Origin of the sequence: Prosthecobacter sp. (genome assembly GCF_046154365.1) — a bacterium.
Lineage (GTDB): Bacteria > Verrucomicrobiota > Verrucomicrobiia > Verrucomicrobiales > Verrucomicrobiaceae > Prosthecobacter.
Window position 1 is genome coordinate 1 of record NZ_JBJXFV010000124.1, and the last position, 42,817, is coordinate 42,817.

The 42,817-nt window shown below is 60.5% G+C and carries 29 protein-coding genes; 25 read left to right on the top strand and 4 right to left on the bottom strand.

Annotation, left to right across the window (positions count from 1 at the left end; all coding sequences use genetic code 11):
- The 13 genes from ACKVY0_RS16255 to ACKVY0_RS16315 all read left to right on the top strand — a co-directional run.
- Nucleotides 1-804: DUF1552 domain-containing protein (locus ACKVY0_RS16255; protein WP_409215876.1), on the top strand; the 804-nt coding region annotated here is incomplete at its 5' end.
- Nucleotides 805-848: 44 nt separating this feature from the next.
- Nucleotides 849-1,454, top strand: coding sequence for a hypothetical protein (locus tag ACKVY0_RS16260; protein WP_409215877.1), 606 nt, complete (start codon nucleotides 849-851; stop codon nucleotides 1,452-1,454).
- 113 nt (nucleotides 1,455-1,567) lie between these two features.
- The gene (locus ACKVY0_RS16265) at nucleotides 1,568-2,758 is read left to right on the top strand and encodes an AAA-like domain-containing protein (RefSeq protein WP_409215878.1); all 1,191 of its coding nucleotides are present in this window, start codon (nucleotides 1,568-1,570) and stop codon (nucleotides 2,756-2,758) included.
- Nucleotides 2,755-5,466: an AAA family ATPase gene (locus ACKVY0_RS16270; RefSeq protein WP_409215879.1), complete on the top strand. Its 2,712-nt coding sequence runs from the start codon at nucleotides 2,755-2,757 to the stop codon at nucleotides 5,464-5,466. Before ACKVY0_RS16265 ends, ACKVY0_RS16270 begins: the two co-directional genes overlap by 4 nt.
- A 236-nt stretch (nucleotides 5,467-5,702) precedes the next feature.
- Nucleotides 5,703-6,752 carry a right-handed parallel beta-helix repeat-containing protein gene (locus tag ACKVY0_RS16275; RefSeq protein WP_409215880.1) on the top strand — a complete coding sequence of 350 codons (1,050 nt, stop codon included), beginning with the start codon at nucleotides 5,703-5,705 and terminating at the stop codon, nucleotides 6,750-6,752.
- 33 nt (nucleotides 6,753-6,785) lie between these two features.
- A complete protein-coding gene (locus ACKVY0_RS16280) occupies nucleotides 6,786-8,018 on the top strand; it encodes a sialidase family protein (protein ID WP_409215881.1) in 1,233 nt (410 codons plus the stop codon).
- Nucleotides 7,999-9,018, top strand: coding sequence for an alkaline phosphatase D family protein (locus ACKVY0_RS16285; RefSeq protein ID WP_409215882.1), 1,020 nt, complete (start codon nucleotides 7,999-8,001; stop codon nucleotides 9,016-9,018). The genes ACKVY0_RS16280 and ACKVY0_RS16285 overlap by 20 nt, the downstream gene beginning before the upstream one ends.
- 3 nt (nucleotides 9,019-9,021) lie before the next feature.
- On the top strand, nucleotides 9,022-11,169 hold the full coding sequence (locus tag ACKVY0_RS16290) for a PSD1 and planctomycete cytochrome C domain-containing protein (RefSeq protein WP_409215883.1): 2,148 nt from the start codon (nucleotides 9,022-9,024) through the stop codon (nucleotides 11,167-11,169).
- Nucleotides 11,170-11,228: 59 nt separating this feature from the next.
- Nucleotides 11,229-12,566, top strand: coding sequence for a DUF1501 domain-containing protein (locus tag ACKVY0_RS16295; RefSeq protein WP_409215884.1), 1,338 nt, complete (start codon nucleotides 11,229-11,231; stop codon nucleotides 12,564-12,566).
- Between the two features lie 158 nt (nucleotides 12,567-12,724).
- Nucleotides 12,725-13,906 carry a hypothetical protein gene (locus ACKVY0_RS16300; protein ID WP_409215885.1) on the top strand — a complete coding sequence of 394 codons (1,182 nt, stop codon included), beginning with the start codon at nucleotides 12,725-12,727 and terminating at the stop codon, nucleotides 13,904-13,906.
- 6 nt (nucleotides 13,907-13,912) lie between these two features.
- Nucleotides 13,913-16,261: a hypothetical protein gene (locus ACKVY0_RS16305; RefSeq protein ID WP_409215886.1), complete on the top strand. Its 2,349-nt coding sequence runs from the start codon at nucleotides 13,913-13,915 to the stop codon at nucleotides 16,259-16,261.
- Between the two features lie 77 nt (nucleotides 16,262-16,338).
- Entirely contained in the window at nucleotides 16,339-17,823 is a 1,485-nt protein-coding gene (locus ACKVY0_RS16310) for a DUF1501 domain-containing protein (protein WP_409215887.1), read from the top strand.
- Between the two features lie 13 nt (nucleotides 17,824-17,836).
- Nucleotides 17,837-19,675, top strand: coding sequence for a DUF1549 and DUF1553 domain-containing protein (locus ACKVY0_RS16315; RefSeq protein WP_409215888.1), 1,839 nt, complete (start codon nucleotides 17,837-17,839; stop codon nucleotides 19,673-19,675).
- 7 nt (nucleotides 19,676-19,682) lie between these two features.
- Here the strand turns inward: ACKVY0_RS16315 and ACKVY0_RS16320 are convergent, their stop codons facing one another.
- Nucleotides 19,683-20,381: a hypothetical protein gene (locus ACKVY0_RS16320; protein WP_409215889.1), complete on the bottom strand. Its 699-nt coding sequence runs from the start codon at nucleotides 20,379-20,381 to the stop codon at nucleotides 19,683-19,685.
- Between the two features lie 251 nt (nucleotides 20,382-20,632).
- On the opposite strand from ACKVY0_RS16320, the gene ACKVY0_RS16325 reads away from it, so the two are divergent.
- From ACKVY0_RS16325 to ACKVY0_RS16335, 3 genes are read left to right on the top strand one after another with little or no spacing between them, the layout of a single operon-like run.
- Nucleotides 20,633-22,027 (top strand): DUF1501 domain-containing protein, encoded by a 1,395-nt coding sequence (locus ACKVY0_RS16325; RefSeq protein WP_409215890.1) that lies wholly within the window; start codon nucleotides 20,633-20,635, stop codon nucleotides 22,025-22,027.
- Between the two features lie 53 nt (nucleotides 22,028-22,080).
- On the top strand, nucleotides 22,081-22,287 hold the full coding sequence (locus ACKVY0_RS16330; protein ID WP_409215891.1) for a beta-propeller fold lactonase family protein: 207 nt from the start codon (nucleotides 22,081-22,083) through the stop codon (nucleotides 22,285-22,287).
- 25 nt (nucleotides 22,288-22,312) lie between these two features.
- Nucleotides 22,313-22,483, top strand: coding sequence for a beta-propeller fold lactonase family protein (locus tag ACKVY0_RS16335; RefSeq protein WP_409215904.1), 171 nt, complete (start codon nucleotides 22,313-22,315; stop codon nucleotides 22,481-22,483).
- Between the two features lie 95 nt (nucleotides 22,484-22,578).
- On the opposite strand, the gene ACKVY0_RS16340 is transcribed toward ACKVY0_RS16335, so the two are convergent.
- Nucleotides 22,579-25,296, bottom strand: coding sequence for a PQQ-binding-like beta-propeller repeat protein (locus ACKVY0_RS16340; RefSeq protein WP_409215892.1), 2,718 nt, complete (start codon nucleotides 25,294-25,296; stop codon nucleotides 22,579-22,581).
- A 208-nt stretch (nucleotides 25,297-25,504) separates the two neighbouring features.
- Between ACKVY0_RS16340 and ACKVY0_RS16345 the strand changes: the two genes are divergently transcribed.
- The 3 genes from ACKVY0_RS16345 to ACKVY0_RS16355 are packed head-to-tail and all read left to right on the top strand — an operon-like array spanning nucleotide 25,505 to nucleotide 31,598.
- Nucleotides 25,505-26,488, top strand: coding sequence for a galactose oxidase (locus ACKVY0_RS16345; protein ID WP_409215893.1), 984 nt, complete (start codon nucleotides 25,505-25,507; stop codon nucleotides 26,486-26,488).
- Complete coding sequence (locus ACKVY0_RS16350) at nucleotides 26,485-28,842, top strand: DUF1592 domain-containing protein (RefSeq protein WP_409215894.1); 2,358 nt, start codon at nucleotides 26,485-26,487, stop codon at nucleotides 28,840-28,842. The genes ACKVY0_RS16345 and ACKVY0_RS16350 overlap by 4 nt, the downstream gene beginning before the upstream one ends.
- 26 nt (nucleotides 28,843-28,868) lie before the next feature.
- A complete protein-coding gene (locus tag ACKVY0_RS16355; RefSeq protein WP_409215895.1) occupies nucleotides 28,869-31,598 on the top strand; it encodes a protein kinase domain-containing protein in 2,730 nt (909 codons plus the stop codon).
- 122 nt (nucleotides 31,599-31,720) lie between these two features.
- Here ACKVY0_RS16355 and ACKVY0_RS16360 read toward each other — a convergent pair whose 3' ends face one another.
- The gene (locus ACKVY0_RS16360; protein WP_409215896.1) at nucleotides 31,721-31,951 is read right to left on the bottom strand and encodes a hypothetical protein; all 231 of its coding nucleotides are present in this window, start codon (nucleotides 31,949-31,951) and stop codon (nucleotides 31,721-31,723) included.
- A gap of 59 nt (nucleotides 31,952-32,010) precedes the next feature.
- On the opposite strand from ACKVY0_RS16360, the gene ACKVY0_RS16365 reads away from it, so the two are divergent.
- The 6 genes from ACKVY0_RS16365 (at nucleotide 32,011) to ACKVY0_RS16390 (ending at nucleotide 41,699) form a co-directional block, all read left to right on the top strand.
- Nucleotides 32,011-33,285: a DUF1552 domain-containing protein gene (locus ACKVY0_RS16365; RefSeq protein WP_409215897.1), complete on the top strand. Its 1,275-nt coding sequence runs from the start codon at nucleotides 32,011-32,013 to the stop codon at nucleotides 33,283-33,285.
- An 89-nt stretch (nucleotides 33,286-33,374) separates the two neighbouring features.
- Nucleotides 33,375-35,858 carry a PSD1 and planctomycete cytochrome C domain-containing protein gene (locus ACKVY0_RS16370; RefSeq protein WP_409215898.1) on the top strand — a complete coding sequence of 828 codons (2,484 nt, stop codon included), beginning with the start codon at nucleotides 33,375-33,377 and terminating at the stop codon, nucleotides 35,856-35,858.
- A gap of 12 nt (nucleotides 35,859-35,870) precedes the next feature.
- Complete coding sequence (locus ACKVY0_RS16375) at nucleotides 35,871-37,346, top strand: DUF1501 domain-containing protein (RefSeq protein ID WP_409215899.1); 1,476 nt, start codon at nucleotides 35,871-35,873, stop codon at nucleotides 37,344-37,346.
- A gap of 69 nt (nucleotides 37,347-37,415) precedes the next feature.
- A complete protein-coding gene (locus ACKVY0_RS16380) occupies nucleotides 37,416-38,729 on the top strand; it encodes an SBBP repeat-containing protein (RefSeq protein WP_409215900.1) in 1,314 nt (437 codons plus the stop codon).
- Nucleotides 38,730-38,765: 36 nt separating this feature from the next.
- Nucleotides 38,766-40,199 (top strand): DUF1501 domain-containing protein, encoded by a 1,434-nt coding sequence (locus ACKVY0_RS16385; protein WP_409215901.1) that lies wholly within the window; start codon nucleotides 38,766-38,768, stop codon nucleotides 40,197-40,199.
- 57 nt (nucleotides 40,200-40,256) lie between these two features.
- Complete coding sequence (locus ACKVY0_RS16390; protein ID WP_409215902.1) at nucleotides 40,257-41,699, top strand: hypothetical protein; 1,443 nt, start codon at nucleotides 40,257-40,259, stop codon at nucleotides 41,697-41,699.
- Here ACKVY0_RS16390 and ACKVY0_RS16395 read toward each other — a convergent pair.
- A partial coding sequence (locus tag ACKVY0_RS16395; protein WP_409215903.1) for a DUF1553 domain-containing protein occupies nucleotides 41,683-42,817 on the bottom strand: 1,135 nt, incomplete at its 5' end. The genes ACKVY0_RS16390 and ACKVY0_RS16395 overlap by 17 nt on opposite strands.

Here is a 42,817-nt window from a genome sequence, read left to right on the forward strand (position 1 = left end):
ACACCGCTGGAGCTTTACCCCGCGCTGGCCTTTGACCGGCTCTTCAAAGACGATGCCTCGCCCGCCGATAAGAGCGTGCTGGATGCTGTTTTGGTCGATGCACAGGATTTGCGCCGCGACATCAGCACCAGCGACCAGCGGAAGCTCGACGAGTATCTCGACAGCGTGCGCGAGGTCGAGAAACGCATCGAAAACGCCGGTAAACGCGGCGAACTGCAAGGCTGGCGGCCCACGCTCGACAAACCGAACATGCGGCGTCCTGCCGATGGCATCCCGCAGGACATCGCCGAGCACATGAAGCTCATGTGCGACATCCTCGTGCTAGGCTTCCAGACCGACACCACGCGCATCACCACGCTGAAGCTCAACAACGATCACAGCGCGCTGCGTTTTCCGAATCTGCCGAGCGTGCAGCAAGTCGGGCATGGCATCGACTACATGATCCATCACCTGCTTTCGCACAGCGACGGGGAAGATTATTTGAAGGTGAACCAGTTCTTCATCGAACAGCTCGCTTACATCGCGAAGAAACTCGATGCCATTCAAGAAGGCCCGCGCACGCTGCTCGACAACACGATGCTCATGCACTGTTCCAGCATGATGGCTGGCGCGAAGCACGACAACGACCAGCTCCCCATCATCGTCCTCGGCGGTGCAGGTGGGCGGCTCAAGACTGGCCGAACCCTTGACTACAAAGACAAGCCCGAGCGCCAGCTCTGCCGCCTGTTCATGTCGATGATGGACAAGATGGACGTGCGCCCGAAGACGTTTGGCGATGCGACGAAGATGCTGGAGGAGGTGTGACGACAAGATTTACCTGTGTGGGGCGTTTGATCAGCCCTCACACCATGCTCCGCTTCATCCTGCCCCTCGTTCTCGTCACATCAGCTCTCGCGCAGACGGCTGATCCGCAACCGCTCGTCCAAAAAGCTGTCAACGCTGTCGGCGGGAAGGACAAGCTGCTGAAAATCTTCCGCATCAAAGAGGTCTTCCACTTCGGCAGTACGCCCGAGCCCGCCGAAGGCAAAAAGCGCTCCACGCGCGAGTCCATCCTCTCCCAACCGGACAAATGGTGGATCAACAAGAAGGAACGCGGCGTCGAACCCGCCAAGGATGACGTCCGCGCCTGGTCGCTCGACCTGCTTGTCGATGAAAAGTCCAAGATCGAGGTCATCCCCGACCTCACCGACGAGGGCAAAACCTGCTTTGGCCTCCAAGTCAGCGGCAGCGTCGATCCGGCGATGAAATTCTACTTCGACAAGGAAACCGCCCTTCTTCACCGCCTCGACTGGCGCGGCGATTTCTACCGCTTCAGCGACTGGAAGGAGCACGACGGCCTCAAATACGCCGGCAAGACGATCATCTTCAAAGTGAAGGACAACAAGCCGTGGTTCTTCCACGAAGTCACCGAACTCGAACGCCTCGCCCAACTGCCTGAAGGCCTCGCGAAATAGCTTTCGCGCCGACAAGCATTGTGTAGGCGAGTAGCTGCCAGCATTTATACAAACATGGATAAATACAAACTTGTATATTGACTTTGCATCGCATGGGCGCCACCTCTCGCCCCATGAGAAACATCACCGGCTCCCCCGTCGAGCATGACGACTTCTTTGATCGTCCTCATGAGATCGCCCGCTTGCAGCGCGAACTGTCAAATGCGGCCAACCTCCGCATCAATGCCCCTCGGCGCGTAGGCAAAACCTCGCTCGTGCTCAGATTGTGCGAAGTCTGCCAGCAGCAGCAATGGACGGCGGTTTACCTCAATGTAGAGGACTCGGCAGATGAGTTGTCTTTCGCCGAGAAGCTGCTCGACAGCCTCCATCACGGCGGGTTGCACCCCGATGCGATTTCCCGTTGCACCATCCTGTTTCGCAAGGCGCGGCAGGCCCTGGGCGGAGTCAAAGTCGGTGCTGGCATCGACTTGGAGATGGGCGAGGTGGACGATCCCGATCACAGCACGCTTGGGCGTGCGCTGGAGAGCGTGTTTCGGAAAATCGAGGCGGATGGCAGGAAGGTTCTCATCGCCATCGACGAAATGCCCGAGTTGCTGCTCGCCATGACGCACCAGGATCACGGCCAGCAGCGCGTGGGTCGTTTTCTTCATTGGCTGCGTGCCCTGCGCCAGTCCTACCGGCAGCACATCCGCTGGATATTCCTCGGCTCCATCGGCCTGGAGGGCTTCGTGGAGGAGCGGAATCTCGGCAAGACCATCAACGACCTCACTCCCTTCATTCTCGATGCCTTGAGCGCACAGGAAGCTGACGCATTCCTCGAAAAACTCGGCTCCGACAACCATCTCCCACTCCCGCCAGACATTCGCCGGGAAATCATCCGCCGTGTCGGCTGGCCGCTGCCGCATCACCTTCAGATCGTGTTTCATGCGCTCGTTGATTCCGGTGTCTCCACCGCAGACAGCGCCAGCCTGGAGCAGGCCTTCGTCTTCCTTCTGCGACCTGAGAATCTCAGCCAGTTCGACACCTGGCGGCAGCGCCTGGAAGAGCAGTTCAGCGTGCCAGACGCCACCGTCGCGAAAGCCATCCTCAACCACCTCTCCCAGCATGCCAAAGGCCGCACACGGGAGCAGTTGCTCAATGCCATCATGGCCACGCACCCGCAAAGCGACGCATCCAAGGTTGAGGAACAGCTCGGTCGCCTTTGCATTATCCTCCAGCGTGATGGCTATCTCATGGAAAGCAGCGGCCGACAGGCCTTCCGCTCCTTCCTGCTGCGAGAATACTGGCAACGCCGCCGCCCATGAGCACTCCCGCCACCAAGCTCAGTCTAAGCCAGCTCACGCTGCACAATCCTTCCCGCATGAAGGACGCTGAGATCATCGCCACCTTCGCGGTGAGGCAGCGGCTGCTCGACAATGTTCTCGCAGACATCGCCGCAGAAAAGCCGCGCAGCCGTGCGCTTCATCAACTCATCATTGGCCGTCGCGGCATGGGCAAAAGCACGCTCCTCGCCCGCATCGCCGCCGAGTTGCGCACTGACGCCTACTCCAGCCGCTTCATCCCCCTCGTCTTTGCTGAGGAACAGTACTCCGTGGACCGCCTCTCGAAATTCTGGCTGAACTGCCTCGACTCCCTCGCCGACGCCCATGAGCGCACTGGCGACAAAGCCGCCGCTGATGCCATCGACACCACCATCCGCAGCCTCCCGCCGACACCGGCCAGCCAGGAAGAAGAAGCGGCCAAAGCAGCGCTCGAAGCCTTCCTCAAAGCTGCCGAAAACACCGGCCGCCGCCCCGTGCTGCTGGTGGACAATCTCCAGCTCGTCTTCGAGCGCCTGCCCAAAGCGCAGCAGCATGTCCTGCGCGAGTTGCTCATGCGTCCCGGCTGCCCAATCCTCATCGGTGCCAGTCCCAGCGCCCTGCCGGAGAGCCAGGATTACGGCGCACCCTTTTACGACCAGTTCAAAGTCCGTTACCTTGAACGCCTCAGCGAGGACGAGATGCGCCAACTCATGCTTCACCTCGCCGAGGTGTTTCACCGCCCCGATGTGCGCGACCGCGTCCTCGCCCATCCGCGCCGCATCACTGTGCTGCGCCAGCTCACCGGTGGAAATCCACGCACCACCGTCACCCTCTTCTTCCTCTACGCCGAGGACTTCGCCCCCGGCGTCTTTGGTGATCTTCAAAACCTCCTCGACCGCGTCACCCCGCTCTACAAAGCCCTCTTTGAGGAGCTGTCGGTTCAGCAGCAGGTCATCGCCAGTGCAATTGCCAACCACTGGGATCCCGTCACCGCCCGCCAGTTGAGCGAAGACACCGGCCTCCCCATCACCGGCATCAGCCCCCAGCTCGATCGTCTCGAGCGCATCGGCTTCATCGAAAAAGTCAGCCTCCGCGGACAGTCCGCCACCGGCTTCCTCATCACCGAACGCTTCTTCAACGTCTGGTTCCTCATGCGCCTCGGCTCCCGCCGCAACAGGCAGGCGGTGGAGTATCTGACGCGGTTGATCGAAACGGTATGGGACGAACACGAACGGGCCAGGATGGCCCAGAGCCTCCTTGTCAAAGAGGAACTTCAAAGCGGTGACTGGTTGCTTGTTCAGGCACTCCATCCCTTGCTGGACTCCGCGACGGCAGATGATCTACGGCGGCGTCTTGAGCTGTTGAGTACCAGCGATGCCGAGGCACGCAGAAAGCTTGAGGAGGCATTTGATTTTGTAGGGCTTCATCCTGCCACACTTGCCTTCGCAGACATGCGCAAAACACTCCACGATCTCGTGCCTGATCATGCTCCAGTCACGCCTGAAGAGTTTTCCAGCCTCTTGCTGGGAGATCGCCGCAGCTTGAGAAAAGGCCAGGTTCAGCAGATTGCCTCATCCACGACAAACCTCACGATGGAGCAAGTGGACGCCGCAGTGAAGGCCGCCGAGTACGGACGGAAAATAGACGAGTTCTTGTTCAGCGAGGAGGCATCCATCTGGTTCGCCGAACGCCTCGCATCAGGTCAGATTCGTTTACTCCAAAACGCGGAAGACTGGAGCCGTGCATTCCTCCAAGCACCGAAGGATTACGCTACGTTTGCTCTCATGGCGGACACACTGCCTCCTGAGGCTGGCCGTCGGCTTATGCACCCTGCCCTCGAAAGAGTTTTTGAAGTCTTGGAACCAGCCCGCAACGCCTCATCTGGGGCATGGCGGCAATGGGGGAAAACACTGAGCGAGAACCTGGGCCTCATCAATGAGTCCCAAAGTGCTTATCAGGTCGCTATCGAGATCGACCCAACGAACGTCGAGGCATGGATTGGACTTGGAGACTTGAGTCGCTGGCACCGCCGTGATCCTGCCGCCGCAGAGTGCGCCTATAACGAGGCTTGCAAACATTCACGACACGACAACAAGCCCTTCATCAAACTTGGTTTGATGCTTCTCGATCTGCCAGGACGCCAGCCGGACGCGCTGAAAGCCCTGAACAGGACTTTCATCGAAGGTGAAGTTAACGCAGACGCTCTCTTCGGGCTGGTGATCCTGTCACGAGACTACTTGGGTGATCTCACTGAAGCCAAAAAACGCTTCGAGCATCTGCAGCGCACCCGCTTCGGCGAGACCGATTCCTATCAGATCAACAAAGGACTGATTGATGCCTATGATGCAAACTGGGGCAATGCATGCGATGCATGGTCCACAGTCATTCAGAGGCACGGTAGGCAGGGAATTCCGCCCGAAACGATGCACGAATGGCTGCGGGCAACCGCTGTCCTCGTTCATCTGGGAGTTGGCGGCGAGTTTCTGACCTTCCTGAAGCACTGGGAGGCTCATCAGAAGTTCCGCCCCTGGTATGAAGCCATCGCCGCCATCCAGGCGGGCGACCGGCTTCTTCTCCAAAACATCGCCCCTGAGGTCCGTGAGACCGCTGAGAAGCTGTATGACGAGATCGATCGTCGTCTCCAGATGCTCCCCGAAAAGACCCGCCGCCGTCCGCTGGCGGCTGCGGCGACGAAGAAACGCAAAAAATGACCCATCCGATGAGCCTTGTCCCGCAAATCATTCTTTCCAGCGCCGGCGGACTGGCGCTGCTGATGATCGTGCGGGCAGGCGTCATCTATTTCTTCCACCGGCACACGCCCCAGTAGGCCAGGAGCTACATTTCGATGGCTCTTGGCCTCACCAAGGCACGCGAGTGGCTGAAACTCGCGGAAGTCGTCTTCCATAAGCGTCGATAAATTACGGTGCGAAGTTCGTTGGCGTTCACCATGCGTGCTCTGCTGTTTGTCCTTTGTTCCGCCACCGTCTATGCCGATGAAATTATCGTGCGTGATGCCGATTCACTGCGGACGGCGCTGCGCGATCTCAAACCCGGCACCACGCTCAAACTCGCTCCCGGCGACTATCCCGGCGGTCACTCAGTTGGGGGCGTCGAAAAGCTCACCATCGAAGCCCTCGATCCCAAAAACCGACCGCATTTCAAAGGCGGTGGCAATGCGTGGCATTTCTCCTGCTGCAACAACCTGACTCTGCGCAACCTGCGCGTCAGCGGGCAAACCGGCAACGGCCTCAATCTCGACGACGGCGGCGAACTGACGAAGCCGGTCACTGGCATCACGATTGAGCACGTTGAAGTCAGCGACATCGGCCCCAAGGGCAATCACGACGGCATCAAGTGCTCCGGCCTCGACGGACTGACGATCCGCGACTGCACCCTCACCGGCTGGGGCGGGCAGGGGATTGATTTCGTCGGTTGTCACCAGTCGCTGATCACCGGCTGTCGTTTCATCGGCAAGGAAGGCTTCACCGCCAGCGCCGCCATCCAGCTCAAAGGGGGCACGAGCGATGTCATCGTCGAAAAATGCCATTTCACCCATGCTGGCGAGCGTCCGCTCAACCTCGGTGGCTCCACCGGCCTGCCTTACTTTCGTCCGCAAGGCGTCAAATACGAGGCCACGCGTCTCATCGTGCGAGACAACGTCATTGAGGGCAGTTTGTGCGCCGCTGCCTTCGTCGGTGTCGATGGCGCGGAGTTCACCGGCAACACGATCCTCTTTCCCACCAAGTGGATCTTCCGCATCCTCCAGGAAACTCGCGAGCCTGGCTTCATTCCCTGCCGCAACGTCCGCATCAAAGACAACCGCATCGTCTTCCGTCGCGTCCAGGTTCAAATCGACATCAACATCGGCAGTGACACCGCGCCTGAGACCTTCCGCTTCGAGAAGAATCACTGGTTTGCCGAGGACAAGCCGCAGGCATCCAAGCCCAGGCTGCCGACCGAGGAACAGGATGGTGTTTACGGTGCTGATCCGCGTTAGGGACAGCCGAGGCAGAGCGTTGAGTTCTGCACCATGCACCTCCGACCCATCGCCGCGCTCTCACTCCTGCTCATCACGCCCGTTTTCGCGCAGACCAAGCTCCAAAAGGCCGACGTCACGCTCGCACCGCCGAAAAATCTCAAAACCAAACTGTCGCCCGGCTACACGATTCCCATCGTGGACATCAGCGGCGAGACGCAACGCCAGGTGATCGTGGATCGCGAGAAAGGACAGTATCTTGGCCATCCGACGACCGTCTTGCTCGAAGACAACAAGACGATGCTCACGGTGTATCCGAAAGGTCACGGGCGTGGCGCCATCGTTTACAAGCGTAGCAACGACACCGGCCTGTCGTGGAGCGAGCGGCTGCCAACGCCGAAGTCGTGGGAGACCTCGCTGGAGGTGCCGACGCTGCATCGCGTGGTCGATGCGAGTGGAAAAAAGCGTATCATCATGTTCAGCGGGCTGTATCCGATCCGCATGGCCGTCACGGAAGACGATGGAGAGACCTGGAGCGAGCTGAAATCCATTGGCGACTTCGGCGGTGTGGTCACGATGAGCACGGTGGTCGGTCTGCAGACGCCGGGCCATTACCTCGCGTTTTTTCACGATGACGGGCGCTTCATTCGTGGTGGCGACGTGGAAAAATACCGTGTCAAAGGCCCGCACAGCGATCACACCTCGCCAACGGCCAAACCGTGGCGCTTCTGGGTGTACACTACGCTTTCCAAAGATGGCGGCCTCACCTGGAGCGTGCCCGCGCCGATTGCGATGCTGCCGGATGCGAATCTCTGCGAGCCCGGCGCTCTCCGCTCGCCAGATGGCAAGCAAATCGCCGTGCTGCTGCGTGAAAACAGCCGCAAGTACAACTCCTTCGTCATCTTCTCCAACGACGAGGGCCTGAGCTGGAGCGAACCCAAAGAACTCCCCGCCGCGCTCACTGGCGACCGCCACGTCGCGAAATACGCGCCCGATGGCCGTCTGTTCATCAGCTTTCGCGACACCACGCACGTTAGCGCCACCAAAGGCGATTGGGTCGGCTGGGTGGGCAAATACGAGGACATCGTGAACGGCACCGAGGGCCAGTATCGCGTCCGCATCATGGACAACACCAAAGGGCAAGACACCACCTATCCCGGTGTCGAACTCCTCCCCGACGGCACCTTCGTCACCACCACCTACGGCCACTGGACTGAAGGCGAAGAGGCGTATGTCGTCAGCGTGCGTTTCAAACTGGAGGAACTCGATGCCAAACTTCGCAAGTAATCGCCGCCACTTTCTCGCCGGACTTCCGGCGCTCGGTTGGTTCTCAGCGTATGCGATCAACGAGCAGCCGCTCGAAAACATCGTCTTCGGCTCCTGCCTCGACACGCATGAGCATCCCATGCTCGACCGCACGCTCACGCTGCCGCGTGATCTTTTCATCTTCATGGGCGACAATATTTACGCCGACCAAGGCGGCATCCCGATGATGCAGGAGAAGTATGCGCTGCTGAAAAACAGCCGCTTCTTCCGTGGGTTGAAGAACAAGCCCATCCTCGCGACTTGGGACGATCACGACTTCGGTCTCAATGATGGCGGTGCTGAGTATCCGCAGAAAAAGGAGGCGCAGGCTGAGTTTTGGAACTGGCTTGATGAACCGGCGAACTCGCCGCGTCGTCAGCAGGAGGGTGTGTATCAGGCGCAGACCTTCGGCCCGGCTGGAAAGTGTGCGCAGGTCATCCTGCTCGACACGCGCTACTTCCGCAGCCCGATGAAGAAGGTGCCGAAGGACCAAGCCATGCTCGGCGGCACCAGCGTGCCTACGGATGATGAAAGCACGACCATCCTCGGCGCAGCGCAGTGGCGTTGGCTCGAAAAAGTGCTCCAGGAGCCTGCGGAACTGCGCATCATCGTCTCCAGCGTCCAATTCGCCCCCGAAGCCCACGGCGGCGAATGCTGGGCCAATTTCCCGCATGAGCAGCGGCGCATGCTGAAGCTACTCAATGGTCAAAAAGCACTCATTTTGAGCGGTGATCGGCATTGGTGCGAGTTTTCAAAGAACGGCGTCCTCGACTTCACTTCCAGTTCGATGACGCAAAAGCACCCGCGTGGCACCCCAACTCCGAACCAGCATCGAATCGTGCCCAAAACCTACCATTTGCCCAATGTGGGCCTATTGAGCATCGATTGGGCAGCCTCCGCCATCACCACAAAAGTCGTTGGTGAGGACGGTGAGGCGAAAATCACGCATCAAGCGGCGTTCACTGAACTGCTCGTCCGCTAACGCATGCGTTTTGTCATTCCATTCACGCTTCTCTCGACCCTCGGTGCCCTCGCCGCGGAGAAACGCGTCGAGTTCAATCGCGACATCCGCCCCATCCTCGCGGCGAAGTGTTACGCATGCCACGGTCCTGATGAAGACAAGCGCGAGGCCGATCTGCGGCTCGATGTGCGCGCTGAGGCGGTCAAAGCAGCCATCAAGCCCGGCAAACCCGATGACAGCGAGTTCTGGCATCGCATCACCACCGCTGATCCTGATGATGTGATGCCGCCGCCGTCCTCGCCGAAGCAGCTCACGAAAGCGGAGCGTGATTTGTTTCGTCGCTGGATTGCTGAAGGGGCCGAATATCAGAATCACTGGGCCTTTGCGCCGATCAAACGGCTCACCGTCCCGATCTCGAAGAACACAAACCCCATCGACGCCTTCATCGAGCACGAACTCGCCAAACATGATCTCAAGCCCGCCGCTGAAGCTGATCCGGCCACCCTGATCCGCCGTGTATATCTCGATCTCACTGGCCTGCCACCTAGCCCGGAGGAAGTCTCCTCCTTCCTTCATGAGTCCCATACGACACATTCGTCTCATCAGTCCTATTCACTCATTGTGGACCGACTCCTCGCGTCGCCCAACTTCGGCGAACGCTGGGCACGTCACTGGCTGGACATGGCGCGCTATGCCGACAGCAGCGGCTTCCTCGGCGACGGCTTGCGCCCGAATGCTTACCGTTATCGTGACTGGGTCATCGATGCGATCAACCGCGACCTACCTTTCGATCAATTCACCATTGAGCAAATGGCCGGTGACCTGCTGCCCAATCCCACACGCGATCAAATTGCCGCCACCGGCTTTCATCGCAATGCCGCGCTCAACACGGAAGCGGGCCTCGACAAAGAAGAAGCGCGTTTTCAAAACCTCGCAGATCGCGTCAACACGACTGGCCGCGTCTGGATGGGCCTCACCGTCGGCTGTGCGCAGTGCCACACGCACAAATACGATCCCATCACCATCCGCGATTACTACAGCTTCTACGCCTTCTTCGACAACACCGAGGACCGCGACGAGCCGACATCGAAAGCTCCAGCTCTTGCTGAAGTGATCAAAGATCGCCGGCAAACTTACGTCCACATGGCCGGGGATTATACCCGGCGCGGCCCTGATGTCGTGCCTGCGAGCCTCTCGTCTCTGCCAGCGATGAACAAGCCAGCGCAGCCAGAGCCGAACCGCCTCGATCTCGCGAAATGGCTCGTGTCGCCCGATCATCCGCTCACCAGCCGCGTGGCCGTGAATCAAATCTGGAGCAAGCTCTTTGGCACCGGCCTCGTGCGCACGCCTGATGACTTTGGCACCAGCGGCGAGTCGCCTTCGCATCCTGAACTGCTCGACTGGCTCGCCATCGAGTTCATGCGTGACGGCTGGAGCCGCAAACGACTCATCAAGCTCATCGTCATGAGCGAGACGTATCGGCAAGCCTCCGCGCATCCGCCCGATCCGTCTGATCAGACCGATCCCCTGAATAAGCTCCTCTCCCACCAGAACCGCGTCCGCCTTGATGCGGAGATCTTGCGAGATTCTGCACTTGCTGTCAGCGGTTTGCTCAAGCGCAGCATTGGCGGCCCGAGCTTCCGCCCGCCGTTGCCGGAGGATGTTTTCGATGTCGGTCGGTCGTCAAACTGGCAGGCCAGCCCCGGCGATGAAATCTACCGCCGCAGCCTCTACATCATCACCCTGCGCAGTGTTCTGTATCCCACGCTCACCACCTTCGACGCACCGGATGCCGCCGACGCCTGCGTGCGACGGGAACGCTCGAATACTCCGCTGCAAGCTCTCACGATGATGAACGACGGTGTTTTCGTCGAAGCGGCGCAATCGCTGGCTCTGCGCGTCATGCGCGAATGTTCATCAGAAACATCAAAACGCCTCCAGACGCTCTTCCAGCTCGTTTTGAACCGCGCACCGCGTGCGGAAGAGCTTTCACGTTTAAAATCATTCCACGCGGAGCAAAAGGCCCGCGTGCAAAACGGCGGCACGGAAGCACTCAAAGCTCTCGGCCTCATCGAAAAGGCTGTTTCGCCTTCCGAAGCCATCGAGGCAGCCGCACTCGTCGCCACCGCACGCGTGCTCATGAACCTGGATGAGTTCATCAATCGAGAATAGCGCCGTTGCTTACGTCCCGCTGCTGCAACACCTTCTTCGCTTCGTCCGTTAAACTTTCAATGCTCACCCTTTTCTCCAAACAGTCCGCCAACTGCTATTGCGACGGCCTTTCGCGCCGTTCATTCCTGCGCATTGGCGGCCTGGGGCTGGGAGGCTTGAGCTTCCCCGAGCTCCTGCGTGCCGAGGCGGAGCTAGGAGTCGGCAAATCGCAGAAGGCACTCATCCTTGTTTACCTGCCGGGCGGACCGCCGCACCAGGACATGTATGACATCAAGGTGAACGCGCCTTCGGAGGTGCGCGGGCCGTTCAAGGCCATCGGCACGAATGTGGCGGGCATCCAGATCAGCGAGCACCTGCCGCGCATGGCGAAGATGGCGGACAAGTTCAGCTTTATTCGCAGCGTCGTGGGCGCAAAGGACCGGCATGAGAGCTTTCAGTGCGTGACAGGCCGTCTCAGCAACAATGCGCCTCCCGGCGGCTGGCCAGAGATCGGCAGCGTGGTGTCGAAGCTCAAAGGTGGAGCGCCCACTGTGCCCAGCTATGTGAATCTCTCGCAGCACATGAAGCACACGCCTTATAACCAAGGACGTCCGAGCTTCCTCGGCGTGGCGCATGCTCCCTTCATGCCTTTGGAGCGTGGGAAGGAAGACATGTCGCTCAACGGCGTGACGCTGGAGCGTCTGGGAGATCGTCGAGGTCTGCTCTCTGCTTTTGATTCGTTCCGTCGTGAGACAGATGCTTCCGGCACGATGGCAGGCATCGATGTCTTCCGGCAGCAGGCTTATGGCATTCTGACCTCCTCGCAGTTGGTTGACGCACTCGATCTTTCGAAGGAGTCGCCAAAGATCCGCGAGCGCTACGGCAAAGGCACCGAAAAGATTCAGGGCGATGCCGCACCGCGACTCAATGAACAGTTCCTACTCGCCCGCCGACTCGTCGAGGCCGGTGTGCGTGTGGTGACGCTCAGCTATAGCTTTTGGGACTGGCATGGGCAGAACTTCAAGAACGCGCAGGAGAACCTGCCCGACTTCGATCAAGCCATCACGGCGCTCGTGCAGGATTTGCATGAGCGTGGCATGGACAAGGATGTCACCGTGCTCGCCTGGGGCGAGTTTGGTCGCACGCCACGCGTGAATGACAAAGGCGGACGCGATCACTGGCCGAACGTGTCCTGCGCACTGCTCGCCGGTGGCGGCATGCAGAATGGGCAAGTCATTGGCGCCACCGACCGACTCGGCGGCGAGGCATCGGATCGTCCAGTGCACTTCCAGGAGATCTTCGCCACGCTTTACAACAACCTCGGCATCAATCCGCACACCAGCACGGTCTCGGACTTCTCCGGTCGCCCGCATTACCTGGTCGATAACGAATTCCAGTCGATCAAGGAGCTGGCGTAGCTCGCATGTCCCCCTTCGAGCAACACCTCACCCAAACCCGCCGCGACTTCCTCGCGACGATGCAAACTAGATCAATTGGGATAAATATACGTTGAATTTGATGTTGTATTAAAACTAAAGTGTTTTAGCCTCTCGTGCCAGTGAGGCGGCTAACACTTATGCAACCACCCATCAAAACCAATCCTGGAGGCGAGGTCTCGCCCCGTGAAACCCTCGGTCGTGACGAGTTCATTGAGAGGCTCTGGGACATTCTCCCCGGCCAGAGCATTTACATGAATGACCTCCGGCGCATCGGGAAGACGCAGATCATGAAGAAAATGACCGCCGAACCACGGGCGGGATGGGCCACGGTGTATCGGGATGTAAGCTTTTGCGGCACGGCGGCGGAGTTTGCCACGATGGCGTATCGCCTGTCTCACGAGGTCCTCGGACAGCAAAAACGCACCCTCCGGCGCATGGGCGAACTCCTGGGCAAAGCTGCAGGCACCGAAATCGCAGGCCTGATCAAGCTGCCAGACGGTTCAGCCGCTCCCTGGAAGGAGGTTCTGAGCCGGACCTTCGCCGACATCGACGAGGAAATGAAGGCGCTCGGCCCTAATCGGCGGATGATCTTTTTCTGGGATGAAGTGCCTTACTTGATAGGCAAGATCGCCAAGAATGACAGCCCCGCCATCGCCATGGAGGTGCTGGATGTGCTGAGGGCGCTGGGGCAGGATCACGACCGCGTCCGCCTCGTCCTCACCGGCTCCATTGGCCTCCATCACGTCCTGGAGGCGCTGAAGCGGGATGGTTATCATGGTAGCCCGTTGAACCGCATGGCGAGCGAGCGGCCGGGTCCGCTAGAGCCCGCCGAGGCACTGGTGCTGGCCCAGCGCTTGATTGCTGGCAGTGGGCTCACCTGCGAGGACGCGGCCCAGTGCGCCACGATAATCTCGACCGCAGTGGGCCATGTGCCCTTTTACATTCAGAAGCTCATCTCCCGCCTGCCAAAGGCCACACCGCTTACGAAAGCGCTCATTCATGAGCTGCTCGACCGGGAGATCTCCTCGGACCACAACGACTGGGACCTCCGCCACTACCGCGACCGCCTGCGCACCTACTATGGCGACGAGGAAACGCTGGCGCTGCATATTCTCGACACCACCGCAATCGATGGCGATCACACATTCAACACGATTCGCAAGGCGGTGAATGCCCAGATGGCGGTCGATGACGAGCGCCTGCGTCAGCTCCTGAAGCTGCTGTGCATGGACCACTACCTCGTCCGCAGTGGGGAGAACGGATTCTGCTTCTACCTCGAAATCATCCGCCGTTGGTGGCGGCTCGACCGCTGCCTTTGAACCGCTATGAACGACCGCCCTTTCATCTCTCAATTCTCCCCCCAGTGGACCGATCCGAAGTTCCTGGAGGCCATTCTCGTCCAGCGGGAGGATCTGCTGGCAGAGAGTGTCTCCCTGATCCGCGAAAGCGTGCTCACCGCGAACAAGCACCACTTGCTCTTCATCGGCTCACGCGGTGCGGGAAAGTCCCACCTCGTCACCCTCATGCACCATCGGCTGACACAAGACGCGGTGCTGACGGACAAGATGCGCTTTGCCTGGCTGAACGAAGACGAAACAGCCACCAGCTTCCTGCGGCTGCTCGTGCTCATCTACCGCAGCCTCTCGGAGCGCTATCCGGCGGAGTTTCCCGCCAGTACCATCACCGACCTCGCCGGGCAGCAGCCTCGCACCGCGCAGGATCAGCTCGGGCAGGCGCTCTTGCGGGATCTCGGCAAACGCACCGTCGTTCTTATCGTGGAGAATCTGGATTCCCTTTTCCGCCACCTCTCCACGGACGAGCAACTGAACTGGCGGGCCTTCGTGCAGAATCACCCCGTCTTCGCCACCATCGGCACCGCGCAGGCCTTGTTTGATGGCGTTTCGGATGGAAACGAGCCCTTCTTTGGCTTCTTCGACACCCGACACCTCCAGCCGCTGTCGGTGGAGGAGGCACGCAGCCTGCTGGAAAAAATCGCCACCCTCAATGGCCGTGACGACCTGCTGGCCTTCCTGAAAACCCCCGTTGGCCACGCCCGCGTCGCCGCCATTCGGGCGCTCGCCGGTGGGAATCCCCGACTTTACCTCATTTTTTCCGAGCTACTCACTCAGGCCCGGGATTTGGACGACCTCGTCCGGCCCTTCGAGGAGATGGTGGACCGCCAGCTCACCAGCTACTATCAGGAGCGCCTGCGCTGGCTCAGCCCGCAGCAGCGGGAGATCATCCAGTTCCTCTGCCGAGATCGTCATCCCGTCCCTGTGAAGCGCATCGCGGAGGGCCTCTTCACCACACACAACTCCATCACCGGCCAGTTGAAGCAGCTTCGCGAGATGCGCTACCTCGACTCCCATCCCATCGGCCGCGAGGTCCTCTACGAGCTTGCCGAGCCGCTCATGCGCCTCGCCCTCCAGGTGAAGGAAACGCATGACCGCCGACCGCTGGCCCTCATCGTGGACTTCCTCCGCGTCTGGCATGAGCGGGAGGAGATTGAGGCCCGCCTCAGCCTCTGCGGCCCGCTCACCCGGGGCCACGCCTACTACACGGCGGCCAAGGCCTTCTTCGACTCCGGCGCACCGAATCTCCGCCACGAATACCTCCGCCACGATCTAGACCTCCTGCCCGAAGGCCCGTGTGACGATGCAACGATCGCCAGAGTCCGCGCCACCGCCGAGGATTTGGATGAACCTGCCATCTGGATCAAACTCGGGACGCTACTGAACGCACGCGAGGAGTGGGACGAAGCCATCCGGGTCTTCACCCACATCATCAGCGCGGACAACACGACACCCGCCGAAGTCGCGAAGTCGCTGTTCCGCCGCGGCTATTCACATAGTCAAGCCGGACGCGGCGAGGAAGCCATCGCAGATTACACTCGCGTCATCGAGCTGCCCGGAGCACCCGCTGAACAGGTTGCTTGGGCCCTCTTCAATCGGGGGCTCTGTCACGGCCGAGCCGGACGTCGTGAGGAGGCAATCGCGGACCTCACCCGCGCCATCGATCTGCCCGGAACACCCGCTAAGTATGTCGCTTGGGCTCTCATCGCCCGAGGCGGCTTTCACGCCCAAGCCGGACGTGGTAACGAGGCCATCGCCGACTGCACACACGCCATCGAACTGCCTGAGGCATTCGCTAGTGGTGTTGCAATCGCTCTCAGCATCCGGGGGCATTGCCATCGTCTCATAGGGCCACACGCCTCGGTGATTCGAGATTTCAGCCTGCTCTTTGGACTTTCCGAGCAGGCGAGGATTGAGCAGGTCGTCCAGTCCAGCCTGCACCACATCGCGTCAGCCGTCGTGGAGGCCTTGTTTGCGCACACCCACGACCCACAGAGCTGGAAAGAACGAATCGCGGAGTTCCTGAGGCATTTTGCCCGTTTTTCCGGCCTTGCCGAATTGGGCGATGCGCTGGTGAAGCATCTGCCGAAAGTGGCGGAGAGTCCGCTCAACCATGCTGCTTGGGATGCCTGGGTCGAAAGCTGGGAGACGTGTCGGGCGGCGTTGAAGTCGGAGGACCAGGATCATCTCGAAATTCCCCTGCGCCTCCTCCGCACCGGCATCGACTACCTCAAAACCAAGGAGGAAGGTCGCCTGCTCGTCCTGCCCGCCGAAGAACGCAAGGTTCTCCGTGATGCTCTTGGACTGCCGGAGGAGAAATAGAAGCGACCGTGCAGCGCGGACTCAATCACCCCGTCTTGCGATAGAACCCGTGCATTACCCGATTAAACATAGAAGCCATGTCCCCCTTTGAACAACACCTCACCCAAACCCGCCGCGATTTCCTCGCGACGAGTTCCTGCGGGCTGGGGACGCTGGCTTTGGCATCACTCCTGAAGCAGGACGGCTTGCTGGCCGAAGACGCGAGCATCCCCGCGAACCCGCTTTCAACTCGCGTGTCGCATTTCGCGCCGAAGGCGGAGCGCTGCATCTTTATCTTTCTCGAAGGCGGGCCGTCGCAGATGGATCTCTTTGATCCGAAGCCGTTGCTGAACAAATACGACGGTCAGCCGCTGCCCGACTCGATCGTGGGCAATGCGAAGTTCGCCTTCCTGCAAAAAGAGTCGGCCACGGTGATGGGCACGAAGCGTGTCTTCAAAAAGCACGGGCAGTGCGGCATTGAGATCAGCGATCTACTGCCGCACATCGCCACTTGTGCGGATGACATCGCGTTGATCCGTTCGATGCACACGACGCAGTTCAATCACCTGCCCGGCCAGCTCATGCTGAACTGTGGCGAGTCCCGGCTCGGGCGTCCGAGTGTCGGCTCGTGGGTGACTTACGGCCTCGGCAATGCTTCGCAGGAGTTGCCGTCGTATGTCGTGATGGTCAGCAAAGGGCGCGGCCTGCCCGGTGGCAGTTCCACATGGTCGAGCGGCTTTTTGCCGTCTTCGTATGGCGGCGTGATGTTTCGCAATGGCGCTTCGCCCGTTCTGAATCTCGCCAATCCCGATGGCATCACGCCAGAGATGCAATCCGCGAGCATTCGTGCGCTGAATGACCTCAACAGGCTTCAGCACAAGCACATTGGCGATCCAGAGATCGCAGCGCGGATCAACAGCTACGAACTCGCCTTCCGCATGCAAAGCTCGGCCCCGGAGCTGGTCGATCTCAGCAGCGAATCGCAGGCCACGCTCGATGCCTACGGCGTGAACCGCGTCGAGCCGCCGATCAAGAGCAATCTCGGCGGCATCGGCAACTACCAAACTTTCTCACGTCACTGTTTGAACGCGCGTCGCATGATCGAGCGCGGCGTGCGCTTTGTGAACATCATCCACGCCTCGTGGGATCATCACAGCGCGCTCGATCCGCAGCTCGCGCACAATTGCCAGATGGTCGATCAGCCCATCGCCGCGCTGCTGAAGGATTTGAAGCAACGTGGCCTGCTCGACACCACGCTCGTCGTGTGGGGCAGCGAGTTCGGGCGCACCGCTCTTGGTGAGAACCGCAAGGGCTTCAAGAAAGTCACCGGGCGCGATCATCATCCCGCCGCGTTCAGTTTGTGGATGGCAGGGGGCGGCATCAAAGGCGGCCAGGTGCATGGCGAGACCGACGACTTCGCCTGGCATGTCGCCCGTGATCCCGTGTCCATGCACGACTTCCACGCCACGATCCTGCATCTCTTCGGCCTCGATCACAACAAACTCAGCTACCGCTTCCAAGGCCTCGACTTCCGCCTCACCGGCGTGAACCCGGCAAAGGTGGTGAAGGAGTTGATTGCGTGATTTGAAGAGGAAAATGGCGCTCACGCCGCGTTTTGGACAAGTGCCAAACGTCCCGCCACAAATCATCGCCACATCGCTCCTGCTCTGCGTCATCACGCAGGCGGCGGAGCCTGTGGCGATTGATTGGGCCAAGGCACGCCAGCACTGGTCGTTCGTGCCGCCGAAGGCACAGATCTTGCCGAAGGTGAAAGACACTGAATGGCCACGTGGGCGGGTGGATCACTTCATCCTCGCGAGCATGGAGGCCAAGGAACTCACGCCATCACGCGAGGCAGATGCGCGGACTTTGATCCGCCGTGCAACATTTGACCTCACTGGCCTGCCGCCGACGCCGGAGGAGGTGCGGGCCTTTGTGAAGGACACTCGCCCTGATGCTTATGCACGGCTGGTGGATGATTTGCTCAGTCGCCGGACCTTTGGCGAACGCATGGCCAGCGTGTGGCTGAATCTCGCGCGTTATGCCGAGGATCAGGCGCATCAGGTGGGTGGTAACTCATCGCTCAATTACCCAAATGCCTGGCGTTATCGTGACTGGGTCATCGCCGCCTTCAATGCCGACCTGCCTTACGATGCGTTCATCGAGAAGCAGCTCGCGGTCGATTTGATCGAGCCGCAAAACAAAGCGGACCTCGCCGCGCTCGGCTTTCTCGGCCTCGGGCACAAGCTGTATGCTCGCGGTCGGCTCGATGTGCAGGCGGAGGAGTGGTCGGAGCAGGTGGACACTGTTTCGCAGACCTTTCTCGGCCTCACCGTGGCCTGCGCACGCTGCCACGATCATAAGTTCGATCCGATCACGGCCCGTGACTACTACGCGATGGCCGGTGTCTTCGCCTCGGTGCAGATGGTGAACCTGCGGCCCGATGGCAAGGAGGAGGACAGCAAGACTTTGGCCGATAAAATGGACCCCGGCACACTGCACGTCGTGCGCGACCTCAAGCCGCATGATCTGCCCGTCTATGATCGCGGTGATGTCGAGACGCCTGGTGCCATGGCTCCGCGTGGCTGGCTGCAAGTGCTGAGTAAAAGTGAGCCGGTGAAGTTTCAGCAAGGCAGCGGCCGCGCGGAGCTGGCTCGCCAGATCACTGATCCCGCCAATCCGCTCACGGCCCGCGTGATGGTGAATCGCGTATGGGACCTACTCTTCGGCAAGCCCCTGGCACGCACCACGAGCAACTTTGGCGCGACGGGCGACAAGCCGACTTATCCCGAACTGCTCGACGACCTTGCCATCCACTTCATACAAAACGGTTGGTCATTGAAGCGCCTCGTGCGTGAGCTGGTCACGTCCGCCACCTATCGCCAAAGCAGCAGCGGCAGCGCCGCGAATGCGCAACTCGACGAAGCAAACGATCACTTCTGGCGCATGAACCGCCGTCAGCTCGGCATCGAGTCGTGGCGCGATGCCATCATGGCCGCCGCAGGCACGCTCACGCTGGAAGGCGGCCCGTCACAGAGCCTCGATGCAGCCACGCATCACAAACGCACGATCTACTCCCAGGTGAGTCGTCGCGAGCTGAACAAGACACTCATGCTCTTCGATTACCCGGATGCGAACGTCCACGCCGCGCGCCGAAGCAGTAGCACCACGCCCACGCAGAAGCTTTTCGTGATGAACAGCCCCTTCATCATCGAGCAGTCCAAAAAACTTGCCCAGCGCCTCCAGCAAAGCGGCAGCGATGACACCTCGCGCGTCCGCCACGCCTACGAACTCCTCTTTGCCCGCGAACCCGAAGCGGAAGAACTCGCCATCGCCCACGAGTTTCTGAAACAACCTGCCGAGTCCGCCCTCACCGCGTGGGATCAGTTCGCGCAGGCTCTTCTGGCGACAAATGAGATGATGTTTGTGGATTGACGGGCTCCTACTTCGCTCGCTCGCGCCTCATCGCTTCCAATTCGGCTTTGAGGGGTTGCCAATATGCTTTGTCAGCCCGGCGCTCATGGAGTTCTTCTTCAAGCAAAGAGGATTCAAGCGCGGTTTCGTCACCCAGGATGGCAGCGGTGAGCAGTGGACGATCTGCTGATAATTGCTGCGCCAGATCGTGGTGATGACGGGCGAGTTCGATCAGCAGATCGGGCGTGCGAGACTCGCGCAGCCAAAGACTGAGCTGGGCGGCTTCAGGCTCGTCTTTGCACGCAGCGTGATCAGCTTCGATGAGGCGGCGGATCATCGGCCAGTCCTTGTCGCGCTGGGTCTTCTTGGCCTGGATGAGATCGGGGAGCGACATCAGTTCATAGATCGTGCCATCGGCTCCTTGGAGAGTCGTGCGTCGCTGCCAGAGCGAATCAAAGTCGGCGACACCACGCATCTTGGACATTACATCGACCCTCATGCCGAGGGCCTCGGGATGCTGGCAGCGAAAGTGGACGGCATGGCCTTTGCGCAGATGCTCCAGGGAAAGCGACGGCACGGCGATGACCTCGGCGTGCAATTCAAGCATCGCCGCACCCAGCCGCTCCAAATTTTCCGAGTCAGCTAGAATGGCGAAATCCGTGTCGCGACTGAACTCAGCCCCGCCGTAAAACACGCAGGCCTGACCGCCCATCAACAGGGCGCGCACCTGAAAACTCTGGAACGTGGAAAGGACTTTGTGAATCGGGTTCGGGATCAAGGCTGCCTCCTTGGGCGAGATACTGCGCCCACAGTTTCATGCTTTCAGACCAGCGCTCAAGCGGTGCCATGCGGAACCACTCCTGCCACTCATCTGTTGGATCACTTTCCATGTGCCAAGGCTGCCACACCCAGGATGAATCGCCAAGCTGGAAGTTCTTTGTTTGCGAAACACCACTGCTACACCGTCGTATTCCATTCATGCAAGTCCCCAGCTCATTTCTTTCCCGCCGCGACGCCCTGCAGCGTCTCTCGGCAGGTTTTGGCGCGATCGGGCTTGCGGGGATGCTCGGGGCGGCTCCGAGGCAACAGATCACGCCAAAGGCGAAGCGTGTGATCTTCCTGTTCATGAACGGAGCGCCGTCGCACATCGACACGTTTGATCCGAAGCCGATGCTGAAGAAATACGAGGGCCAGCAGCCATCGGGAAAACTCTACCGAGCACCGAAGACCAGCGGCTTCATGTCGTCGCCACTGAAGTTCAGCAAGTGTGGTCAAAGCGGCATCGAGGTGAGCGAGAGCCTGCCAGCGCTCGGCAGCATCATCGACGATTGTTGTGTCATTCGCTCCATGCACACGAACGTGCCGAATCATGAGCCCGCGCTGCTCATGATGAACACGGGCAACATCCAGCCCATCCGCCCCTCGCTCGGCTCGTGGGTGCTGTATGGACTTGGCAGTGAGAACGAGAACCTGCCCGGCTTCGTCGTGCTGCGGCCCACGCCGAACATCGTGGTGGGACCGGCACTTTGGAGTAACTCGTTCCTGCCCGCCGAATACCAGGCCACCGGCGTCATCACCTCCGACATGAGCGTGGATAAACTCGTCGCCAATGTGCGCAACTCCGCGCTCGCTCCCGCGCAGCAGCGACGGCAGATCGATTTGATTCAGAAGCTCAATCACCTCCACGCCGCGAAACGTGAGCACGACACCGCGCTCGAAGGCCAGATCAAGGCCATGGAGACCGCCTATCGCATGCAAAGTGCCGCCAGCGATGCCTTCGACATCAGCCGCGAGCCCGCGAAGATGCGGGAGCTGTATGGCGACACGCCCTTTGGCCGCTCCTGCCTGCTCGCACGTCGTCTCGCCGAGTCCGGCGTGCGCTACATCAGCGTTTATTACACCAGCAGTAACAACCAGCCCTGGGACACCCACAGCGACCACTACAAGCGCCACCCCGAACTTTGCGCCGACAGCGACCGCGCCTCCGCCGCGCTGATCAGTGATCTCAAGCAACGGGGCCTGCTCGACGACACGCTCGTCGTCTGGACCGGCGAGTTTGGCCGTACGCCTTACGCGCAGGAAAACCAGGACAAGAATAAGAAGACCGACCCCATGAAGCGAGGTCGCGATCATCATCACACCGCTTTCAGCACACTGCTGGCTGGTGGTGGCATCAAAGGCGGTCTCGCGTATGGCACCTCCGACGAACTCGGCATGAACGCCGAGGAAAACAAAGTCCACGTCCACGACCTGCACGCCACCATCCTGCATCAACTCGGCCTCGATCACGAAAAGCTCACCTACCGCTATGCCGGCCGCGATTTCCGTCTCACGGATGTTTATGGCGATGTGGTGAAGGACATCATCGCGTAGCGGAACATCGAACTCTGAACATTGAATAACCAGCAAGCGAACACGACGCCGTCTTGCGTGCCGCCGATCCGCTCGTGTTCATCTCCGCCTTCGCGTCCGGTGACAAGGCGGGCATTCACGCCTTCACCTTTGACGCACAAAAAGGTGCGCTGAAGCCGCTGCATCGCATCACGGACATTCAGAATCCATTCTTCCTCGCCATCTCACCGGACAAACGCTTTCTCTCTGGCATCCACTGCGAAGCAGTTCGGTGCGCCTGATGATGAGTTCGTCGCTGCATATGCCATTGAGGGCCGTAGCGGACAGCTCAAGCGACTCAATCAGCAGTCCTCACGCGGAACGGCCTCGTGTTGCCTGGATGTCGATGACTCGGGCAAATCGGTGCCGGTGGCAAACTACTCGTCGGGCAGCGTGGTCTCGCTGCCGGTGCCGTCATGCATCCGGAGGGTACCGTAGCCATCTCGCTCCGTCGAGATGAGCTGAACGTTACCGACACCGGGAACTGCTGACGAATTCGATCGCGCTGCGCTCATCACGCGGAGCGATGATGGCTACTTTGCTTCGCGCACTTCCCACGCAGGCGGCAGCTCCTTCGACTCCGGCCCGTAGGTCTGCGAGACGACGAAGCCACTGGCCTGTGAGGTGTAGAAGATGCGGCCATTGCTCACCACGGCTCCCAAGCATTCGCGTGAGTCAATCGCGGGGCCGGTGGAGACGAGTTTGCCTTCCTGGCTGAGGTCGATCATGTCCATGTTCGCGCCGAGCACATACGGCTCGCTCAGGGTGAAGCGGCAGCAGGCGTAGTTGGTGAGGATGCTGTAAGTCACCTTGCCGGTCTCGCGGTCGAAGATGTTGCCTTTGCCGCGCAGGGCGTTGGAGAACATGAACTTCTCGCCCACGCTGACGACGTTGAGCGCGGAGGTCACGGCGTCGGATTTCCAGACGAGCTTGCCGGTGTTCGCATCCAGACACCAGACGAAGCGGTCGTCCGTGCCCTGTTGCGCACGGTTGAAGCCGCCGATGTAGAGCTTGCCATCACGAGCGCTGAGCGTGCATTTGGCGGTGACGTAGTAGTCGTTCGTCTGCCAGAGGATTTTGCCAGTCTGCGGGTCGATGCAGCAGGTGAGGCCGTTGTTTTTCACCGGCAGGCCGCGCCGGGCGCGCTGATCGGCATCGTAGCCGAAGAACACGCTGTAGTAGAGCTTGCCGTCGAGGATGCAGATGCCGCAGTCGTTGCCACCGCGACCTTGGTCATAAAAATCCTTTTCCCACACGACCTTTCCCGTTTCCAAATCCCAAGCCCACACGCGCGGGTGATGGTTCTTCGGGTAATACGGGTTGTCGTTCGAGTAGATGAAGCTCATCACCTCGCTGCCATCCTTGGGCACGACGGGCTCACCGCCGAAGGTGTAGGGCTTCTCGCTGCCCTGCGGCGCATAGTCGCCCGAACCGCTCGCATAGATGGCGACCTTGCCCGCGACGACCGGCGGAAACTGCCGGCTCCAGCTTGGGCTGCCGGTGAAGGGCGCTTCCCAGAGCATTCTGCCCGTCGCGGCATCCAGACAGCGCACGAAGGACTTTTTCATGCCCGCCTGTGGAATCAGTAGCTTGCCGTCGATGTAGAGTGGCGAAGTGAAGCTCAAGTACACGTCCGGCCACCACTGCCGCCACAGCAGGCGCCCCGTGTCCTGCTCGCAGGCGATGATCTGGCCCTCGGCCGTGTGGGTGTAGAGCCGTCCGCCTCCGCATACGGGCAGATGTTTGACCGTGCCTTCGAGGCGACGAGCCCAGCGCATGCGCAGCGGCGGCGCAAGACCTTGATCGTTCGCGTTCTGGCCCGCGAAGTTGCCGTAGTTGGTGTACCAGTCGTATTTCGCGTCAGCGAGCTTGCCGGTGAGGGGAGATCGAATCGAAGCCACAGCAGGTGATTCCCGTCGATTTGCCTCTTTGCCTCCAGCGTAAATGTAAAGGCAGCCGTCTTCGCTCGGCACAAAGATGCGTCCGTCGGCCACAGCGACTGGCGCCGTGATTGCCGCATCGCTGTGCTTGATGCTTGATTGAAAGGTTGTACCCGGCTTGCCACCATCCAGCGGGATGTAGTTCAGAGAACCGTCCAATCCGCCGGCGATCACATGCCGCTTCGTCAACACGGGCGGCGCAATGGCTCCAGCAGCACAGTAGATGCTCGTCCTCCTGCCATCCAAGCTGTGCCCGATTAACCCACGCCCTGTCTCCGGCTTCACGCGAAACACCTCATTCCCACGAATCGCCACAGGCGAAAAACTCAGCAGCCCATCCATGCGGATGTTCGTGTCGGTGCCGGGAACGAAGTCGCCGGTTTTAAGCGTGTCGCCGTCGAGCCGCATGATGTCCACGCGGCCAGCGTTGTCGCGGCGGTGCCATTGCACATAGACGTTGCCGTCATCATCGGCGCTTTGGCCAAAGGTGGCGGGAAACTCCTTGCCAGACCATTCGGGGATCTCGCCGGTGGCTTTCAGCTTTGGTGCTGCTCCGGTGTCTTCGATGAACAAGGTGCGACCGCCGGCAGGAATGACGACGATGTTGCCCTTGATCAGGCAGATGTCGCGGGAGCACACGAAATGATCCTTCCAGTTCACGCGACCGTCACTGGAGGTCGGTTTCGTGCCCGGTTTGAGCGTCGCGAGCATGCGCTTCTCGCAAAACGCGGCCCAGGACTCGCCGCTCCAGCGATTGCCGTCGAAGCCGACGACTTCCTTCACGAAATCCCACGTCCACACCCTCTCACCCGCATGCGTGAGCGCCAGCACCTGCGCACCGAGTGTGGCGACATACACACGGTCCTTTGCCACGACTGGCGTGCTGAAGATCGGCTCGCCGCAGTGGATCTCCTGCACCACCGCACCCATCTCGCGATCCAGCACATAATGGGTGCCCGCCGTGGTGCCGAAGTGCAGGTAGTTCCCCGCGATGGCTGGTGAGGAGACGTTGTTCACGTTTTGCTTGCCGCCTTTGCTTTGAAAGCGCCAGACCTCCTTCAGTGTTGCCGCGTCAAAGCACGCCGCGCAGCCCGAGCCATCGACGACATACACCTTGCCATCCGCAACGACGGGCGAGGTGTAGATGCCATCCGTCATCGCCACCGCGCCTTGCAGGCCGAGGTTTTCGACATCGAGGTCGATTTGAGCCGCATTCCCCGAGTGCGCCGCGTTGAACATGAACTGCGGCCAGTCCTCGGCGAGTACTGGGACGGCAATGACGAGCCAAAGGAGGGAGAGGAAGTGCTTCATGGCCTGTGAATACGAAGGTGGCGGCCTGAACTCGCAGCTTGAACACATCTTCACTCCCACCACGTTCTGTTCGATCATGCCGCCACGCCCGAACCGCCGTCAGTTTCTTTCCAAGCATCGTTCATGCGCAGCTTCCAAAAGACGGCTTTGATACCGCAGCAAGCCAGACCTGCATGCCGCGAAGCGTATTGGCAGCATGAAGTGCATCATGCTCATGGTTCTCAGCGCTGGATGGTCAGTTACGCAGGCGCAAGATGTGGCGCCAGATTGGCGGCTCGAAGGCCAGGCGGCATGGCAGGCGCGTGATTCACAGGCGGAGCATGTGTTTCGCGATCAGCTCTGGATCATGGGCGGCTGGTTTCAGTCGTTTGAAGCGCCGCCGCGTGATGTGTGGGCTTCGGGCGATGGCAAAGAATGGAAGCTCGTCGAAAAGAACGCGCCGTGGCTGCACAGCGATCTGCCGATGAACATCACGTTCCGGGACAAGATGTGGATCATGGGTGGTTGGTATAATGGGCGGCTGCCGGGGCATTCGGCGAGCAATCAAGTGTGGGCATCGACGGATGGCGTGAAGTGGGATCAAGTGACTGCATCAGCAGGATGGACACCGAGACTCGCGGCGGGACTCGTCGAATTTCGCGGACGCCTGTGGATGCTTGGCGGCACCGAGAACTATTACTTCGGTAATGACAAGAGCTTGAAGAACGATGTGTGGTCCTCCGCCGACGGCAAGGAGTGGAAACTCGAAACGGCGAACGCCGGCTGGTCGCCGCGTGCCTATCATCAGGCCGTGGTGCTCAACGACAAGATCTATGTCTTCGGTGGTGGCAACTACGTGCCGGCCTTTCACGCGAAGAACGATGTGTGGGCATCCAGCGATGGCGTGAACTGGTCCTGTGAAACAGAAGCCGCCCCCTGGCCGCCGCGTTTATGGTTCTCTGCGGCGGTGTATCGAGGCCGCATGTGGGTGCTCGGCGGCTGGTCGAACGGTCCGTCGAAAAACTGGGGTGATGTGTGGCACTCGAAGGACGGCAAGACCTGGGAACGCCTGCAAACCAAAACCTGCTGGAAGGAGCGGCATGAGCACTCCGTCTTCGTCTTCCAAGACAAACTCTGGATTGCCGGAGGCCACGCCCAGCCGTTATCAAACGAAGTGTGGTCCCTGCATCTGCCGGAGGGCTGGAAGCCATGAAACCAAAGCGTCCCTGGCACATCTGCTCGATGCTCGCACTCATCAGTGCGACGGCGGGCCTGTGCGCGGCTCGGGGTGATCCATTCCGTCCGTTCTTCGATCAGCATTGCGTGAAATGCCACAGCGGCGAAAAGCCGAAGGGCGACTGGCGCATCGACGAACTGACCGCCGACTTCACGCACAAGGAAAGCCGCGAGCGATGGGAGAGTGTGCTGGAGCAGCTTGAGTCAGGCGAAATGCCGCCCAAGGCCAAACCGCGACCACCGGCGAATGAAGTGAGCGCTGTGACGAGCTGGATCGGCACGCAGGTGGCCGCTGTGAGCGGCAAAGAAGGTCGTGTGGTGCTGCGGCGGCTGAATCGAACTGAGTATGAGAACACGGTGAACGATCTGCTCGGCACGTCGGCGAAGTTGCAGGCGATGCTGCCGCTGGATACTTCGGCGAACGGTTTCGATAATGTCGGCGATGCGCTGCACACCTCGTCGTTCTTGATGGATCAATATCTAATCGCGGCAGAGGCGGCGCTTGATCAGGCCATCGCGAATCGGCCGAAGCCGCCGAAGCTGGAGCAGAAGCGCGTGGGATTGGAGGCGGCGTATCAAGTGAAGGCCAACTCCGAGAAGGTCTTTCGCAAACAGGAGCAGCGCGTGGTGATGTTCTCGTCCTCGCAATGGGTGGCCGCATCGCTCTTCTATATGGCGGAGCGCGGCACGTATCGTTTCCGCATGTCGGTCTCCGGTGTGCAGAGCGCGGGCAAGCCGGTGGCGTTTAGCGTGAAAAGCGGCGGTGGAGGCATGGCGGGGCCAAAGGCGCGTCTCGTCGGCTATTTCGATGCTCCTGCGGACCAATCGCGAGTGATCGAGTTCACCGATCAAATGGAGCCGAAGACCTCCATCACGATTTTGCCGTATGATCTGCCCAATGCGCAAACCGTTGGCAAAGTTGGAGCGGAGGCATGGGACGGCCCCGGAGTAGCCATCGATTGGGTGGAGATGGAAGGCCCCCTTAACGAGACTTGGCCGCCGGAAAGCCACCGCAGGCTGTTTGGCGACATGCAGCAGGGCAAATCGCCGATCTACAATCAAAGCGACCGCGTAGAGGTCGTCTCGGATGCGCCAATGGCCGATGCGGACCGCATCCTGCGCAAGTTTGCGCGGCGGGCGTTTCGCCGTGCGGTCACGGATGCGGACATGAAGACGTATCTCGACCTCGTGGCCGCGAAACTCGCGGAGCCACAATCGTTTGAGAAGGCCATCCGCGTGGGACTCAGCGCCATCATGATCGCGCCGGAGTTTTTGTTTCTGCGCGAGGCACCGGGCAGACTGGACGCCTCCGCGCTCGCCAGCAGGCTCTCGTATTTCCTCTGGAGCAGCACGCCCGATGAAGAACTGCTCACGCTGGCCGAGCAAGGCAAGCTCAGTGATTCCACGACACTGCGCGCTCAGGTCGAGCGCATGCTCAAAAGCCCAAAGGCCGCCGCCTTCACCACGAACTTCACCGGCCAGTGGCTCAGCCTGCGTGATCTCGACTTCACCATGCCGAACCACATCGTGTATCCGCACTTCGACGAGATGCTGCGCGCGTCGATGCAGCGCGAGACGGAGCTATTCTTCGACGAAGTGCTCAAAGACGATCTCAGCATCGCGAACTTCATCGCCTCCGACTTCACCATGCTCAATGGCCGCCTTGCGAAGCACTACGGCATCGACGGCGTGAGCGGCTGGGAGTTTCAGAAGGTGAAACTCGCACCGGAAAGCCATCGCGGCGGCTTGCTGACGATGGCGAGCGTGCTCAAAGTAACCGCGAACGGCACCAGCACCTCGCCAGTAATTCGCGGTGCATGGGTGCTGGACCGCATCCTCGGCACACCGCCGAAACCGCCACCAGAAAATGTCTCCGCTCTTGAGCCCGACACGCGTGGCACCACCACGATCCGCGAGCAGCTTGCAAAGCATCGCCAGATCGAATCCTGCGCGAGCTGCCATGTCGAAATCGATCCGCCAGGCTTCGCGCTGGAGAGTTTTGATGTCATCGGCGGCTATCGCGATAAATACGTGCTCGACGGCCGCCCCGCGAACTTCCGCACCGGCAAGCCAGTCGATCCCGCCGACGTGCTGCCCGATGGCCGCGCGTTCAAGAACATCGACGAGTTCAAGCAACTGCTGCTCGCTGACCAAGATCAAATCGCCCGCGCCCTGGCCACCAAACTCATCACCTACGCCACCGGCGGCCCGCCGCAGCGCATCGACCGCACAAAGATCGACGCCATCGTCGCGAAGGCCAAAGCGAAGAATCTTGGCTTCCGCACGCTGATCCACGAGATCGTGGCGAGTGAGCTGTTCCAGCGGAAGTGAGTTCAATCTTGCCAATTCCCGCCCGCATGTCCTCCTCCATTCCTGCAAGCACTCCAGGCAAACCGTGGCAGCCACCGACGCCGGGAGATCTGGCTCCCGAGTTGCCACAGTATGAAATCCTCGGCCTGCTGGGACGTGGCGGCATGGGCGCGGTGTATCGGGCGCGGCAGAAGTCGCTGAAGCGTGAAGTCGCCATCAAAGTGCTGCCACCGAGCATTGAGGACAATGACATGCACTTTGCCGAGCGCTTCAAAGCTGAGGCGGAGTCCATGGCGCGGCTGAACCACCCAGGGATCATCAGCGTGTATGATGCGGGGGCGACGCCCGGCGACCTGCTCTACATCATCATGGAGTTTGTCGAGGGCACGGATGTCTCGCAGATGATCCGTGCCTCTGGGCGGCTGCCGCCGGAGCACGCGCACGCCATCACCGCGCATGTGTGTGAGGCGCTGGCGTATGCGCATGCCAATGGCCTCATTCATCGGGACATCAAGCCCGCCAACATCATGGTAGATACGCAGGGACGCGTGAAAGTGGCCGACTTCGGCCTAGCGAAGATGGCCAATGATGACAGTGGCTACACGCAGAGCAACATGGCCGTGGGCACGCCGGACTTTGTGGCACCGGAGGCGCTGATTCCAGGGATGCCTGTCGATGGCCGCGCCGACTTGTATGCGGTGGGTGTGATGCTTTACCAGATGCTCACAGGAAACATTCCGCGTGGTGCGTTCAAGCCAGCGTCGGTTCTGGTGCATGGTTTGGATGCGCGCTTTGACCAGATCGTATTCAAAGCCATGCAGGTGGACCGCGAGGAGCGCCACAGCAGCGCCACGGAGCTACGGCAGCATCTCGACAGCCTCTTGATGCCAGCGGTGCCAGCGCCGGACTTGCAGCGTTATTCGAGTGCGCAGATGCCGCAGACGCCACCGCCGGGAAGTAGGATGGGTGTGGCGACAGCCCGCCCGTCTGCTGGCGGTGCCGCAACCGACGGGCGGGCTAACGCCACACCCATCCTACGTCAGGCGGCCACGCCTACAGCACCGCCAAAGTCCAAGGTGCCGTTGTTCATCGGTGTGGCGGCAGTGTTGGCAGTTGGCGCATTCATCCTGTTCAGCGGTGGCAAGCAGCCGGACGTAGCTCGGCTTGCCAAAGCCGAGTCAGCGGCACCGCTGGCACCCAAGCCCCAAACTCTGGCGAGTTCGGCTACAGCAGCAGCGCCCGCCAAAGTCGCCGAAGCGCCCAAGCCGGAGCCAAAGCCCGCCGTCATCGCGAAAGCACCTGAACCAGCGAAAGTAGAGCCGCCCAAACCCAGTGTTAGCACTGCCAAACCCTCGGTTCTGGAGAGCCAAGCTACACCTGTGGCTGCCACACCGGTGATGACAGCGCCAACACCGCCCGTCGTCGTGGCGCAGGCTCCAGCGGCACCGCCAACCGCTGCTCCAAGTCTGACAGTCTCCCCATCTCCCAGTCCTCCGGCACTCCCGCCGGAACTCGCCGCGCTGGATGCCACCTTCATCAAACTCCAAGCCGAGCGCGTCACCGCGCCCTTTGACGCCGATCTGGCAAAGCTGAACAGCAGCTACCTCGGCGGCATCGGCAAGAAGATCGCCGAGGAAAAAGCCGCCGGGCATCTCGATGGTATCCTGGCGCTGGAAGCGGAGCAAAAACTCGTCACTGACAAACAGCCCGTGCCGGAGAGCGACGACGAAAAGGCCCCCGCCAGCCTCAAAGCACTGCGTGCGATCTACCGTGATGCCTACGTCAAGCTCGCCACGACTCGCGCCGCGAATCTCAAGCTACTCACCGAGCCGCTGGACAAACGGCTGGCGCAAATGGAGAGCGACTTCGCCAAAGGTGATCGGCTGGCCGATGCGAAGGTGGTGCGCGGGTACCGTGAGGTGCTCAGTGATGGTAGGGCGGCTGGTCCTCCAGCCGCCGCGAGTGTCGCCACGGCTGCGACCACGCCAAACCCTGCGCTTGGGGGACCAAGCGCCCTACCCTTGAATCCGGCCGCCATGCTCGCGCTCAAAGACGGCATTTCCAACACCCTGGGCATGAAGTTCCTCCCGGTGAAAGGCACCGAGGTGCTGTTCTGCATCCATGAGACACGGCGGCAAGACTACGCGGCGTATGCCACCGACGCATCAGGCGTGGACGGCGCATGGAAGACCCAGCAGCGCAATGGTATCCCCTGCGGCGACAAAGACGACCATCCTGTCGTCGGCGTGAGCTGGGAAGACGCGCAGAAGTTCTGCGAATGGCTGAGCAAGAAGGAAGGCAAGACCTACCGCCTGCCAACGGATGAAGAATGGAGCATCGCCGTTGGCCTCGGGCGCAAAGAAAAACACGGCAAGGGCATCACGCCGGAGATGCTCAATGGTAAAGAGCAGACGGAGTTTCCCTGGGGAGATGACTATCCGCCGAAGACCAAGGACAAAGCCGGGAACTATGGCGACACCGCCTGGACAGAAAAGTTCCCCACGGAGCCGGGCATGAAAGACTACACCGATGGCTTCCCGACCACCGCGCCCGTCATGAGCTTCAAACCGAACAAGCTCGGCCTCTACGACATGGGCGGCAACGTGTGGGAGTGGGTGGAGGACTGGTGGAACGCAGGCAAGACCGACCGGGTGCTGCGGGGTGCCTCGTTCGCCGACCACGACCGCGGCGCTCTGCTCTCGTCCTACCGCAGTCACGACACGTCTGGCTATCGCGACAACAGCTACGGCTTCCGGTGTGTCATGGTGGTGCGGTGAGTGTGGCCCCAAGGCGGCCCGCCTTAACAGTCAGCCAGATGCACGGCGGGGAAGTCCCTGCCGCGCCCGTGCCAAGAGGTCACCTAACCTGCGCCCCCGCGCCCTGATCGCGTTGCCAACGCTCAGGGAAAAGACGCCATAGGCGGGGTGGCCGGTAGGTGCTGATGAAGCATTGAGGGCCGCCCCGTCATGCGGCCTATTGCATCGATCTTCGTGATGGCAGAGAGCAAGTCGGCGTCCAGCGCGCAGTCCAGCGCATCAAGGCTGTGGTTCACCAGCCGCTCGGTGAGGGTGAAGCGGCGGGCCTTCGGGAAGTCAGCGGTGCGGGCACGGGGATTCAAATAGGCAAACACGCGTGGGGAATCATGCCAGGTGCCGCGAGGACGCGCGTCCCGGCTTCGTTTGAGGCATTATGAATACGACCCGACTCACTCGCCGCCATTTCCTCCGAGGTGCAGGCGTCACACTCGGCCTGCCATTTCTCGAATGCTACGCACCGCGAGGTCGTGCGGCGACGAATGCGCAGCCAATCCGGCGTATGGTGTGCATCTGCACGCCTCTGGGGCTGCACACACCGCATTTGTATCCGAAGGAAACGGGCAAAGACTATGCGCTCACGCCTTATCTGGAGCCGCTGGCGGATTTCAAAAATGACTTCAGCGTGATCTCGGGCTTGTCGCATCCGGATGTGGGATCGAGCCATGATTCGATCTACAGCTTCCTCACGGCGGCTCCGCATCCCGAGATCCGCGCGGGCTTTCGGAACAGCATCTCGCTCGATCAATTCGCGGCGCAGAAGATCGGAGGGCTGACGCGCGTGTCGAGTTTATCGCTTTCGGCGGAAGGCTTCGGCCTGTCGTGGACACGCAGCGGGGCGCTGGTGCCGCCGGACTTGTGGCCGGCGAGTGTGTTCGCGCGTTTGTTCCTCGAAGGCCGACCCGATGAGGTCGAGGCGCAGACGCGACGGCTGCGCAATGGGAAGAGCATCCTCGACACCGTGAGTGAGCAGGCGAAGCGCATGGCCCCAGCGATGGGCGCGCGGGATCGCGAGAAAGTGGACGAATACTTCACCAGCGTGCGCGAGTTGGAGCAGCGCATGGTCACGGCGCAGGAGTGGGCACTCAAACCGAAGCCGAAAGTCGATGCCAAGCCGTTGCAGAACAACATGAACTCCGCCGACTTGCTAGGAAAAACGAAGCTGCTCTTTGAACTCACGCACCTCGCCCTACAGACGGATTCGACGCGGCTGGTGAACATGTTGCTGCTCGGAACAAGCAACGTGCCGCTCGTTCCAGGCGTGACGATGGGGCATCACGATCTCTCGCATCACGGCCAGGATCCGACGAAGATCGAGCAGCTCAAGAAAGTGGAGCTGGGCAAGATGAAGCTGGTGCAGGAGCTGCTGACGAAACTCAAACAGACGAAAGAAGAAGGCGATACGCTGCTCGACCGCACGATGGTTTTCTTCAGCAGCAATCTCGGCAGCGCGGCGAGCCACTCGACGAAGGATCTGCCGGTCATCCTGGCCGGTGGCGGCTTCAAATACGGCCAGCACCTCGCTTTCGATCCAAAGAACTGTCCGCCGCTTTCGAACCTGTATGTGAGCATGCTGCAACGGCTGGGCATCGAGGCGGACAAGTTTGGCAGCAGCACGGGATCACTCACGGGGCTGGAACCTGCGGCGTAGGACAGCTTTGCCCTCGCCAAAGCGAGTTTGCCCTTCGGCCAGCGTATGTGTTGGAAGTTATGAACCTGCGTCATTCTGCCGTTATTTGTATGCTGCTCGCGGTCGCGCCGCGTGCAGGGGCGGCGGTGGATTATGGGACGCAGATCAAGCCGCTGCTGAAGCAGAAGTGCTATGCGTGCCATGGCGGGCTGAAGCAGAAGGCGGGGATGCGATTGGACACGGTGCAGCTTTTGCTGAAGGGCGGCAAATCGGGATCGGCAGCGAAGTTCATCATCGAGCGTGTGTCCGCGTCGGATGAGCACAAGCGCATGCCACAGGAGGCGGCGGCGCTTTCAGCGGAGCAGATCGCGATGCTGCGGGAGTGGATCGATGCTGGAGCGCCGGGACAGGCCAATGAAGTGCCGGAGGCCGATCCGAAGCAGCATTGGGCGTTTCAAAGTGTGCGGCGGTCGGCTTTGCCGAAGGCGGCTGGCAGGAATGCGATCGATGCGTTCGTGAATGAAGCGCTAGTGGCAAATCAACTCGTGCCACTGCCAGAAGCGTCTCGCGCCACGTTGCTGCGGCGAGTTTACATCGATCTGATCGGCCTGCCGCCGTCTCGCGATGAGTTGCATGCGTTTCTCGGCGATTCATCACCGGATGCGTATGAGCGCGTGGTGGATCGTCTGCTTCATGATCCACGCCATGGCGAGCGCTGGGCACGGCATTGGATGGATGTGTGGCGATACAGCGACTGGTATGGCCGGCGCAGTGCGAATGATGTGTGGAACAGCGCGCCGCAAATCTGGCGCTGGCGGGACTGGATCGTGAAGTCGTTGAATGCGGACAAAGGCTACGACCGCATGCTCTCGGAAATGCTCGCGGCAGATGAGATCGCTCCATTGGATGACGAGGCGGCGGTGGCGACGGGGTTCTTGATTCGGAACTGGTATGCGCTGAATCCGAACCAATGGATGCGCGACACCATCGAGCACACCGGCAAGGCTTTCCTCGGCCTCACCTTCAACTGCGCGCACTGTCACGATCACAAGTATGATCCCATCTCGCACCAAGACTATTTTCGCTTCCGCGCGTTCTTCGAGCCGCTGGGCATCCGTCAAGATCGCTGGCCGGGCGAGGCTGATCCGGGGCCTTTTCAGGAGTATCAATATGTGACGCAGCGCAAACCGAACCGCCAGGGTGCCGTGCGCGTTTTTGACAAGCAACTCGACGCCAAGACGTGGTTCTACACCGGCGGCGATGAGCGCAATCGCGTCGAGAACAAGGCTCCGCTCACTGCGGGTGTGCCAGCGTTTCTTGGGTCGCTTTCGATTCAACCCGTGAGCCTGCCACAGGGCTCCGTGCATCCCGGCTTGCGGCCTGCGATTCAAGCGACGGAACTCACGCTGCGACTGAATGCGGTGACGAAGGCGGAGGAGGAGTTGCTGGCGCTGAGCACGCCCAAGGCGCGTGCCGCACTCGAGGCCGCACGCGCGGAGCTGGCGAGTTCCATCGCACGAATCACAGCGGATCAGGCCAAAATCAGCGGCACACCGAACGCTCACAAGCTCTCGCTCAAAGCAGCAGCGGTAGAACGAGAGGCTGCGGTGGCCACTGCGCAGTCCGCGCTTTTGAATGCTGAACACATGGCCACTCTCGCCGATGAAAAAGGCCGCGATGCAGCGATGAAAGTCGTGACTACGGCGAAGGCTGCCCTGACCAAAGCCGAAGCCGAGCGCGACAAACCGAAGTCACCCGACAGCTATACATCGATGACGATGACGTTTCCCAATCAGAGCACCGGACGGCGCAAAGCACTCGCGGAGTGGCTCACGTGTCGGGATCATCCGCTGACGGCGCGTGTGGCAGTGAATCATTTGTGGATGCGGCATTTCCAGGAGCCGTTGGTGCCGTCGGTGTTTGATTTTGGCCGCAATGGCAAGCTGCCGACGCATCCAGCACTGCTGGACTGGCTGGCGGCGGAATTGATGGAGAATGGCTGGAGCATGCGGCATCTGTATCGGCTCATTGTCACCAGTGACGCGTATCGGCGGGCGAGTCACTCCGCAGTGGCGAGCGAAGCCAATCTGCAGCGTGATCCAGACAACCGATTCCTCTGGCGCATGAATCCATCACGCATGGAAGCCGAGGTCGTGCGCGACAGCGTGCTGCATCTTGCGGGAGCGCTGGATGCCAGATTCGGCGGACAGGAGCTTGAGAACACCGAGTCCGAAATCAGCGCACGGCGCAGTCTCTACTTCAGTTGTCATCCTGAAACCGGTGGCCGCAGCGCGATGGCGGCGATGTTTGACGCACCGGAGCCGACGGACTGCTACCGCCGCACCAGCAGCGTGCTGCCGCAGCAGGCGCTCGTGCTCACCAACAGCAAGCTGGTGCATGATCACAGCGCGGCGTTGGTGCGGCAGATAGGATTGGAGGCTCCAGATTTCGTTACTGCTGCTTTCGAGCATGTTTTGAGCCGCGCACCGAGCGCAGACGAACTGGCCTCGTGCCGTGCCTTTTTGAAGGACGGCAGCAAGGAAAGCCTGGTGCGCGTACTATTGAACCATAACGACTTCGTCACCGTGCGGTGATTGGCTCCAGCCATGAATAATGCATCTCACAGATCCAACTTCCCATGCGGCCAGATCAGTCGCAGGCGCTTCCTCGCAGATGCGGGCATGGGGTTCACGGGGCTGGCGCTGGGTGGCATACTGATGAGTGATGGCATCGTGAGGGCCGCGCCCGTGCTGACGCCCATCGTGCCGAAAGCGAAGTCGGTGATCTGGATTTTTCTCTCGGGCGGCTACAGCCACGTGGAGACCTTCGATCCGAAGCCGGCGCTCACGAAGTATGCGGGCATGACCTTCGACAAAACGCCGCTCGAAAATCCACTGAAGTCGGACAAGCATCACAAGCGCTTCCGCTCCGTGACGGCGCAGGAGGTGAATAAGCGCGATGTCTATCCGAGCATCTATCCGATGCAGGTCGGCTTCAGCAAACAGGGCCAGTGCGGCGTGGAGATCACCGACTGGTGGCCGCATCTGTCCAAGTGCGTGGATGACATCGCCTTCGTGCGGAACATGTGGACGACGGACAACGATCACTTCGCCGAGAACCAACTGCACACAGGCCGTCATCGGCTCGATGAACAGCAGCCCTGCATTGGCTCGTGGGTGCATTACGGCCTCGGCACACTCAATGAAAACCTGCCGAAGTTTGTCGTGCTCGGTGGGCCCACTGACTCGACAAAGCGGCTCTCGATTGACTCGCTCTACCTCGGCCCCGATCACGCTGCTGTGCCACTGACTCTCGATCCAAACAATCCGCTGCCCTTTGGCAGACGCGACTCGCGGCAGACAGCCCAGGAGCAACGACGTGAGTATGATCTGATCGCGAAACTCAATGGACTCACCGCTGTCGAGTATCCCGAGGACACCTCGTTGCGCGCACGCATCCACGCGTATGAACTGGCCTTCCGCATGCAGATGGCCGTGCCGGAGACGCTGGATCTGAAGAGCGAATCAGAAGCCACGCGCAAGCTCTACGGCATCGACAAACCGTCCACCAAGGGCGCTGGCGAGCGCTTTCTGGCCGCGCGTCGGCTCGTCGAGCGCGGAGTTCGATTCGTGCAGGTGTATCCGTCGAATACGGGCACTTGGGACTCGCACTCGAAGCTGAAGGAGAATCACACGGGCCTCTGCGAGGGCGTGGATCAGCCTGTGGCCGGCCTGCTGCGCGATCTGAAGCAGCGCGGCATGTTGGAGGAAACACTCGTCGTGTTTTGCACCGAGTTTGGCCGCACCCCCGGCATGGAGACGCGTAGCGGACACAAGGACGGGCGAGATCATCATCCGCACGGTTTCACCATCTGGTTTGCCGGTGGCGGCACGAAAGGCGGCACCGTGCATGGCGAGACGGACGAACTCGGCTACCACGCGCAAGGCGAAGGCCACTACATCACCGACCTGCACGCCACCACCTGTCATCTGCTCGGCATTGATCTGCGTGCGCTGGAGGTGCCGGGGCGCAAGCGCTTGGAGATCGATCATGGCAATGTGATCCGCGAGGTGCTGGCGTGATGGATGCTGAAACCACATCAAAAATGCATGCGCGTGAAAACAGCTCCGTCCGCAGCGTTTGTTCATGCCATGAAACTCTGCCTCTCCGTCCTCGCTCTGATCTCGCTCCACTTGCACTCTGCGGAGCCTCCCGTGTGCGAGTGGGTCTTCCCAGGTGGTGGTGCCGGACATGACAAGACACGCGGCGTGACCACAGATCGTGCAGGGAATGTCTTCCTGGCCTCCGAATCCGAGGGCGATGCCACCTTTGGTGATCAGCACCATCGCAGCGCAGGTGGCATGGACATGTGCTTGGTGAAACTCCATGCCAACGGCAAGACACAGTGGGTCAGCAGCATTGGCGGAAGCAAAACGGACCGCGCTTACGGTGTGGCGACGGATGCTGCGGGCAATGCGTATGTCACCGGCCACTTCGAGAGCACTGATGCAATCGTGAACGGAAAACCCCTGCCGAATGCAGGCAACTACGATGTGTTCACGGCCAAGTTTGCCCCAGATGGTCGAATTCTCTGGGTGCGCACGGCTGGCGGTGCAGGCTCGGACTACGGGCACGGCATTGCAGTTGATGGCCAGGGTGACATCATCGTTACCGGCGTCATCGAGCGGCAGGTTTTTTGCACAAAGTATAATCCCGAAGGGCACGAACTGTGGCATCGCGCTAGTTCCGGCACAGGCTCGGGTAGCGGTCACGGCATCGCTGTGGATGCAGCGGGCCATATCTACCTCGGTGGCAATGCCTCGGGCAGCGGTGCCTTTGGCAAGGTCAGCATCGAGTCGAAAACCACCGCCGCGCTCGTCGTCAAGCTGACCTCCGCAGGCGATGCCGTATGGGCCAGCGTCATCCCCGGCACACCGAGCGCCCTATACCATGAGATTACCTGCGATTCATCGGGCCGCGTGTGGGCTGTCGGCATGTTCAAAGGAAGCGTGAGTGTCGCAGGCCAGACCTTCCAAAGCAGTGGTGACAAGGACAACGATGGCCTCATCGTGCATCTCGATGCCAACGGTAAAGCGCAGTGGGCGCGTCATTTGCACGGTCCAGGCACTGATTATTGTCTCGGCGTGGCCACGGACGATCACGGCACCGCGTTTGTCTGCGGCGACTTCAATCAAGACACCGCGCTCGCCGGTCATGTCCTGACCACCCGCGGCAGCGGCGACATCTTCATCGCGGCTTTCGATGACCAAGGCGGTCTCACCTGGGTGGAGCAGGCTGGCGGCAAACTCAACGACAGCGCCTACCCCATCACCTTTCGCGCGCCTGACCAACTCATCATCGCCGGAGCCTTCACCGCACCAGCGACTTTTGGAACGCACGAAGTCGCAAAATCCAGCGCCAGTGGTCTCTACGGCGCATCGTGGAAGCTCCCACGGGCCAAATGAAAAGCTCGCCTCCCTCCGCACGTAAGTTCTAACCTCATGCTCACCATCAACGGCACATCACGAACCAACTGCTCCGGCGTCACGCGCCGTGAGCTGTTGCAGATTGGTGGCGCTGGGTTGTTTGGGATGACGCTGCCGGGACTGCTCGCGGCACAGGAGGCGCAGCAGGCTTTTGCGGGCGGTAAGGCGAAGTCAGTGATCTTTTTGTTCCTGTTTGGTGGTCCGAGCCAGCTAGAGACCTTTGACATGAAGCCGGATGCGAAGCGCGAGGTGCGTGGCCCTTTCAAGCCCATCAAGAGCCAAACTCCTGACCTGCTCATCAGCGAGCATCTGGGGCGACTGGCCAAGATTTCGGACAAATACGCGGTCATCCGCTCGATGACGCACACCTACAATGACCACAGCGGCGCGGGGCATTATCTGCAAACCGGACATCGCTGGCATCTGCCGGTGGGCGGTGGATTTTCGGCCACGCCGCAGGATTGGCCGTCGATGGGCTCCGTGGTGGAGCATTTGGGCCAAAAACTGCCCGGTGGCATGGAGCGCGATCTCGCCTCGTATGCGGTGCTGCCAAATCGCCTCGGCAAGTTGCAGGATCGCGGCCAATACATCCGCCCCGGCGAGTATGCGGGCTGGCTCGGTCAGGCCTACAACCCGATGACGACCGTCATCGACAAGAAGGAAGTGAAGGACAACCCCTACTGGCGTGCCTGTGCGGATGGCGAACTGAGCTATGAAATCGAAGGCCTGAAGCCCGTGATCCCTGTGAGCCGAATCCAGGAGCGTGTCGGTTTACTCGATCAATTTGAAGCTGTGCGCACGCGTCTCGACATGGGCGATGGCGACGCGATGGACCTGCACCGCAAGCGAGCGATGGCGCTCATCTCCTCGGACAAAACGAGCAGTGCTCTCAACATCCGAGCTGAGGCTGAATCGATGCGGGATCGCTACGGGCGTCATCTTTTCGGCCAAAGTTGCCTCATGGCACGTCGTTTGGTCGAAGCGGGCACGCGTTTCGTCACGGTGCATTATGACTGCCCCGATGGCTACGGCTGGGACTCGCATCGTAACAGCGACGATGTGCGCGATCACCTGCTGCCCACCTTTGATCAAGGCTGCTCCGCGTTGCTCACCGATCTCGATGAACGCGGCTTGCTCGATGAGACACTCGTCATCGCCATTGGCGAAATGGGCCGCACGCCGATTCCAAACGCCACCTGGGGCCGCGGTCACTGGAGCACCTGCTTCCCGGCGCTCATTGCTGGTGCAGGTGTGCGTGGCGGCATCGTCTATGGCAAGTCCGACAAAGAAGCCGCCTATCCCGACGACAAACCGGTATCGCCCGAAGACCTCGCTAAAACCATCAACTGGTCACTCGGCATTGATCCCGATCTCATGCTCACGAACCGCGAGAATCGCCCAATCCCCATCGTGGACGGCGGAAAACCGGTGATGGAATTGTTTGGGTGAGTCTGGTGAGTTTGCCAATGCGCGACAAAATGCTCACGCTGGAGCTGTATTGCTTTCATGCGCACCATCCTGCTCGCTCTATTCGTCACCGCTTCCGTTTTCGCCGTCGATGCCCCCAAGGCTCCGCTTATGGCAGGAGCAGCCACGTCCAACATCACGCCGGAACTCGGTGGTGAGGTCGTGGGCGGTTTCTCGCCGTATCCTTGCACGCACATTCATGACGAACTGCATGCGCGTTGCCTGGTGCTCGATGACGGCAAAACGAAGCTCGCGCTGGTGGTGTGTGATTTGCTGGGGCTGCACCGCAGTGTGTCGCTGAAGGCACGGGAGTTGATCGAAAAGGAAACCGGTATCCCGGCGGCGAATGTGCTCATCAGCGGCACGCACACGCACTCGGCGGTGAATGCACTCGGTGGGCCGGTGCGGGGCTACTTCTCGGATCTGGAGCTGACGGACTACCAGAAGTTCGTCGTGCGTCGCATCGCCGATGGCGTGCGGCGTGCGGTGAATCTGCTGCGCCCGGCAGAGATCGCGTTTGGCACGGTGGATGTGCCGGAGCATGTGCATATCCGCCGCTGGTTTCTCAAGGAAGGCTCCATGCCACCGAATCCCTTCGGCAAGATCGACAAGGTGAAGATGAATCCAGGCGCGGGCAATCCGGCGCTCGTCGAGCCAGCGGGCGAGCCCGATCCCACGGTGAGCTTCATTGCGTTGCGTGAGGTTGGCGGAAGATTGGTCTCGGTCTATTCGGCCTACTCGCTGCATTACGTTGGCGGGGTGACCAGCGCGGACATTTCTGCCGACTACTACGGCGTGTATTGTGAGGCTTTGAAGAAACTGCAAGCCAGCGGCGGCGACTATCCGCCCTTCGTTGCGATGATGGCCAATGGCACCAGCGGCGACGCAAACAACATCAACTTCCGCAATCCGCAGCCAGGCAAGAAGCCGTATGAGCAGATGCGCTACGTCGCGGAAGATGTGGCTGCAAAGGTGAACGGCGCACTGGCTAAACTGACATGGCAAAACAGCGCCCCGCTTGCCGCACGGTATCGCGAACTCGACGTGAAGTGGCGCAAGGTCCCCGATGAACTCATCACCTGGGCCAAAGAAACCGAAGCGAAGGCTCCGCGCATCCAAGGTGGCAAAGCCGATCTACCGCTGGCGTATGCCGGACGCGTGCAGCGCCTCGCAAAAGCCAGCCCTGAGACCAAATTTCCGGCTCAGATCCTCCGCATCGGCGACATCTGCATTGGATCCTCGCCGTGCGAGACCTTTGCCGAGACCGGCGTGGAGTTCCGCAAGCGCAGCCCCTTTGCGAAGTCGTTCATGGTTGAGTTGGCGAACGGCTACTACGGGTACATGCCCACCCCGCGTCATTTTGAACTCGGTGGCTACGAAACCTGGCCCGGCACGAACAATCTCGAACCTCAGGCCTCCGTGAAGATGATGGACGCGCTGCTGGAGATGGCGATTGAAATCCAACTCACTGCACAAAAATGAACTGCTGCGTGTTCAGGAGGCTGAAGACGAGGTCTTCGATGCCGGTGAGGCCGTTGGTTTGGGCTTGCAGCCAGGTTTCGCGCTCCGTGGCGGTGGGTTTGCGGCTGAGGAGCGTCATGTAGAGGGCCTCGACTTTCTCATCGGGGTACGGTGCCTTGCTCACTGAGAGCATGAGCTGGCTGTATTTGCTGGTGATCTGCGGCAGGAGGCTGCCGTTCATCATGGCGAGTGCTTGTGGCACGCTGGCTTCGTTGTTGGCGTTCTCGATGGTCTCGCGATCGCTTTGACCAAACTCACGCAAGTAGTGACCGCGCGGTGCCGGGCTTGGCAATTCGGCGGCGCGGAGCCAGTTGCGTTGGATCTCGTCACGACTGCGGTAGTAGTTCGAGCGCTCTTTTTCCGGGATGCCGAAATAGTCGGCCTCAATGGCGTAAGCGGCGTGGCGTTTGGCCTCGGCGGCCTTTTTCTCCTCGGGAGTGAGCAAGACGGGATCGTAGCCTGGAATGCGGATGGTCTCGGCGTTGCCCGACATCATCATCATGCTTTCACCGCCAGCGGTGGTGGTTGTTAAAGAGGCGGTGGCGAGTGGTTTGCCAGTGACTTTGGCATACAGGCGTTGTTGCGACGGGATCATCACATCACGTGCGACGACGGCGCGGGCATCACGCGTGACGGTGCGGTATTCCTGACGGATTTTCTGGAGTTCCTCACGCGCAGCGACTGCGGCGGCCTTGGCGGGCTCGATGTCGGCACCGACTGCCTTTTTGGCCACGGCTTCAGCCTGCTGGGATTTCTTCGTGGCCTCGCCAATTTTGGTCTGCAGCTGGGTGATGGCATCTTTTTGGCCTTTGTAGATGTCTGCGGCTTTTTGGACACCAGCGAGGACTTCCTCGGGCTGCATGGTGTTGATGGCATCGACGGATTTCTTTGCCTGGAGCACCTGCTGCAACGCATTTTCACGTGCGACGGTGTTTGGCATGTCGGGATCAGCATTGATGAGGGTGATGAAGCTGTCCCACATCTGCTCGGCGGTCATGCGGCGCAGCAAGGGGCCGGTGAAGTGGTACACGTTGCCGATCGCATGCTCTTGGCGTGTGACCTGACGTTGGTAGGTCTGT

Bases quoted from the DNA above. Each gene is read 5' to 3' on its own strand.
- ACKVY0_RS16325 (WP_409215890.1), top strand. From the start codon at position 20,633: ATGCAAGTCCCCAGCTCATTTCTTTCCCGCCGCGACGCCCTGCAGCGT.
- ACKVY0_RS16375 (WP_409215899.1), top strand. From the start codon at position 35,871: ATGAATAATGCATCTCACAGATCCAACTTCCCATGCGGCCAGATCAGT.
- ACKVY0_RS16385 (WP_409215901.1), top strand. From the start codon at position 38,766: ATGCTCACCATCAACGGCACATCACGAACCAACTGCTCCGGCGTCACG.
- ACKVY0_RS16290 (WP_409215883.1), top strand. From the start codon at position 9,022: ATGCGTTTTGTCATTCCATTCACGCTTCTCTCGACCCTCGGTGCCCTC.
- ACKVY0_RS16260 (WP_409215877.1), top strand. From the start codon at position 849: ATGCTCCGCTTCATCCTGCCCCTCGTTCTCGTCACATCAGCTCTCGCG.
- ACKVY0_RS16380 (WP_409215900.1), top strand. From the start codon at position 37,416: ATGAAACTCTGCCTCTCCGTCCTCGCTCTGATCTCGCTCCACTTGCAC.
- ACKVY0_RS16350 (WP_409215894.1), top strand. From the start codon at position 26,485: ATGAAACCAAAGCGTCCCTGGCACATCTGCTCGATGCTCGCACTCATC.
- ACKVY0_RS16315 (WP_409215888.1), top strand. From the start codon at position 17,837: ATGGCGCTCACGCCGCGTTTTGGACAAGTGCCAAACGTCCCGCCACAA.
- ACKVY0_RS16345 (WP_409215893.1), top strand. From the start codon at position 25,505: ATGCTCATGGTTCTCAGCGCTGGATGGTCAGTTACGCAGGCGCAAGAT.
- ACKVY0_RS16305 (WP_409215886.1), top strand. From the start codon at position 13,913: ATGAACGACCGCCCTTTCATCTCTCAATTCTCCCCCCAGTGGACCGAT.
- ACKVY0_RS16265 (WP_409215878.1), top strand. From the start codon at position 1,568: ATGAGAAACATCACCGGCTCCCCCGTCGAGCATGACGACTTCTTTGAT.
- ACKVY0_RS16270 (WP_409215879.1), top strand. From the start codon at position 2,755: ATGAGCACTCCCGCCACCAAGCTCAGTCTAAGCCAGCTCACGCTGCAC.
- ACKVY0_RS16365 (WP_409215897.1), top strand. From the start codon at position 32,011: ATGAATACGACCCGACTCACTCGCCGCCATTTCCTCCGAGGTGCAGGC.
- ACKVY0_RS16370 (WP_409215898.1), top strand. From the start codon at position 33,375: ATGCTGCTCGCGGTCGCGCCGCGTGCAGGGGCGGCGGTGGATTATGGG.
- ACKVY0_RS16285 (WP_409215882.1), top strand. From the start codon at position 7,999: ATGCCAAACTTCGCAAGTAATCGCCGCCACTTTCTCGCCGGACTTCCG.
- ACKVY0_RS16275 (WP_409215880.1), top strand. From the start codon at position 5,703: ATGCGTGCTCTGCTGTTTGTCCTTTGTTCCGCCACCGTCTATGCCGAT.
- ACKVY0_RS16355 (WP_409215895.1), top strand. From the start codon at position 28,869: ATGTCCTCCTCCATTCCTGCAAGCACTCCAGGCAAACCGTGGCAGCCA.
- ACKVY0_RS16390 (WP_409215902.1), top strand. From the start codon at position 40,257: ATGCGCACCATCCTGCTCGCTCTATTCGTCACCGCTTCCGTTTTCGCC.
- ACKVY0_RS16295 (WP_409215884.1), top strand. From the start codon at position 11,229: ATGCTCACCCTTTTCTCCAAACAGTCCGCCAACTGCTATTGCGACGGC.
- ACKVY0_RS16340 (WP_409215892.1), bottom strand. From the start codon at position 25,296: ATGAAGCACTTCCTCTCCCTCCTTTGGCTCGTCATTGCCGTCCCAGTA.
- ACKVY0_RS16310 (WP_409215887.1), top strand. From the start codon at position 16,339: ATGTCCCCCTTTGAACAACACCTCACCCAAACCCGCCGCGATTTCCTC.
- ACKVY0_RS16280 (WP_409215881.1), top strand. From the start codon at position 6,786: ATGCACCTCCGACCCATCGCCGCGCTCTCACTCCTGCTCATCACGCCC.
- ACKVY0_RS16300 (WP_409215885.1), top strand. From the start codon at position 12,725: ATGCAACCACCCATCAAAACCAATCCTGGAGGCGAGGTCTCGCCCCGT.